Origin of the sequence: Microcoleus sp. B7-D4, from assembly GCF_036705125.1 — a bacterium.
GTDB lineage: Bacteria > Cyanobacteriota > Cyanobacteriia > Cyanobacteriales > Microcoleaceae > Microcoleus.
Window position 1 is genome coordinate 1 of record NZ_JAUBTT010000062.1, and the last position, 52,535, is coordinate 52,535.

At 45.0% G+C, this 52,535-nt stretch carries 51 protein-coding genes and 1 tRNA gene; 24 read left to right on the top strand and 28 right to left on the bottom strand.

Going from position 1 to position 52,535, the window contains the following annotated elements; genetic code table 11:
- Nucleotides 1-216: 216 nt before the first annotated feature.
- The 4 genes from QUB12_RS23465 to QUB12_RS23480 all read right to left on the bottom strand — a co-directional run bounded on the left by QUB12_RS23465 (nt 217) and on the right by QUB12_RS23480 (nt 1,542).
- Nucleotides 217-378: a PIN domain-containing protein gene (locus QUB12_RS23465; RefSeq protein WP_333138415.1), complete on the bottom strand. Its 162-nt coding sequence runs from the start codon at nt 376-378 to the stop codon at nt 217-219.
- Complete coding sequence (locus QUB12_RS23470) at nt 350-595, bottom strand: twitching motility protein PilT (RefSeq protein WP_333138413.1); 246 nt, start codon at nt 593-595, stop codon at nt 350-352. Before QUB12_RS23470 ends, QUB12_RS23465 begins: the two co-directional genes overlap by 29 nt.
- Nucleotides 585-839 carry a type II toxin-antitoxin system ParD family antitoxin gene (locus QUB12_RS23475; protein WP_333138411.1) on the bottom strand — a complete coding sequence of 85 codons (255 nt, stop codon included), beginning with the start codon at nt 837-839 and terminating at the stop codon, nt 585-587. The genes QUB12_RS23470 and QUB12_RS23475 overlap by 11 nt, the downstream gene beginning before the upstream one ends.
- A 484-nt stretch (nt 840-1,323) precedes the next feature.
- Nucleotides 1,324-1,542, bottom strand: coding sequence for a type II toxin-antitoxin system HicB family antitoxin (locus QUB12_RS23480; protein ID WP_333138409.1), 219 nt, complete (start codon nt 1,540-1,542; stop codon nt 1,324-1,326).
- 113 nt (nt 1,543-1,655) lie between these two features.
- Between QUB12_RS23480 and QUB12_RS23485 the strand changes: the two genes are divergently transcribed.
- The 3 genes from QUB12_RS23485 to QUB12_RS23495 all read left to right on the top strand — a co-directional run bounded on the left by QUB12_RS23485 (nt 1,656) and on the right by QUB12_RS23495 (nt 2,689).
- The gene (locus QUB12_RS23485; protein ID WP_333138407.1) at nt 1,656-1,856 is read left to right on the top strand and encodes a hypothetical protein; all 201 of its coding nucleotides are present in this window, start codon (nt 1,656-1,658) and stop codon (nt 1,854-1,856) included.
- A 299-nt stretch (nt 1,857-2,155) separates the two neighbouring features.
- Entirely contained in the window at nt 2,156-2,311 is a 156-nt protein-coding gene (locus QUB12_RS23490) for a GYF domain-containing protein (protein WP_333054718.1), read from the top strand.
- A 111-nt stretch (nt 2,312-2,422) separates the two neighbouring features.
- Nucleotides 2,423-2,689, top strand: a complete 267-nt coding sequence (locus QUB12_RS23495; protein WP_333138405.1) for a hypothetical protein — start codon at nt 2,423-2,425, stop codon at nt 2,687-2,689.
- Between the two features lie 112 nt (nt 2,690-2,801).
- Here QUB12_RS23495 and QUB12_RS23500 read toward each other — a convergent pair.
- Nucleotides 2,802-2,874 (bottom strand) — tRNA-Phe (locus QUB12_RS23500).
- 132 nt (nt 2,875-3,006) lie between these two features.
- Here QUB12_RS23500 and QUB12_RS23505 point away from each other — a divergent pair.
- Both QUB12_RS23505 and QUB12_RS23510 read left to right on the top strand, forming a co-directional pair.
- Nucleotides 3,007-5,670 carry a glycosyltransferase family 39 protein gene (locus tag QUB12_RS23505; protein WP_333138403.1) on the top strand — a complete coding sequence of 888 codons (2,664 nt, stop codon included), beginning with the start codon at nt 3,007-3,009 and terminating at the stop codon, nt 5,668-5,670.
- 204 nt (nt 5,671-5,874) lie between these two features.
- Nucleotides 5,875-6,792, top strand: a complete 918-nt coding sequence (locus QUB12_RS23510) for a cobalamin-binding protein (RefSeq protein ID WP_333138401.1) — start codon at nt 5,875-5,877, stop codon at nt 6,790-6,792.
- 311 nt (nt 6,793-7,103) lie between these two features.
- Here QUB12_RS23510 and QUB12_RS23515 read toward each other — a convergent pair whose 3' ends face one another.
- From QUB12_RS23515 to QUB12_RS23540, 6 genes are all read right to left on the bottom strand, one after another.
- Nucleotides 7,104-7,733 carry a fasciclin domain-containing protein gene (locus QUB12_RS23515; RefSeq protein WP_333138399.1) on the bottom strand — a complete coding sequence of 210 codons (630 nt, stop codon included), beginning with the start codon at nt 7,731-7,733 and terminating at the stop codon, nt 7,104-7,106.
- 971 nt (nt 7,734-8,704) lie between these two features.
- Complete coding sequence (locus QUB12_RS23520; protein WP_333138395.1) at nt 8,705-9,487, bottom strand: MBL fold metallo-hydrolase; 783 nt, start codon at nt 9,485-9,487, stop codon at nt 8,705-8,707.
- Nucleotides 9,488-10,188: 701 nt separating this feature from the next.
- Nucleotides 10,189-10,776, bottom strand: coding sequence for an aminodeoxychorismate/anthranilate synthase component II (locus QUB12_RS23525; protein WP_333054712.1), 588 nt, complete (start codon nt 10,774-10,776; stop codon nt 10,189-10,191).
- 177 nt (nt 10,777-10,953) lie between these two features.
- Entirely contained in the window at nt 10,954-11,466 is a 513-nt protein-coding gene (locus QUB12_RS23530) for a diacylglycerol kinase family protein (RefSeq protein WP_333138392.1), read from the bottom strand.
- A 161-nt stretch (nt 11,467-11,627) separates the two neighbouring features.
- Nucleotides 11,628-12,164 (bottom strand): rRNA maturation RNase YbeY, encoded by a 537-nt coding sequence (gene ybeY / locus QUB12_RS23535; protein WP_333138390.1) that lies wholly within the window; start codon nt 12,162-12,164, stop codon nt 11,628-11,630.
- A 206-nt stretch (nt 12,165-12,370) separates the two neighbouring features.
- Complete coding sequence (locus QUB12_RS23540) at nt 12,371-12,589, bottom strand: DUF3285 domain-containing protein (RefSeq protein WP_333308595.1); 219 nt, start codon at nt 12,587-12,589, stop codon at nt 12,371-12,373.
- A gap of 433 nt (nt 12,590-13,022) precedes the next feature.
- On the opposite strand from QUB12_RS23540, the gene QUB12_RS23545 reads away from it, so the two are divergent.
- Entirely contained in the window at nt 13,023-13,841 is an 819-nt protein-coding gene (locus tag QUB12_RS23545) for a hypothetical protein (RefSeq protein WP_333138388.1), read from the top strand.
- Between the two features lie 189 nt (nt 13,842-14,030).
- Nucleotides 14,031-14,966 carry a DUF1350 family protein gene (locus QUB12_RS23550; RefSeq protein ID WP_333308596.1) on the top strand — a complete coding sequence of 312 codons (936 nt, stop codon included), beginning with the start codon at nt 14,031-14,033 and terminating at the stop codon, nt 14,964-14,966.
- Here the strand turns inward: QUB12_RS23550 and QUB12_RS23555 are convergent.
- The 5 genes from QUB12_RS23555 to QUB12_RS23575 all read right to left on the bottom strand — a co-directional run bounded on the left by QUB12_RS23555 (nt 14,963) and on the right by QUB12_RS23575 (nt 19,617).
- Entirely contained in the window at nt 14,963-15,775 is an 813-nt protein-coding gene (locus QUB12_RS23555; protein ID WP_333308599.1) for a DUF4058 family protein, read from the bottom strand. The two genes, QUB12_RS23550 and QUB12_RS23555, sit on opposite strands and share 4 nt — an antisense overlap.
- A 151-nt stretch (nt 15,776-15,926) precedes the next feature.
- The gene (locus QUB12_RS23560; RefSeq protein WP_333308601.1) at nt 15,927-16,712 is read right to left on the bottom strand and encodes a DUF4058 family protein; all 786 of its coding nucleotides are present in this window, start codon (nt 16,710-16,712) and stop codon (nt 15,927-15,929) included.
- Between the two features lie 32 nt (nt 16,713-16,744).
- Nucleotides 16,745-17,536, bottom strand: coding sequence for a DUF4058 family protein (locus QUB12_RS23565; RefSeq protein WP_333308603.1), 792 nt, complete (start codon nt 17,534-17,536; stop codon nt 16,745-16,747).
- 109 nt (nt 17,537-17,645) lie between these two features.
- A complete protein-coding gene (thrS, locus tag QUB12_RS23570) occupies nt 17,646-19,475 on the bottom strand; it encodes a threonine--tRNA ligase (protein ID WP_333308605.1) in 1,830 nt (609 codons plus the stop codon).
- Complete coding sequence (locus tag QUB12_RS23575; protein ID WP_333308607.1) at nt 19,468-19,617, bottom strand: hypothetical protein; 150 nt, start codon at nt 19,615-19,617, stop codon at nt 19,468-19,470. The genes thrS and QUB12_RS23575 overlap by 8 nt, the downstream gene beginning before the upstream one ends.
- Nucleotides 19,618-20,033: 416 nt before the next feature.
- On the opposite strand from QUB12_RS23575, the gene QUB12_RS23580 reads away from it, so the two are divergent.
- The gene (locus QUB12_RS23580; RefSeq protein ID WP_333308609.1) at nt 20,034-20,363 is read left to right on the top strand and encodes a DUF2605 domain-containing protein; all 330 of its coding nucleotides are present in this window, start codon (nt 20,034-20,036) and stop codon (nt 20,361-20,363) included.
- A 607-nt stretch (nt 20,364-20,970) separates the two neighbouring features.
- The gene (locus QUB12_RS23585; RefSeq protein WP_333106625.1) at nt 20,971-21,282 is read left to right on the top strand and encodes a DUF2973 domain-containing protein; all 312 of its coding nucleotides are present in this window, start codon (nt 20,971-20,973) and stop codon (nt 21,280-21,282) included.
- Between the two features lie 47 nt (nt 21,283-21,329).
- On the opposite strand, the gene QUB12_RS23590 is transcribed toward QUB12_RS23585, so the two are convergent.
- A complete protein-coding gene (locus QUB12_RS23590; RefSeq protein WP_333308611.1) occupies nt 21,330-21,530 on the bottom strand; it encodes a hypothetical protein in 201 nt (66 codons plus the stop codon).
- Between the two features lie 394 nt (nt 21,531-21,924).
- On the opposite strand from QUB12_RS23590, the gene QUB12_RS23595 reads away from it, so the two are divergent.
- From QUB12_RS23595 to QUB12_RS23645, 11 genes are all read left to right on the top strand, one after another.
- Nucleotides 21,925-23,199, top strand: coding sequence for a transposase (locus QUB12_RS23595; RefSeq protein ID WP_333138372.1), 1,275 nt, complete (start codon nt 21,925-21,927; stop codon nt 23,197-23,199).
- A gap of 52 nt (nt 23,200-23,251) precedes the next feature.
- The gene (locus QUB12_RS23600) at nt 23,252-25,240 is read left to right on the top strand and encodes a DICT sensory domain-containing protein (protein ID WP_333138370.1); all 1,989 of its coding nucleotides are present in this window, start codon (nt 23,252-23,254) and stop codon (nt 25,238-25,240) included.
- Nucleotides 25,241-25,269: 29 nt separating this feature from the next.
- Nucleotides 25,270-25,509, top strand: a complete 240-nt coding sequence (locus tag QUB12_RS23605; protein ID WP_333138367.1) for a hypothetical protein — start codon at nt 25,270-25,272, stop codon at nt 25,507-25,509.
- A 611-nt stretch (nt 25,510-26,120) separates the two neighbouring features.
- Nucleotides 26,121-26,621, top strand: a complete 501-nt coding sequence (locus QUB12_RS23610; RefSeq protein ID WP_333138365.1) for a peptidoglycan-binding protein — start codon at nt 26,121-26,123, stop codon at nt 26,619-26,621.
- Between the two features lie 299 nt (nt 26,622-26,920).
- Nucleotides 26,921-27,346 carry a photosystem I reaction center subunit II PsaD gene (locus QUB12_RS23615; protein WP_333106609.1) on the top strand — a complete coding sequence of 142 codons (426 nt, stop codon included), beginning with the start codon at nt 26,921-26,923 and terminating at the stop codon, nt 27,344-27,346.
- 162 nt (nt 27,347-27,508) lie between these two features.
- Nucleotides 27,509-28,369 carry a GNAT family N-acetyltransferase gene (locus QUB12_RS23620; RefSeq protein WP_333138363.1) on the top strand — a complete coding sequence of 287 codons (861 nt, stop codon included), beginning with the start codon at nt 27,509-27,511 and terminating at the stop codon, nt 28,367-28,369.
- Nucleotides 28,370-28,389: 20 nt separating this feature from the next.
- A complete protein-coding gene (locus tag QUB12_RS23625) occupies nt 28,390-30,003 on the top strand; it encodes an anthranilate synthase component I family protein (protein WP_333138361.1) in 1,614 nt (537 codons plus the stop codon).
- Between the two features lie 79 nt (nt 30,004-30,082).
- Entirely contained in the window at nt 30,083-30,967 is an 885-nt protein-coding gene (locus QUB12_RS23630) for a PhzF family phenazine biosynthesis protein (protein WP_333308613.1), read from the top strand.
- Nucleotides 30,968-31,101: 134 nt separating this feature from the next.
- The gene (locus QUB12_RS23635; protein WP_333308614.1) at nt 31,102-31,731 is read left to right on the top strand and encodes a type I restriction enzyme HsdR N-terminal domain-containing protein; all 630 of its coding nucleotides are present in this window, start codon (nt 31,102-31,104) and stop codon (nt 31,729-31,731) included.
- A gap of 126 nt (nt 31,732-31,857) precedes the next feature.
- The gene (locus tag QUB12_RS23640) at nt 31,858-32,421 is read left to right on the top strand and encodes a Uma2 family endonuclease (RefSeq protein ID WP_333308616.1); all 564 of its coding nucleotides are present in this window, start codon (nt 31,858-31,860) and stop codon (nt 32,419-32,421) included.
- Between the two features lie 428 nt (nt 32,422-32,849).
- Complete coding sequence (locus QUB12_RS23645) at nt 32,850-33,326, top strand: hypothetical protein (protein ID WP_333308619.1); 477 nt, start codon at nt 32,850-32,852, stop codon at nt 33,324-33,326.
- 17 nt (nt 33,327-33,343) lie between these two features.
- On the opposite strand, the gene QUB12_RS23650 is transcribed toward QUB12_RS23645, so the two are convergent.
- The 4 genes from QUB12_RS23650 to petH form a co-directional block, all read right to left on the bottom strand.
- Nucleotides 33,344-34,195 (bottom strand): hypothetical protein, encoded by an 852-nt coding sequence (locus QUB12_RS23650; protein ID WP_333308621.1) that lies wholly within the window; start codon nt 34,193-34,195, stop codon nt 33,344-33,346.
- A gap of 468 nt (nt 34,196-34,663) precedes the next feature.
- Nucleotides 34,664-35,980, bottom strand: coding sequence for a homoserine dehydrogenase (locus QUB12_RS23655; RefSeq protein WP_333138351.1), 1,317 nt, complete (start codon nt 35,978-35,980; stop codon nt 34,664-34,666).
- A gap of 132 nt (nt 35,981-36,112) precedes the next feature.
- Nucleotides 36,113-36,868, bottom strand: a complete 756-nt coding sequence (locus QUB12_RS23660) for a Uma2 family endonuclease (protein WP_333138349.1) — start codon at nt 36,866-36,868, stop codon at nt 36,113-36,115.
- 144 nt (nt 36,869-37,012) lie between these two features.
- Entirely contained in the window at nt 37,013-38,218 is a 1,206-nt protein-coding gene (gene petH, locus QUB12_RS23665) for a ferredoxin--NADP reductase (RefSeq protein ID WP_333138347.1), read from the bottom strand.
- 864 nt (nt 38,219-39,082) lie between these two features.
- Here petH and QUB12_RS23670 point away from each other — a divergent pair.
- Entirely contained in the window at nt 39,083-40,087 is a 1,005-nt protein-coding gene (locus QUB12_RS23670; RefSeq protein ID WP_333138345.1) for a phosphoribulokinase, read from the top strand.
- Between the two features lie 91 nt (nt 40,088-40,178).
- Here QUB12_RS23670 and QUB12_RS23675 read toward each other — a convergent pair whose 3' ends face one another.
- The 5 genes from QUB12_RS23675 to QUB12_RS23695 form a co-directional block, all read right to left on the bottom strand.
- Nucleotides 40,179-41,375 (bottom strand): 5-methylcytosine restriction system specificity protein McrC, encoded by a 1,197-nt coding sequence (locus QUB12_RS23675; protein WP_333138343.1) that lies wholly within the window; start codon nt 41,373-41,375, stop codon nt 40,179-40,181.
- 44 nt (nt 41,376-41,419) lie between these two features.
- Nucleotides 41,420-43,024 carry an AAA family ATPase gene (locus QUB12_RS23680; protein ID WP_333138341.1) on the bottom strand — a complete coding sequence of 535 codons (1,605 nt, stop codon included), beginning with the start codon at nt 43,022-43,024 and terminating at the stop codon, nt 41,420-41,422.
- Between the two features lie 52 nt (nt 43,025-43,076).
- Complete coding sequence (locus tag QUB12_RS23685) at nt 43,077-43,508, bottom strand: ASCH domain-containing protein (protein WP_333138339.1); 432 nt, start codon at nt 43,506-43,508, stop codon at nt 43,077-43,079.
- 17 nt (nt 43,509-43,525) lie between these two features.
- The gene (locus QUB12_RS23690; RefSeq protein ID WP_333138337.1) at nt 43,526-45,643 is read right to left on the bottom strand and encodes a GNAT family N-acetyltransferase; all 2,118 of its coding nucleotides are present in this window, start codon (nt 45,641-45,643) and stop codon (nt 43,526-43,528) included.
- A 103-nt stretch (nt 45,644-45,746) separates the two neighbouring features.
- Nucleotides 45,747-45,914 (bottom strand): hypothetical protein, encoded by a 168-nt coding sequence (locus QUB12_RS23695; protein ID WP_333138335.1) that lies wholly within the window; start codon nt 45,912-45,914, stop codon nt 45,747-45,749.
- 58 nt (nt 45,915-45,972) lie between these two features.
- Between QUB12_RS23695 and QUB12_RS23700 the strand changes: the two genes are divergently transcribed.
- A complete protein-coding gene (locus QUB12_RS23700; protein WP_333138333.1) occupies nt 45,973-47,625 on the top strand; it encodes an FAD-dependent oxidoreductase in 1,653 nt (550 codons plus the stop codon).
- Between the two features lie 317 nt (nt 47,626-47,942).
- On the opposite strand, the gene QUB12_RS23705 is transcribed toward QUB12_RS23700, so the two are convergent.
- Entirely contained in the window at nt 47,943-48,317 is a 375-nt protein-coding gene (locus QUB12_RS23705) for a type II toxin-antitoxin system RelE family toxin (protein ID WP_015179269.1), read from the bottom strand.
- On the bottom strand, nt 48,310-48,645 hold the full coding sequence (locus QUB12_RS23710; RefSeq protein WP_333025783.1) for a hypothetical protein: 336 nt from the start codon (nt 48,643-48,645) through the stop codon (nt 48,310-48,312). The genes QUB12_RS23705 and QUB12_RS23710 overlap by 8 nt, the downstream gene beginning before the upstream one ends.
- A gap of 156 nt (nt 48,646-48,801) precedes the next feature.
- Between QUB12_RS23710 and QUB12_RS23715 the strand changes: the two genes are divergently transcribed.
- A complete protein-coding gene (locus QUB12_RS23715; protein WP_333138331.1) occupies nt 48,802-51,555 on the top strand; it encodes a valine--tRNA ligase in 2,754 nt (917 codons plus the stop codon).
- 435 nt (nt 51,556-51,990) lie between these two features.
- Entirely contained in the window at nt 51,991-52,491 is a 501-nt protein-coding gene (locus QUB12_RS23720) for a hypothetical protein (protein WP_333308623.1), read from the top strand.
- Nucleotides 52,492-52,535 lie beyond the last annotated feature (44 nt).

Below are 52,535 nucleotides of genomic sequence, written 5' to 3' on the forward strand. Positions count from 1 at the left end.
TGACGGTTGGTTTTTGAGTGCGACGGGCTGTCCTGAGTGCGATCGGGCGATCGACCTTTATTAATTTTTCTCAAAAAAGGGATCTCGCTCCTCGATCATCAGTTAAAAGGTCGATCGCCCTTTACTCCTTTTTCTCAATAAAGGGATCTCGCCCTTTTGGAATAAGTCAAAACGTGCGATCGCCCTTTACTCCTTTTTCTCAACCAAGGGCAATCGCTACCAATTAATTACCGTTAAACTTGTTACCTTTGCAAACTCTCGATCGGCTGTCACCAAAGTTGCTGAATTTTGGATTGCCATTGCTGCAATAACCGCATCCGGTAGTTTCAAGCGATGTTGCTGGCGAATTTCAATGATTTTCAGAGAGCAAGACAGCATCCATCGCCACTAAACCAAGAACCTCCACTCGTTGCAGAAACTGCTCAAAGATCTGACGATCGTCTTGAGTCAGCCCAGGAAATACCAGAAACTCAATTTGGCTAATAACTGAAACTCCAATCCAATCCGCATCTTTCAGTAATTCAATGAGTTGAATATTTCCTTGAAGCAAAGCAACGATCGCATTCGTATCCAACACATAGCGATTACCACTCATCGCGTAGATTCCTCTGCATTGTTACTGCATCTCCCTGCCAAGTTAATCGCCCCACCAAATCAGAGAAATCATAGCTGGGTTTCTGCTTCTCCTCTGATGAAACCGGATTCAAAACAACTAAAACTTCTCGTTCTTTTAGCAATTGTAACCCAGCCAGAATCACTTCAGAAGCAGATGAGTACCTACCGTTTTTGACTGTTGATTGAACAAACTGCTCTAGTTCAGGAGTTAAGGATATATTCATGATGTTGAGTCACCTATTTGAGTCAACTATTACCCCATAATAACAAAAATTATCAAATTTTGTTATTTAACATTTTTGGCTACGGGAAGATTTTGCGAGATCCTTGCTTGTAAGCGCAGATTAGCGATCGGCCTTATAGCAATCCTAAATGATTCAGATAAATTTGTAGGGGTAGTGCCCCCGTGCCTACCCCCTATCAATCGGGCAACCACGGGGGGATTGCCCCTACAATAATTATGCAAATGATTTAGGATTGCTATAGTTCCTCTTTCTCAAGAAAGAGCGATCGGCCTTCATTCCTCTTTCTCAAATAAGAGCGATCGCCCTTTTGGAATTTGTCAACAAGTGCGATCGCCCTTTACCCCTTTTTCTCAACCAAAGGCATCGCCCTTTTGGAATAAGTCAAAAAGTGCGATCGCTCTTTTTGATATGGAAAAGTCGATATCTCTTTTGTTCTGAGTCAAAAAGGGGGATCGACTTTTATTTAAGCTGCCACGATTGCCGGACTCGGAGGCACTAAATCTTCTTCTTGGCAATACTCAAGGTAGCTGGAGCTCGCTTCTTTAGCATTGGCGATCGCTTCTTCATAAGTTTTCCCATAAGTACAGGGCTGCATTGCAATTGTTGCAAACTCTGGCAGTGTTACCAAATACAGTCCATCCTCTTGTGACCATTGAATTAATAAACTATAGCGGTAATTCATTCCTCTGATTCCTCTGCTGAAGAATTGTTTCTAACTCTTGAATTGCTTTTTTTAACAAGTTCTCCAAATACAATGGTGTATCCTCAACACAAGAAGAGATTTTAGGATCTGCTGTGGCGCTAGTGTGGGTGGCGGTGTGGCATTTCTGGGGGTGGCCGCGCGAAGTAGAAATTGCTAGAGGTAAGCCGGAGGCTAAGAAAAAGCGATCGCCCAATTCCAACTTACCCGCTCCGAATCCGGTAGAACAAGAGCTCAACCAGCTCAAAGCGACAACTGGAATGAATCGGATGAAGCCAATCGATTTTAGATTTTAGATTTTAGATTTTAGATTGACTTGCGCGAGATAAATGCTCTTTCTTGAGGATTTTCGATTTTAGATTTTGGATTGATTCCACGGATAAATCACGTGGCGGATGCCACCTTTGAAATTCGCTTGTCAGTAAGGAATGAGAATTAAATAACTTACCATGCGTGATGGTTCTTGTGGGATGGGCGTCCCGCCCGTCCAGAAAGGGCGGGCGGGACGCCCAACCCACTTTCAAGAGTGTAAATTATTTAATTCGCGATCCTAAGACGATCGACCCAGCCAACTCCTGAAGTTCCTCAATGGTACGTGTTTCGCAGCGGTGAAGCCAAAGGGCCCTATACCAGATTGCAATTATGGGAGATTGAGGAAATCACAGCCAGAACCAAAGTGCGGCGCGGGGAAGCCGAGTGGCAGCGCGGCGGTGAAATTCCAGAATTAGCGTCGTACCTCACTCAAAAATAAGACAGTACACGTCACCGCACGTCGATCGGCGCTTAAGACGATCGCGCTCCCCAGAAAGTAGCGCTATTCTTAGAAAAGGGATTTGTGTCAGCGAGACTCCCGGAGATTTTTATGAATATTACTTTGAGTCCTGAGCAGGTGAAATTGATCGAAGCGCAATTAGCACTGGGCCAGTTTAGCTCGCCGGAAGAGGTGATTACAAAAGCCCTCCAGACTTTGACTCAAACACGCCAGCATTATTGGGAGTGGGTGGAGGAGGTGCGCTCTTCGGTGGAGGAAGCGGAGGCGGAACTATCGCGAGGTGAGGGAATCCCCTTAGAGACTGCCATCGAGCAATTGCAGGAAAAGTTTCGCAAGGCACGAGAGGTTCAGGGATGAACCGATGCTTTGTCTCTCCCACAGCAAGCCGAGACTTGAATGCCATTGGTGATTATTTTGTTGGCTCAAGTTTATATAAAAAAAAACCCTCAACTTTGTGAGGGCTTTGCGATGCCAGGAACGAGACTTGAACTCGTGACACGTGGATTTTCAGTCCACTGCTCTACCAACTGAGCTATCCCGGCTTGTTTTTTCGCGCTTTACTATCTTAGCAGACACATACAGAATTTAGCAAGCACTTTTTCAAATTAATTTTCGATCGCCCGGAACCGCCCGCCTGTAAGCTAAAAGCTGCAACCTAAAATCCAAGAATCGCAATGGCACAGCAACATCGGGACAGCGAGGGCAAGAGTCTGCTTGTCTTGGGCATAATTTGGCTGCTGGGGGCAATTAGCGATCGCCTCTGGTTTGCCCTCGATCGATCTGTCCCGGCGTGGGATCAAGCAGACTACCTGACTAGCACCCTGAAATACTTGCAGGCGTTGCAGCATCCTCAGTGGCTTTCCGGGGAGTGGTGGACAAACTTTTGGCTGCTTTCGACGAAAATTCCGCCCTTGGCATACATCTTAACGGTTCCGTTTCTTCAGGTTTTCGGTACTGGGGGCGATCGGGCAACCCTCGTTCATTTATTATTTAGTGCAATTCTCCTCGCCTCAGTCTACAGTCTGGGCGTCCAATTATTTAACCGGCAAGTCGGTTTGTGGGCCGCTGCAATTTGCGTTTTGTTACCCGGACTTTATCGGTTCCGCTTGCAATTTTTACTCGACTATCCCCTCACAGCGGCGATTACTTTGGCTTTCTATTGTCTGACAATGTGGAAGCAGGAATCAGGAAGTTCGGCAGCGGATTTAACGGATAGAACAAAGTTGGAAGAAGGAACCAAGAAAAAGTATAAATTCTCGCCATCGGGGGCGGGCACGGGGGCACCGCCCCTACATACCCTCTCGTCGTCATCTTTCTTTTGGGCGATCGCCTTTGGAATTTCTCTCGGCTTATCAATATTAGTTAAACACACGACTGTATTATTTCTGTTTACCCCGATTGTGTGGTTGGCTGTGGGTGCTGTGCGCCAAAAAGCTTGGGGGAGATTAGGTCAATTAACTGGTGCTTTGTTGCTGTCGGTGGCGGTGTTTGGGCCCTGGGCGAAAACCAATTGGCTGTTAATTTTGACCGGGGGAAAACGGGCTACGCTGGATTCTGCGATCGCCGAAGGAGATCCGGCCCTCAATACGATCGACGCTTGGATTTACTACGGCCAACACTTACCCGAACACATTTCTTGGCCTCTGTTACTTATTCCCTTAGTAGGATTGATACTTTATTGGCGTCGCAGGCCAAATAGTTCGTCAATTTTGCATCTCAACTCCTGTCGCTGGCTGGCTGTTTTCTGGGGAGGAGCTTATTTAATTAATTCTCTAAATATCAACAAAGACGACCGATATGTGATACCTTATTTGCCAGTTTTATCTATTTTCTTAGCCTACTGTTTAACGCTGTGGCCTTCTCGGTGGGGACGACAAATTCGCTGGGGTACAATTGGCTTGGCAATTTTGGCGATGCTGTTCCATATCTTGCCGCTGGGAGGTGCTCTGGGAAATAGCTTAGTCCAAATTATTAGTCCCGGCAATTCTAACTATCCTTACTTGGGGAAAGAGTGGCCGCACCGAGAGGTAATTGCAGAAATTATTGATAGGGAACCTTATTTGCAATCTACTTTAGGCGTGTTGCCTTCTACGCCGGAAATTAACCAGCATAATTTGAATTTTTACGGTGCTTTGGCTAATTTTCAGGTTTACGGGCGGCAGGTGGGAACGAATTTAAAAGAAGTGCCGCAAGATGTGCGATCGCTCTCTTGGTTCGTAACTAAAACTGGCCCGCAAGGTTCGATCCGCGAAAAAATTAAACAAGCTCAAAATGCAGCCGTAACCGCGATTGAAAAAGGGGATAAATTTGACTTAGATAAAACTTGGATTTTGCCAGATTATACTAATTTAAATCTTTATCGCAAGCGAGTGCAGCCTGTCGAAATACAGCCGTTGAATGAATCGCGATCGCAAGTACAATTAGATCGAGTTACTGTCGCTGCAAAAGCAGTTCCCGGAGTCGCGCTACCGGTTACTTATACTTGGTCTGGGCCTTGGCAGCAGTTGCAGTCTGGTTTAGTGTTGGTAACGTGGCAAAATCAGCAGTCTGGCGATATTCCACCGGGACAGACTTTCAGGATTTTACACGATCGCGCGATCGCCCAGGCAACTTTGCATCCGGGGATGCTGGAAGCGGATAAATTTGCTGTGGGGTTTCGAGTTGTCGATCGCACAGCGATGCTTCCTCCTGCTAATATTGCACCGGGAACTTACAATCTGCAAGCTACTTATCTAAATCGGAAAACTGGGGAAACTTATCCGATTAATGTGCCGGCAGTTAGTGTTAAAATCGAGGCAGAGCCTCTGGATATGCGTTCCCAGGCAGAGCCGGGAAACGAGGATAATACAGATCAGCCTGAGTTAGATTTGGTGACTCAATTGCGGGCGATGGCGGTTAATTTACCCAAAGGATTGCCCGGTTTAGAACCCGTGTTCGAGCAGATTGGGCGCATCAATCAGTACGATCCAATTCAAGATTATACCGTGCAAGCGGAACAAGCGTTAGAATATCGGTTGAAACAGGAACCAAATAATCTAGAATTGGCTTATGCTTTGGCATTTTCTCGGGTATTGCAGCAGAATGTCCAAAGTGCGATCGCTGCCTTAGAAAAAGTCACTCAACTCGACTCAAAAAACCCTTACGCTTACGCATATCTCGCTTTCGTACACCTGTACGGCTGGCATCCCAAAGCCGCTCAAACAGCCTTAAAACCTGCTCTCGCTCTCAACTCCAACCTACCGGAGATTAGAGTTTTAAACGGTGTAGCGGCTCTGATGCAAGGTAATCTCATTCAAGCATGGCAAGATTTGCAATACTTAAAAAAACTAAAAATTTAACAATCTCTTTTATTGTGGCACGGGCGTCCCGCCTGTGCTTCTAAATCTGTCAAGCCTGTGCTTTTAAATCTGTCAAGCCTGTGCTTTTAAATCTGTCAAGCCTGTGCTTTTAAATCTGTCAAGCCTGTGCTTTTAAATCTGTAAAGCCTGTGCTTCTAAATCTGTAAAGCCTGTGCTTCCGAATCAGTGAAAAACAGAAAACCAATGAACCAACCAAGAATAATCTCTCTAATTCCCAGTGCCACCGAAATTGTAGCACTTTTAGGATTAACCGATGCAATTGTGGGCCGTTCCCACGAATGCGACTATCCCCCAGAAATCCAAAATTTACCTGTTTGCACTCAGCCTAAATTCAATCCCGAAGGAACTAGCAGCGAAATTCACAACCGCGTGACAGAATTGTTGCAAAATGCCCTCAGCGTGTATAAAGTAGAAATAGATACTGTGGAAAAATTGCAGCCGACTCACATTATTACTCAAGCTCAATGTGAAGTCTGCGCTTGTTCTCTAACAGAGGTTGAACAAGCAGTAAGCACGCTGGTAAATAGCAAGCCGGAAATTATTTCTTTGCAGCCGAATCTGCTATCAGAAATCTGGACGGATATTCAGCGAGTTGCTGATGCTTTGGGCGTAGATGGCAAAAGCGCGATCGACCTTTTGCAATCCCGCATCGATGCTATTATCTTAAAAACCAAAACATTAACCGTTAAACCCAAAGTAGCTTGCATCGAGTGGATTGAACCTTTGATGGCTGCGGGTAACTGGATTCCCGAATTAGTGGCAATGGCGGGAGGCAATTCGCTATTTGGAATTGTCGGCGAACATTCCCCTTGGTTAAAATGGGAATCGCTAGTAGAAGCTAATCCCGATGTAATTATTTTCATGCCTTGTGGCTTTGATTTAAACCGCACTCGCAACGAAGCACTGCAGATAACTAAATACGCAGAATGGGCTAATTTGCAAGCAGTAAAAACGGGGAAAGTTTACATAACTGACGGCAATTCTTACTTTAATCGACCGGGGCCGAGATTGGTTGATTCGTTAGAAATTTTAGCAGAAATTCTCCATCCCGAAATCTTCAATTTTGGCCATCGGGGTAAGGGTTGGCAGCCATTTTTGTAAGTACCCACAGTTAGCTAAAGCTTGATATACAGCCTCTTCGGTGGTTCATGAAGTACACTATAAAGCTATATTGTGTGGTGTTAATCTGTAGGGTGCGGATCTGCGAAATATTGGTCGATAAAACTTACAGATTGACGGGTGGCGACGCACCTTACACGGGCTAGAAGATTGTGTGTACCACATCTACATGGAATATGCTATATATTAATTCTGAATGGCCTGCCACACAAATAAGGACACAACAATGTTGTGTCCTTACTTCGCTTTCATTTAACCGAATCTGACATCAATTGATGCAAAAAACGCTAGTCCTACTTGGCATCAGGGGGCATCAAAACCTTGTCAATTACGTGAATCACGCCGTTGCTAGCTTTGATATCAGCTTTCACAACATTACCGCCGCTGACAGTAACTTTGCCTGCGTTAACTCCCACCTTCAGCGCGCTGCCTTCCACACTTTTAACATCGCCGGATTTTAGGCTAGTAGATAAAACCGAACCAGGAACAACGTGGTAAGCTAAAATCTTAGTAAGTTGGGCTTTGTTTTCCGGTTTGAGCAAATTCTCCACAGTTCCTTCTGGCAAAGCAGCAAATGCCGCGTCAGTCGGAGCAAAAACAGTGAAAGGGCCTTTTCTTTGTAAAGTTGCAACCAAGTCTGCTGCTCCCAAAGCCTTTGTCAGCGTCTTGAATTGAGGGTCGCCCGATGCAATAGCAACAATATCCTTAGCAGCAGCAGTTGGTGCCTGTGAAGTGCCAGTTGGTGCCGGTGAAGCAGCGGTTTTCACATTTCCTGCAACTTGTTGAGTTTGAGTTGCATTAGCAACATTGGTATTGGAGGTGATGTGAGCCCAAGCCGGGAAACCAATCAACGCGCTAGCGCCGATTACTCCTGCGAAACCTGTCAGTTGTTTGATCCAGCTAGGTAAATTTTGATTTGTCATAAAACCTGTCGGTAAGTGGGAAACTCAGTCGCTGCATAGCGCTGAGAGGAAAACGATCAGCGGTTTCAACCGCCTTGAACATTACAGGGGGATCGTTTGATTCGATGTAATGAATGTGATGTACTTTTACGATCGACAATTACCACTTCAAACCTCACGATCCTGTACCCATAATGTTTGCTCTTTCGAGCCTCCCTTACGGGGTAATGTTAGCTTCGACCTTGTTATAAGAGCTTGCGCGGGCTCGCAACACTGTTCCAGTGACCTTGGAACTGTTTAATCACGAGCGACAGAGCGGGGAACTAGCTACGCATTCGCCCGGTGTCGTGACTCAAATAACGGCTCCTCTTACGAGGGGTCTGGTCAGCACAGCTTGGGAGAGATTTCTCGCGACCAAGCTCAGTCCCTTTAGGGCTGGGTTGCTGACTGCGCTTGCATTTCCTTTTGACATCCTCACCGGGCTAAAGCCACGGTGATTCCCAAGCATCACTACTTGGGTTTCTGCTTCATTGCACCTGCCTCCACCCTCAAGGAGTTTATGGTCTTACGGTCGCTCCACAGACTATCCCCGCTAGCCCAGCGGTTCTTATGTATCGAGAAATCTCAAGATTTCTGTTTGTTTGCGTCACTCAGGGATGTTGTACCATTGCCCAATAGTGCTTTTCCCGGTCTACCGATTTGTCTGCGCCGCCAGTTGTTTGCTGGACTTCGCTCGTATAGGCTGTCTGATCCATCGTCGCGGGTGGGTCAACGACCACTTTAATTATAGTGAAAAATTTGTAAAGCCGTCCTAGAAGGACGGGGTTTCTACCCAAATTTTCCGATGATATAAAACCGTGAACATGAATTGTTATGTTAGCCAAATATCGACAAAAAGCAAGGTTGCTAGAGGCTAAGGTAGAGAGAAAATTCTCTTGCATCCCCGATCGAACAAAACTTCCTTAATATAACGCAACCTAAAAAATCTGGCATCAACCGCTAAATCTGTAACTCAAAACCTCAATCACCGAACCAGTTTGGGGTAAGTCACCAGATTTGATCGAAATCGTGTCATTATTCAATCGGCGCACCGGCGTACCATCCATCAGCGCCAAGAATTCATCTAGCGGCACCAAATCGCACGCAGCAGCATCGGCGGCTTGGGTTTTGAAATGTGTCGGAATCACCATCTTTGGTTTGAGAAGTTGCAAAGTTTGCTTCGCTTCCGCCGGAGTGTAAGCTTTCGGCCCGCCGCCCACGGGAATCAGCACTACATCGGGCCGCCCGATCAAGATTTGTTCTTCAATGCCGATCGGGCCAGCAACTCCGCCCAAGTGTAAAATCTTAACGCCCGCTTGCTGCCACAGCCAAGCCACATTGACCCCAAATCGCCGTCCTCCCTCACGGTCTTTTTGGGTCCGAATCCCTTGAATCCGCAGCCCGTTAGACCTGTAAGCCCCCGGTTCGTACAAAAGGCCGGGATTGCCCGCAAATCCGTCGATCGCCCCTTCATCGAGCAACCGACTGCTAATCAGAATCAAATCTGTTGGCACTTTAGGAGAGCGATAGCCTGCCGTACAGCCCAGGGGGCGAAAAGGATTCACCAGCACCCTCGCACCGCCACCGGTGAACAAGAAGCAAGTGTGGCCCAACCACTGAATCGACAAGGAATTAGTAGTTTGAGCTTGATAGCTTTCCCATCCAGATGGCAAACCAGTGGACAAAGCTGCTAGCAAACCCGTCTGTGCGTAACGTATTAATTGTCGCCGTTTCATCAAAAACACTCGGTAAGTGGGAAACTCAGGGTATGAAAGACCTGAGAGGGAAAGGACACGGCGATTTCAATCGCCTTGAATCTTTCTGTATCCATTACCGCCTTGGAGTTGCTGGACTTGGTGTACTTTTGTAATGCACTTTCGGCAGGACAGTTACTGCCTCAAACCTTGCAACTCTGTACGCATAATGTTTGCTCTTATGGAGCCTCCCTTTCGGGGTAATGTTCGCTTCGACCTGGTTATAAAGGCTTGTTAGACCTGCAACACTGTTTCAGTGACTTTAAAACTGTTTAATTGCAGATGACAGAGCGGAAAACTAGCGTCGCATTCTCCGGTGTCATGACCTAAATAACGTCTCCTCTGTAAAGAGGGGTCTGGTCAGAACAGCTTGCAATTTCTTACAAGCTCAGTGGCGTTGATTCCCTGAGTTCCTGACCTTGTGGTTGCAGTTGTCGGGTGTTGGTCGTTTGTTGTTATACCACAAAACACCGTCAGTCGATTTTAGATTTTAGATTTTAGATTTTAGATTTACTGGCAGCATTGAATCTGGAATCTCGAACAGGAGTGTAAAATTTGGGGTTCACCACGACAGGAGTGGGGGGCTTGTATCCTTTTTGGGGCGGTTCAGGTGCGAAAATGTGTACCCTACTCTCACCGTAAGGTGCTATAAGAGCGAACCCTACAAATTCAGAGAAATTCAACTAAAGTCTTTCTAAGAAATTTCGCAATAATTGCTTCCCCGAAGTCGTCAAAATACTTTCCGGGTGAAACTGCACACCTTCAATATGCGGATATTCCCGGTGCCGCACCCCCATAATAGTTCCGTCTTCAACCCAAGCCGTAATTTCCAAAACTTCTGGACAACTCTGCTTTTCAATTACCAAACTGTGATAGCGAGTTGCAATCATCGGCGATTCGACGCCCTGAAAAACTCCGACTCCTGCGTGTTCTACCTGAGAAGTTTTGCCGTGCATCAACACGGGTGCAGAAACAATTTTGCCGCCGAATACTTGACCGATACTTTGATGTCCGAGGCACACGCCTAAAATTGGTAGAGTCGGCCCCAATTCTTTGATTAATTCCAGAGAAATTCCCGCATCTTCCGGCCGCCCCGGCCCTGGAGAAATCACCACTGCCGCAGGCTGTAATTGGCGAATTTCTGCTAAGGAAATTTGGTCGTTGCGGTAGACTTGCACTTCGCTTGCTACCGGCAACTGGGCACCGAGTTCTCCTAGATACTGTACCAAATTGTATGTAAAACTGTCGTAGTTATCGATTACTATAATCACGGGTTAAGTTGGATTTTAGGTTTGAGATTTTAGATTTTAGATTGACTCGCTGCCTGAAAGCAAGGGTTTTAAGATTTTAGATAGATGCCCAAGATAAAAATAGTTGCAATATAGACGAATAAAACTAAAAACCTCCCATTGGTCATCTAAAACCTAAAATTTGCTGAGGCCAATAATTTACTGACGGGCGATCGCAATTTGAACGACTGCCCACAAGGGAGGAAGCAGAAGTGCACTACCGACGATCGTAGCAGCCATTGCCGATACCAGAACCGCTCCCGCACCGCAGTCTTTGGCAATTTTGGCTAGTTCGTGGTAAGATTGCCCGACTGTCAAGTCTACCACCGATTCGATCGCCGTATTCAACAGTTCCATTGCTAAAACTATGCCAATGGTGACGCCGATCACAGATATTTCTACAGGTTTCAGTTGCAAAAATAGGCCGAGTCCGATCGCCAAAGTGCCAATAACAGTGTGAATCCGAAAATTGCGCTGAGTTTCAAAAGCATAACTCAGACCACCCCAAGCGTATCTAAAACTCGTAGCTAAGCTAGATGCGATTTTCCAGGACAGATCTCGGTTGTATTTCAAGGCTTTTTTAGACTCGTGGACTGTCTGGCTAGAAGAGTCTTGAGGCATGGGCAGAAACTGTGCGATTTGTGATGAAAGTGAGGGTCTATCTAGTGTCATAAAGAACCAACTTTAATTTACAGAGATGAATGAAGGCTAAACTTTTCAAATTAACTACATCAAGTCTAGGTAACTTTTCTAAGTTTTTACTAAAGTTTTGGTTTAATTTCAGAAAGTTATGTTGGGCTTGACATGATTTGTTAAATCACCATCCACTTCAGTTATGCTGTTTGGATCGTAAGACCGATCGCCCGCAGCAATGTTTCCTGTCGATCGAGCATTTGAGTCAGACTTTCTTCATCCGGGTGATCCCAGCCCAAAAGATGCAGAAAACCGTGGGCTGCCAGCCAAGCTAGTTCGGTTTTCAGGGGATGTCCTTGCTGCTGGGCTTGTCGGTTAGCTGTATCGATCGAGATGACGATATCACCCAAGTATAGGGGTTCAGATGACTGCATTTCCTCTAGCTGAGGACAGTCTACCTCTAAAGCTGCGAAAGCTAGTACATCGGTCGGTCGATCTTGCTGGCGGTACTGGAGGTTGAGGGCTTGCATCTCCCTATCGGCGGTTAAACGCAGACTGACTTCGTAGCCCGGGGCCACTGGCACATCCGCCGCCTGGTTTTCCAGCCAAACGCTAAACCAATTTTCCCAGGTTTCGGCCAAAATCTCCCCGCTGGCTGCACTCTCAGGGAGGTTGGAAGCGTCGGCTGACTGCTGGGCGAGCCCGTAACAGTCTTCGACGTTCACCTCGATTAACATTTTTTTGCTCTCCTGTCAAGGGATATATTAAATTTTTTTACAAATTCCAATTGCGCGATCGAACGGCAGGGGATTTTGCTGTTGCTGGCAACATACAGTAATCTGTTAGAGATTGCAACAGGCAGGCAGAACAATCAGCTTAACTCCCGATTAAGAAATATGAAAAACATCAGCAGAAATTAGAGGCTGATTGTTAGAATCCCCGATTAAGAATTGAAATAGCGATCGAGAAAAGCCAAACCGACGAGTACGCCTAAAAGTCCGATCGCTGTCAAGGCAAAATGAAACAGAGAAGTCCCCCGCTTGCGAACCATGTTCCGCATCGCCAGCTTGACATAACTCGGTGGAGGTGCAGTGTTTGTCGGTGCTGTCGGGGTTTCGGCGGACTCTTCTGAGGCGGGAATTGCTGAGGGAGGTTGACTCATAACGGTTAGTTTAAAAGGTTAAGAGAGGGACTGTTGAGGACAGGCTCGTCCCGATGTTAACAAATATGTAACGTTTTGTGTAGGATTTTTTAGCTTTTCGATCGCCCCGGCCCATTAAAGGGGGATTATACCAACAGATTAATGTGCGATCGCCCTGATAATCAATTCGATATTTTCTTTTCATCTTCAGAGACACAAGGATAAATTAAATTCCCGATCCGTGTTCCTGTGCGCTTTAACAAAAATTTTTAAATTGTCAAGTCGCACAATCAAGCGACACTCATTTGAGTTAACTCAAATGAGTGTCACCAGAAAAAGCGACTGTTAACCAACCGCGACGGGCAGTTATTCATAGATATAGCGACGGAAAAACAGAAACAAAATTTTCCGGCTAAATAACCCAAGCTAAAAGTTAAATTACTCAAACAAAAACATGGAAGTTTCCACCTTTGAAATCCTCGCCGCACCGATCGCACCTGTGATGGGCATCCCTCCACAACTCATCCCAGTGGCTCGTCGAATCGTTCAGGGATACTTTCTCACCATCTCCAATCTCGAAGCGATCGACTTGCGATATCGGATTGAGTTTACCATCAGCTTACCCGTGCCGGCAAATCCTAATAAAATCTTGCTCAACAACGCTTTCTTAGTTGTTGACGTTGAAGGCACTAACATCGAGGTACCTCTGACTCAGCAGCCAGGAAAACCGAAGGTATATCGCGCATTTTTCACAATACCCGCTCACAAAACTGCATCTGTTCAATTGTTGCCCATTCTGCCAAAAACTCTGACTCCAGGTTTGTTGGAAGTGCGCGGCTATGTCTCGCTATTTGTGCCAGCGCGCTCCATCTTTCCAAAGCCTCAACCCCAAAGCAAGAAACCAGTCAAGGTGTTATTGAATCCCGAAATTCGCGGTACTTTCTTGCCAAACGATTTCCCATCCGAAAATCCAACTTTACCCGACTTCGATCAAATTAATTACACATTAGCGATCGCCAGTGGAAAAGGCTTGAACGAGATTACGCCTGAACCAGGTAAACCAATTATCATCGATTTACCAATTGTTGGCCCAATTTTGGAAGAGTTACGCAACGGTAATTTGGACTTGGCTACTTTGGAAGCAGACAATTCAGAAAAAGCTCAAATGCTAGTGCAACTGCTGGCCCAACTCGATGCCAATGATGTCAATTTGAAAGAGCTAAATACAGTGATGGATAAATTCGATATTCCTGTCAGAATGTCTCGCGGCTAGAACTGTTAAATGGTAAGTAACTGTAGGGTGGGCAATGCCCACCTTACGTTTGATTATAGCGGTTCTCAAAAAAGTGATGTATGCCCTATGCCCTATGCCCTATGCCCTATGCCCATGAGTACCTCATCTTTCTGAGAAAGGCTATACGTTTAATTACCCCCACTTATACACTCAGTGAGCTTTATTCAAATGTCGAACTCATTTAAATTTCAGCCTGTTTCTTTTAGTTGGGTGGCTGTTCATCCGCAGCCCAAAGGAGTTGTTCAATTTATTGGTGGAACTTTTTTTGGTAGTTTGCCAACTTTGTTTTATCGATATTTTTTACAGCAGTTGTTTGAAGAAGGTTATACCGTAGTTGCTTTGCCGTTTAGATTTACTTTTCGTCACTGGCCGATCGCTATTGGGTTATTAAAAGAACAGGAGATTCTGAGAACAGAACTGACCCAAATTGCTCAAAGATTAGGCTATGAAAGCGAAATTTATCAAGAACCATCGAGTTATTTTTGGGTTGGTCACAGTCTGGGATGCAAGTACATTGCTCTTTTAGAATTTTTAAGCGACGATCGGTATCCAAATATTGTGGAGAAATTCTGCGATCGCCCTGACTACGAACGGATTCAAAGGTTAATCGAAAATCTGGGCATCGACAGACCTTCAATTAAAGGCCAGCCGTCCTTATTAATTGCTCCTGATATCAGCAATACAGAGAGCGCTATTCCAGTGCGATCGCTAGCAAAACTGTTAGACAAATTCCGCTTAGGAGTGCTACCAACCAGAGAACAAACTCAATGCTTTATTGCTAATAGTTCTCTGTTTAATTTAACAGCAATAATTTCTTTCGATCGAGATGATATTGCTGGTTCTACCAATGATATCAAAAAAAGTCCAGAACAACAAAAAAACAGCGATGTACTTTGGCTCATACAACAGCTAAGTAATAGAAAATTGCCTTTATTGAGCCAGGAAATAGAAGGCAAACATTTAGAGCCGATTGGCGTCCAAATCGGTTACTATATTGTTGACCTCAATCCTTGGGATAAATTCATCAAACCTCTGAAAAGCCGATTCCTGGAATATTGGTCTGTTCATTTTTTGGATGCTTTGAAAAAGCGGTTAGGCCCTTAACTATCGGTTGTTATTTGCGATCGCCCTTTCAATCCTCTCTCCTCCAACAGAGAATCGGCCCAAACAGCATCAGTTTCGGACAGCGCAGGGACTAACTGGGCCGTATAATCGAGGGTAATGTCATAGGCGGCGCGATCGTACACTGTATTCAGCAACGCCTGTAAATCCACAATAGGCTCCACATCGCCTGCACCCAAAGGCAAAGGAAAACAGGGAATCGCATCTGGTATATTAAATAAGTATAAATCTGCAAAAGGTCTTTGATTGCCCCGACTCACCAAAATCCGATAATGGGCTGCAATATCATTGTCCAAAACCGGGAGAGGTTGCCAACCCCGCAACAAATCAATCTCCACGAAATTAGTGCGACTACCGAACACCTTATCCCGCTTTTCCTCATACATTTCGTGCCCTTTTCCCGGACGTTTATTAGCAGGTGAAAGCACCTCAATCACCGTCACAACTTCCTTAGTGGCCATATCTATCACCTCCAAATATCCTTCTCTCACCTCCTCAGACATCACTAATCTGATTTTCAAAGGCGCGGTAGTTCGTGTAGCGACAGCCACATTCGATGTAATTGGATTTCTGGGAATGGGATTGCGCTGGATAGAAACATCGGGAATTCCGACTAACAGAGATTGTTCCCCCTTGATTTCATAAATTCGCTTTTCAATCGCCACTCGATATTTGGGTATCAGTTGTGGAACCAAAGCATCTGCGATCGCCACTATCAACCTATTATGTACTTCTGGCCAAAAGTCAGGACTTTCTAAATAAGGATTCATCCCTGGAAACGGATTAGGCATTGATTTAACTCCTGTTGATTTACCTACTTAGGACTTATGCACGGGTGGCCAGAAACCGGGTTTTTGTCCAGAAGACGCCTTATAGCCCGCAAAAACCGCAAAAAACCCGGTTATCAAGGTTTTGATGCGTCCAAGACTACTACTTCTATTATCACCTTAACTCTCTTTCCCGAAGCAGAGAATCGGCCCAAGCTGCATCAGTTTCGGACAGTGGGGGAACTGGTGCGACGGTGTAATCTATTCTAAAGTCATAGGCTGCGCGATCGTAAACCCCATTTAATAACGCTTGTAAATCTACAATTGGTTCCGCATCACCCGCGCGCAAAGGCAGGGGAAACGGAGGAATCATATCCGGTAAATTGAAAAGGTACAAATCCGCCAAAGGCCTTTGATTTCCGCGACTCACTAAAATTCGATAACTTGCCTCAATATCGTTATCAAAAACTAACATGGGTTGGTAACTTCGCAGCAAGTCAATCTCAACCAGATTAGTGCGACTACCAAACACCTTTTCTCGCTTTGCTTCATACATTTCTCGCCCTTTGCCAGGGCGCTTATTGGCAGGTGACAGCACTTCAAGCACTGTCACAACTTCCCTAGTTGCTGTATCTCTTACCTCTAAATATGCTTCCCTAAATTCCACAGGTACTGGCAGTCTTACTTTCAAAGCTGTCACAGGCGGTGCGGCAACTGCAACATTAGAAGAAGTAGGGTTGGTTGGACTAGGAGAACGCTGCACAGTCACATCAGGAATCCCCACTAATAGGGAATTGTCCCCGCTAAGCTCATAAACTCTTTTTTCAATATCGACGATATATTTGGGCAGCAACTGCGGCACTAATGATTCAAAAATGCTACTAATTAGCAAGTGATGTACTTGAGGCCATAATTCAGGACTTTCTAAATAAGGATTCATCCCTGGAAATGGATTAGGCATTAATCTAGCTCCGGTTAATTTACCTACTTCTATTATCCCCTTAACGCTCTGTCCCGCAACAGAGAATCGGCCCAAACAGCATCCGTTTCTGACAGCGGGGGCACTGCATCGGCTGTGTAATCAATTTCAAAATCATAACCGGCGCGATCGTATACTTGATTAATCAGCGCCTGTAAATCCAGAACCGGCTCTACATCTTCGGGACGCAAAGGCAAGGGAAATGCAGGAATTGTATCGGGAAGGTTAAATAAGTATAAATCTGCGATCGGGCGTTGATTGCTGCGGCTGACTAAAACGCGGCAGTCGCTTTTATGGGAATGTCCGAAAACTGGCAAAGGTTCCCCACCCCGCAACAAGTCTATTTCGACTAAATGGGTACTGCTATCAAATATTTTATTTCGCTTATTGTCATACTTTTCTCGACCTTCCCCCCGGCGTTTATTTGCAGGCGAAAGCACTTCAAGAACCGTGACAACTTCCTTGGTTGTCATATCGATTACTTCTAAATATCCTTCCCTAAATTCTTCCGACACTGGGATTCTCACTTTTAAAGGCTGCACAGTTCGGGAAGCGACGGCGACAGCATTAGATGCGATCGCACTTGCGGGAAGGCGTTTCTGTTGGATAGAGACATCAGGAATCGCTACTAATAGAGAATTTTCACCTTTGATTTCGTAAATTCGCTTTTTAATAGCGACGCGGTATTTCGGGCGCAATTGCGGAGTTAACGACTCCTTAATCACACTAATCAGTAAATGATGGACTTCTGGCCAAAAATCAGGATGTTCTAAATAAGGATTCATCCCCGGAAATGGATTAGGCATGAGCGTACTTCCCGTTTACCACTACTATTTTAGCAGCTCAATAAAAAAAACGCAGACAATATCAACATATCATCTGCGTTAATCCCCGTGCATCTGCGATTAAAATTCCCTAAAAATTGCCATAACTGCTAATAGCCCCCTGCAACCTCCGAATCACTTCATCAACCGAAATCGCCCCCAACTCCCCAGAAGCACGAGTCCGAATATTCAAACTATTCGCCTCAACTTCCTTCGCACCCACAACACCCATCACCGGAATTTTATCCTTCTCAGCATTGCGAATTAACTTGCCCAAACGCTCGCTATCCTCATCAGCTTCAGCGCGAATATTTAGCGCCTTCATCTTCGCCGCCACTTCCTTCGCAAACGGCAAAAACTCCGCGCTGACAGGCAACAACCGCACCTGAATCGGCGCCAACCACAGCGGAAAATCCCCCGCATACTGCTCGATTAAAATCCCGATCAAACGTTCCAAAGAACCGAAAGGAGCGCGGTGAATCATCACCGGACGCTTGCGAATACCGTCTTCAGCGACGTATTCCAAATCAAAACGTTCTGGCAAATTATAATCTACCTGAACAGTTCCTAATTGCCATTCTCTATCCAAAACATCTTGGAAAATGAAATCGAGTTTCGGCCCGTAAAAAGCCGCCTCCCCAATTCCCTCAAAATAATTCATTCCCAAAGTTTCCACCGCGCGGCGAATCGCACCTTGAGCCTTTTCCCAAGCTTCATCGGAACCGATGTATTTCTCTAAATTGTTCGGATCGCGGAAGCTCAAACGCGCCTTAAAGTTTTTCAGTTGCAGACTCTTGAAGACTGACAGAATCAAATCCACCACATTCAAGAATTCAGCATCCAACTGTTCCGGCGTAACAAATAAGTGGGAGTCATCCACCGTAAAGCCGCGCACCCGCGTTAAACCGCCCAATTCTCCCGATTGTTCGTAGCGGTAAACTGTACCGAATTCTGCTAAGCGCATCGGCAATTCTCGATAGGAACGCAATTCGCTTTTGTAAATTTGAATGTGAAAAGGGCAATTCATGGGTTTCATCACAAAACCCTGTTCGTTTGCTGCCGCTTCCTCATCCTCCGCCATCAGCGGAAACATATCTTCTTTGTATTTCTGCCAGTGGCCAGAAATTTTGAACAAATCGACTCTGGCAATGTGCGGAGTCACAACTTGCAAATAACCGCGCTTGATTTGTTCTTGTTTCAAGTAATCTTCTAAAATACTTCTCAAAACAGTGCCTTTCGGCGTCCACAAAGGCAAACCAGGCCCCACCGGATCGGCAAAAATAAATAAGCCTAATTCTTTGCCTAATTTGCGGTGATCGCGCCTTAATGCTTCTTCTTTGCGGTGTTTGTATGCTGCTAATTGTTCGGGAGTTTCCCAAGCTGTGCCGTAAATGCGCTGTAACTGAGCTTTGGTTTCGTCGCCGCGCCAGTACGCGCCTGCTAGACTTTCTAGCTCGATCGCCTTTGGATTCAACTCACTGGTATTTTCTAAGTGAGGCCCGGCGCACAAATCCCACCATTCCTCCCCCACATGGTAAAGAGTAATTGGTTCGATCAAACCTTCTAAAATTTCTAATTTGTAAGGTTCGTTAATCTCCTTAATTCTGCGTTCCGCTTCCTCGCGGCTGACTTCTTCGCGAGTTACAGGCAATTTACGGTTGATGATTTTGATCATCTCTTTTTTAATGGCTTTTAAATCCTGTTCCGTAAAAGGTTCGGGAGTGTCAAAGTCATAATAGAAACCGTTTTCAATCCAAGGGCCAATGGTCACTTGCGCCTTGGGAAATAACTTCTGTACCGCCATCGCCATAACGTGGGAGGTGGTGTGGCGAATTTTTTTTAGTGATTCCGACTCACTCGTGCGGGGCAACTCAATTTTAACGGACTCTTCTGGAGGGGACATGGATTCTGAGCTAGACATCGGCTGAATTAGCAATTAATTTAGTGGCAGTTGCTTCTATATTACTCAGATTGGGACAGCAAGCGCCGACTTCAGGTTGGGGGACACTCCGGGAAATTAGGTCATTCTGGGCATGGGGCATGGGGCATGGGGCATTGGGCATAGTTTTTTTCTTCCTTCTTTCTTCTTCCTTTCATCCGTTACATCTCACATCTTGCACCATTGTCAAGAACAGGCAAGATGCCTGTTCCACAAAGAGTGAATTTTCTTGTGGAACAGGCCGAAAAGCCTGTTCCTAAAAAGCTTATTGAGAATGGTGCAACATCTCAGTTACATCCGTTACATCCGAAGAAAGCGAATCCCTTGCCGAACTTCCTTCTGCTATGAGCTATTGCTAGCGAGTCTGAGCCGATATTGCACAATTTGGGGATTTCGACTCAAAAATCGCTGCTGACACAGTTAAATTTATTCACACCCACCTACTAATTGTTGTGAAACCCTTGAATTTTTGTTAAAATTATGTTACAATTTGTAAAGACCGTCTAAGACTATAATAGATAAATAACCCAATTTTGATCCATGCTTAATTCCAACTTGCCAGAGCCAGAATTGCTCAAAGCGTTACTGGAACCGCTCTTAGAGGATTTTACTTACTGGTTCGACCGATCGGCAAAACTCTTAGAAAGTGAGGAAATTCCCTTTCTCAGCGACGAAGATCAATCTGACTTGCTGGCGCGAGTCAAACAGGCTCAGCAAGAAGTAGGCGCGGCTAAAGCTCTATTTCAAGCAACCGGAGGTCAAGTTGGGATTGAAACAGCAGCACTGATGCCGTGGCACAGACTGCTCGCCGAATGCTGGCAAGTATCGGCGCGCTTTCGCTCATTGCAGTCAGCTCCCCCTGGAAAATAAGGAAGCGAGTTCAAGTTCAACTTGCAGTCAAATCCGCAATCTTGGGAAATGTGGCGGCTGACTTGACAACCTCAAACAGATTTCCAGTTAATAAGTTATCAGAAAATTGGGTTTAAAACCCCGTCCTTTTAGGAAGGCTTTATTTCCAAAAAGTTCTAAAAGTTTCCCAAATAGTACCCTATACTACAAAGAGATACAGGTAGAATAACCGCGAGCATCGAATGGATAACCAACCCCAAAATGACCCGCTTGAGAAACAATAATGTCTCGTGGGTGGCGAAAACCACAAAAACATAGCTAGGGTAGCCATCGCGCACCCATACCAGAAAACTCAAAATCTTAGTAGTTAGATGTACCGTAGGGCATACGGGAACAAAGGGAATGAGCCCTTAACGCTTGGGGAGACAAGCCCTCTGGGACTATTCAAATTAGGCTCGAAGCTTCGTTCAATTGGACGGGTTTTTGGTTTAAATATTGCCGAAGGGATGAATAGTTTAAAGGTATGTCAGTGAACCAAGAATCCCCGCGTTTACGGCCGGGAGTGTCAATACTTGCTGAAACACTTTTGTAAATTGCTGTGTGGCTGTTTAGCCCGGAGGAGAAGATAATGTTGCACCTGCTTTATATTTTAGCTTTTACCGTTCTTGCCTTTCTGGCAGTCGGTAACTTAATCCGCAGTCTAGTCACCGTTGGTATGGAATCCCAGCGCCCTCAACAGTTCAGGGCAAATAATCCCTACGCATCCTATCCTCGCTCTCAATCTGTACCACATCCAGAACTTTTAGACGAACACGGAAATGTTGTCAATGAGCCGCTGTTAGTGATGCGTTCGCTGACTGTCCAAGACGCCCGCGAACAATTAGATGCTCTCTACAAATCATCTCCGGGCGGCAGCGACGAAGGGGGCGAACTAGCCTGATACAACCACAGCCGCAGCATTTATACTCAGGCGCGATGGGGAGCATCTCATATTTGTAAAAATACTTCTTCTGGCTCCTTCCTTCTTGTGGCTCCTTCCTTCTTCCTCTTTCCTTCTGCCTCCTGCCTCCTGCCTCCTGCCTCAAAACTCCAATTTCTAGCTTGGCCGCAAAGGTGAGATGCTCCCGCGCGATGCCTCAAAAAAATATAGGACTTACACGCTAGGTGTCCGAAGCCCGGTTTATTCATAGATGGTGGGTAAAAACCGGGTTTCTTGGGATCAGTCGTCAAAATAATTGGTCGTTAGTTTTTAACGAATGGCTAATTATTTGCGCTTTTTTAAAGTTTAATTACCGATTAACCAGATCGATCGCCAAAAAGCGATAATTATGGCACTGATATCCAATAGAGCGAGGATAGTTTGACACTCAAGTACAGGGAAACTAGGAATCTTGGCGGGCACGGCGGAGCGAATTGGGGCGAACACCGGGATACTCCTGGAGAGCGAAACCGATTTCTTTGTACTTTACTTACCGAGAAAATGGGTTTAAAGCCCTGCCCTTCTAGGGCGGCTTTTTTCTTATCAATCGTGTTGTCCCTTTGTAACAGTATGGTACAATACTGAGACAAGGAGGTACTACAAGTGTTTTCTCTAACCTACGAGTTTAAGCTCAAACCTACCGTCAGCCAAGTTTCACTGTTTGAAGACTGGCTAGAACAGTGTCGGCGGGTGTATAACTACGCACTTGCTGAACGGAAGGCTTGGTATAAGTCTCGTAGTTGCCTGGTTAATGCTTGTTCCCTACATTCCGAGTACATTATTCCTGCTGATGCTAAGCGTCCTACTTATGCTTCTCAGTGCAAAAGTTTAACAGCAGCAAAAGAAAAAATCCCCGCTTTGAGGGTAGTTCAATCGCAAGTTCTACAACAAACACTTAAACGGTTAGAACAAGCTTTTGTTTCAATGTGGGAGAGAAACTTTGGCTTTCCTCGGTACAAGAAGCCTGGTCGCTGTAAATCTTTTGTTTTTCCACAACTGGGGAAATCGCCTTTGAAAAACGGCATGATTAACCTACCTAAAATAGGTTGGGTTAAGTTCCGACAATCAAGGGAGATACCTGGTGATGCCTTGGTGAAACAAGCTCGAATTGTTAAACGAGCTAGCGGTTGGTACGTGATGCTTAGTTTGCAATGGGGTGTATCTGTACCTCAAGCAACACCATCAGGAGAAGCAGTAGGAATCGACGTAGGATTAATCAGTTTTCTCGCTACATCATCTGGGCTAACACTACCAAGACCGAGGTTTTTTGTAGACCTTCAACGCAAGCTTAAATTGCTGCAACAAAGAGTCAACAGAAAGAAACTTGGGTCAAATAATTGGCGTAAAGCTCAAACGAAAGTGGCAAAACTCCATGAACATATAAGCAACACCCGCAAGAACTTTCATTGGCGTACTGCTCACTTGCTTTGCAATGAGGCAGGAATGATATTTGTTGAAGACTTAAATTGCAAAGCTCTAGCTGCGGGAATGTTAGCCAAGCACTGCCTAGATGCGGCTTGGGGACAATTCTTCAATATTCTGAAACAGTGTTGTTTTAAGCGTGGAGTCTTTTTCAGGGAAGTTGACTCTAGAAAAACAAGTCAAATTTGCCCTAACTGTGGAGTGGAGACAGGTAAAAAAGATTTGTCAGAACGTATCCACAAATGTAATAGCTGCGGGTATACAACTGATAGAGATGTTGCCGCAGCCCAAGTAGTTCTACGACGAGGACTTGCAGCGGTAGGACATACCGTCAAGATGCTTCCCGGAGGGCAAAGTCGTTGGACTCCCTACGAGTTAAGAATCTTCGCGCTTATAGGGCGGAGAGTGTCAACAAGTGCTGTAAATCTATCAGATACTGAAGAAGGAGCGCTCTAAAGCTCCTATCGCTCCTGTTTTGTCATCGGCAAAAATGCACGTTTAAAGCTAGATGATCGTCCCTATTTCGCTACTGGCAGAACTTCTGCAAGCTTTGCCCCAACTGCGGGCACAAATTTATTTCAAATCTTCCATGACAGCCCTGTCTCACGCTATGGAAGACTTAGTTTTGGCGGGTTCCGACGACGAACCCCTAGTCATTGCAAGCTTTCAGCGAGAGCGCTTCTACCGCCAGGAAGCTCACCGTTACCGGCGAATTGCCTCACGATCCTCTCAGGTATATGTGCTGGCAGCACCGGAAACTGAGTTTAAAAATTCTTCGGAGTGTCACGAAACTGTGGCGTTTGCACCGGAGGACGGATTAAGTAAAGAGTGGCACTTAGTGGTACTGGGGGAACACTACTCAACTTGCCTGATTTGTCAAGAAAAAATTGTGCCGATCGACAACCAGGACGATCGCGGGCCACTGGTGATGGATCAAGCTCGCAGATTTGAAGGAATTTGGACGTTCGATCGCGAGGTCAGCTCCAAAGCGGCCGCATTGTTGCTCGATAGAATTGTCAATTATCGCCCGGAATTGGCGGAAAAGATCGATCGAGCGCGAACTACTTACAAGCTCAAAACACCGAAAAAAACGAGGAAATCCGCCACTGCCAAAGCCGCCAAACCCGACAAAAGTACGGCAAAAAGCTCAAAAATTCCCCATCCAAAATTGAGCGATGCTTTTACCGAACGCTTAGTCACCTACTTGCAAGCAGGCCAGCACAAACTGCTCAAAGCATACGCCGCCATCGCCGCCCAGGAACGCAAAGAACGCCTGGTAAACTTAATTACAACGGCAATGCGGCAGTCTCTCAACCCACAAGAAATCGTCGAAGTTGCAGTTCAAGAACTGGGAACTGTCCTGTCAGCAAGCCGATGTTTGATTTATCGGTGCAAGACCGCAGATGTGGCGGTCAAAATCGATCGCGAGTTTTTGGCTCCCGGCGCTAGTTCCATGCTGGATCAGACTTGGCTGTTGCAGGAAAATCAAATATGGATTGAGGCGGTGGCGCGGCAAGAGCGAGTTTACATCCAAGACACATCACAACACCCCCTAATTGTCAATACAAAATTCCTGGAAAAAATTGTAAAAAATTGGCAAATTGTCTCTTGGTTAATGGTGCCAGTGCTTTATCATGGGCGGGTTTTGGGAATGGTGGAAATGCACCAGTGCCGATCGACTTTGGCTTGGGAAGAAGACGAAATTGCTTTAGTAGAGGCGATCGCCACCCAACTCGGAGCAGCATTAATTCAAGCAGAAACCTACGCTCATTTAGAAGAACTAAACCAACAATTAGAAGCATTAGACCGCACTCGCAGCAATCTAATTGCCATCACCGGACACGAACTTCGCACTCCACTTTCTACGATTCAAGTGTGTTTGGAAAGTTTGAACTCGGAACCAGATATGCCTGCAGAATTGCGGCAAATCATGTTAGAAACTGCCCTCGGCGATGCCGATCGAATGCGGAAACTCGTGCAGGATTTCTTAACTCTTTCTCACTTAGAAAGCGGGCGAGTCCAATGGAATGTAGAATCGCTGACGCTGCAAGAATGCGTGGATTTAGCCCTCAGCAGCGTGCGCTCGCGCACGGTCGATCGACAGTTACCGGAAATTATCGCCGAAGTGTCCGCAGAATTGCCTTTAGTGCAAGCTGACGGAGAGTGGTTGGTGGAGGTGCTCTCCAAACTGCTAGACAACGCTTGCAAATTCACCACACCTCAAGGAAGCGTGACCATAAGAGCCAAAAGCAACGGTTCTCGGATGGTGGAAGTGCTGGTAGCCGATACGGGGAGGGGAATAGAGGCGAACAGTTTAAAAGTAGTGTTCGATCGATTTTATCAAGAAGAAGGAGCTTTGCGCCGCAGCACCGGCGGTACCGGTTTGGGATTGGCAATTTGCAAACAGATTGTTGCCGGCTGGGGCGGTAAAATTTGGGTAGATTCCGCAGGAAAAGACCGAGGAAGTGAATTTCACTTTACTATTCCCACTGTTTAGACTCAATTGATACAGCGTATTCCAGGTTTATGAAGTACACACTCCTAACCGGGTTTCTTTACAGTTATCGCATCATTACTGATTCTGTTGCTCGAAACCCGGTCGATCGCGATCTACATTTACCTGGGGAATCTACTGTAAAAAACCGGGTTTGTGGGCGTCTGAGCGCGCAAGTATCGATCGAGTTATATCAAATCCGGCTGCGCTGGCATGATATCAAATCGGCTGCTAACAAATTTGATATGAGGGGCTATTTACGCCGGACTTGATATCAAATACTAATCTACAGTCGTCTTGAGACGACTTGAGCTATGAGGATCTTGTTTCAACCCCTGTCGGACTTAACGACTAATATTAATGCCGATTGCATCGGAATGATTTAACCACAGAGAACGCAGAGCTCGCAGAGAAAGAGAAGAGAGAGATGAATAATTCCGATGTAAACGGAAAGGATATCACCCTCAATCCTCACCCTGTGAGATCGGCCTTAAAGGTGATGTGGCGGGAGCGGTGTTCAGCTTTAAAATAGAAAGTATCAAAGCAGATTCAGGATGCGCTTACCGTCTTAAACCCGGTTTGGCGACAGAATACCTAGGGACGCTGCCGAAAATTAATAGCAGTTTAAAATAAGAATCCAACTGTAGGTAAGCTGCAAACCCCGATCGTAATCAGTCCTGCCGAATCTAAAATCTAAAATCTAAAATCTAAATTGGTATAAGTCTGCCCTGCACAAGCCGTGACATGGTAAAAGTCGATCGAATCTGTTGAGGCACTGCCGAGGCCAGTGTTGATTCGTGGAAAGTTGAAAATGCAAATGTTTGGCCCGGAAAAAGTTTTTTTCCAGAAGAATACTCAAACCTAGAGGTTAGCAAAATCGATTATGTCACCTACAACCCAGATGAAATCTACTCAACCTATGGCCAAACAGCCACAACTACAATTAGGTTCTCAAGGTAAAGCGGTATTGGAACTCGAACAACTGCTAACCAAGTTGCACCTTTACCGGCAGCCTGCTAAAGGAATTTTTAACAAAGCAGTTGAATTTTCTGTGAAGCTGTTTCAGTTTCGGGTTTTCTTGTCGCCCGACGGCATTGTCGGGCCACTGACTTGGCAGGCGCTTTATACTGGAGCTCCAGTTAATATGCCGGTACTCAGATTGGGCAGTTCTGGGCAAGCAGTCGCTACTGTTCAGGAAGTTCTCAAAATTTCCCAGCATTATGGCGGTAAAGTTGACGGCGACTTGTCTACTTTGACGGACAAAGCTGTTCGCGCATTTCAAAAAAGCTTTGGGATTGAGGCTGACGGGATTGTCAATCAGGAAACTTGGACTGCTTTGAGCCAAATTCCGCGCGGCTATGACCCTAATTCGTTCTTGACTTAGGGTTGACGCGGTAAATTGTGCGATCGTGTGTGGGGGTAATTTGGGGGAATGTGCGATTATTCAGGTGCCCCACAAGCACCAGAATAATTGCTGTTTTTTTTTGATTATTTTTTCGGAATTCGTGCTGCCTAATTTTGTTTTCTAACTTGGGTGGAAATTACCAATTATGAATTATTAATTACTAATTATCAGTTATCAGAAAAGATCGATCGCCAAAAAACTGTTAATTTTCCTTACAATTTCGAGAACAGCGTGCAGTCTCGATGATACGATGCCGTAAAAATCCTTTGGATATATCTATGGCCGAACAACTTACTGGACAACCCCCAATCTTCGGCGGCAGCACAGGCGGCTTGCTGACCAAGGCGCTAGTTGAAGAGAAGTACGCTATCACTTGGACTAGCCCCAAGGAGCAGGTGTTTGAAATGCCTACGGGTGGCGCTGCGATTATGCGTCAAGGCGACAACTTGCTGCATCTGCCCCGGAAGGAGCAGTGCATCGCTTTGGGCGGCCAGCAACTGCGGGCTAAATTCAAAATCACGAACTACAAAATTTACCGCGTGTTTCCAGACGGTACTACTGAGTACCTGCATCCCAAGGATGGCGTGTTCCCTGAGAAGGTGAACGAAGGTCGTCCCTACAACGGTAAGATTGACCGCAATATTGGCAGCAATCCAAATCCGGCTACGCTCAAGTTCACAGGTAAGAAGACTTTCGATCCTTAGACGATGAGTGCATGGCTGAGCAAAACATAGGTAATATTCCCTGTAAGGCTCAGCTTGTAAACTTGTTTTTGCAGTAGTATTCTGGCGCGGGAGGCTAAGCCCGCAGCGCCAAAATACTACTGCAAACTTCTAATCTTATTAAAAGTTAATGTTAAATTAAAAATGAATCTCGCAATCAGGCGAGCGCAGCCTTCTGATATCGATGTTTGCGCTCGCATTAATTATGAAGCTTTTAAATGTATTTCCGATCGCCATCAATTCCCTACAGATTTTCCGACGCTGGAGTTTTCAACTGAAATTATTGGTCTTCGGATCGAAAGTCCGTTGTTTTTTGGCATAGTAGCCGAGAGTTCCGGTGCGGTTGTCGGCTGCGGGTTTATGGACGAACGCAACCCGATTCGCGGTATCGGGCCCGTCAGTGTCGATCGAACTTTTCAAGGTCGCGGCACGGGACGGGAAATCCTGAAAGCTTTGCTGGAACGGGGACAGGACGCTGTGGGCATCCGTTTGGTTCAGGAATCTTTTAATATGGCCTCGCTGTCGCTGTACGCTTCTTTGGGTTTTGAGGTGAAGGAACCTTTCGTGTTAATGGCAGGGAAGTTTCGCAGCCAGCCTCCGCATGGGTTTGAGGTGCGCCCGATGGCTAGTGAGGATGTTGGTGAATGTGCTGCTTTGTGCGAAAAACTGTGCGGGTGCGATCGAACTTCGGAGATTGAAGACGCCCTGACTTTCTTTTCTCCTTGGGTTGCTTGCAAACAAGGTCGGATTGTGGCTTATACTTGTGCGGTGTCGGCTTTGAGCCACAGCGTCGCGGAAACTGAAGCCGATATGCAGGCTTTGCTCTTGGGGGCTGCTGCGTACAATTCCGAAGAATTGCTTTCTTTTCACTTGCCGCTGAGGTACCCAAGTTTGTTTCGCTGGTGCTTGGAAGAGGGGCTGCGCGCCCTCAAGCCGATGGCGGTGATGGCAGTTGGCGAGTATCGGTCGCCGGAGGGATGTTGGTTTCCGTCTTTTGTTTATTGATTGTATAGCGAAGTTAGTATATGATATTTCCCGATTTCTCACAATTTTCGGAACTGGCGAAACAAGGCAATTTTGTACCCGTGTATCAAGAATGGGTTGCTGATTTGGATACGCCGGTGTCTGCGTGGTATCGGGTTTGTGCGGGTCAACCTTACAGTTTTCTGCTGGAGTCTGTCGAAGGTGGGGAAAAACTTGGGCGTTATAGTTTCTTAGGGTGCGATCCGTTGTGGATTTTGGAGGCAAGGGGATCTCGCACAACTCAAGTTTACCGTGACGGTTCCGAAAAAGTATTTACGGGCGATCCGTTTGTAGCTTTAACTGAATGTTTGGAGTCTTATCAACCGGTGAAATTGCCGCAGTTGCCGCCGGGAATTGGCGGGCTATTCGGTTTTTGGGGTTACGAGTTAATTAAGTGGATAGAACCGCGAGTTCCCGTGCATCCAGCCAGTGAGAATGATTTGCCGGATGGATTGTGGATGCAGGTGGATAATTTGCTGATTTTCGACCAGGTGAAGCGGAAAATTTGGGTCGTCGCCTATGCGGATTTGCGCGAGGTTGGCGTTGATTTGGCCGATGCTTATCAGCAAGCGTGCGATCGCGTTGGTAAGTTAGTTGAGAAGCTGCAATCGCCACTTTCCAGGCAATCTACTCTCATAGAATGGACACCTCCCAATAACGGGCAAGATGCCCGTTCCACAAGAGATAAGGACGGGCAAGATGCCCGTTCCACAAGAGATAAGGACGGGCAAGATGCCCGTTCCACAACCGGAAATACAGAATTGGCTTACACTAGCAATATTACCCGTGAAAAGTATTGTGCCAATGTCTTAAAGGCGAAGGATTATATCAAAGCCGGAGATATTTTTCAAGTAGTTATTTCGCAGCGACTAGAGGCTGAATACAGTGGCGATTCTTTTGCACTTTACCGCTCTTTGCGTCTCATAAATCCTTCTCCGTACATGGCTTATTTTCATTTCAGAGATTGGCAGATTATCGGTTCGAGTCCCGAAATTATGGTGAAGGCGGAAAACACTGCTGATGGCAAAAAGATAGCAACTTTGCGACCGATTGCCGGCACTCGCCGCCGGGGTAAAACTCCTCAAGAAGATGATGCTTTGGCTGCTGAATTGCTGCAAGATCCGAAGGAAATTGCGGAACACGTCATGTTAGTTGATTTGGGTAGGAACGATTTAGGAAGAGTTTGCCGAAACGGTACTGTAAAAGTTGACGAGTTAATGGAAATTGAGCGTTATTCTCACGTCATGCACATTGTGAGCAATGTGGTGGGAGAATTGGCCCAGGATAAGACAGCTTGGGATTTGTTGAAAGCTGGTTTTCCTGCGGGTACGGTTAGCGGTGCTCCGAAGATTCGGGCGATGGAGATTGTGCACGAGTTGGAAGGTTGTCGCCGGGGGCCGTATTCAGGGGTTTACGGGTATTATGATTTTGAGGGACAGTTGAATAGTGCGATCGCGATTCGGACTATGGTTGTTCGCTCTCAAGGAGGCGATAAACATTCGGTTTCTGTGCAAGCAGGTGCTGGTTTGGTAGCTGATTCTAACCCGGATATGGAGTACGAAGAAACGCTGAATAAAGCCAGGGGAATGTTGGAGGCAATTCGCTGTTTGAAGTAGCGAGGCGGAGCCTCTGGATCTCTGTTACCAGGCAGAGCCTGGTAACAAGAAACACAAACTACTGTTGAACGAGGGAAATGTGAATTTTTATATAGTTGACGTGTTTGCGGAGTCAAAATATGCTGGCAATCAACTAGCTGTATTTTGCGGTGCAGGAGTTGCCGAACTATCTGAGGCTCAAATGCTACAGATAGCGAGGGAAATCAATTATTCAGAAACTACGTTTATTCGATCGCCCGATCCGCGAGATGGCGGCTATGACGTGCGGATATTCACGCCCAAGAAGGAATTGCCCTTTGCCGGTCATCCGACTTTGGGCACTGCGTTTGTGTTGCAGCAAGAGATTATTCGCGAAAAGGTCGATCGAGTAATTCTCAATCTAGCCGTCGGTCAAATTCCAGTTACTTTTAATTATCACAATGAAGCGGCAGATATTTTGTGGATGCGACAAAACCCGCCTAGTTTTGGTCAAGTTTTATCAGCCGCAAGTCTGGCAAATGTCCTGAATTTAGAACCAGATGAAATTGATCCAAACTTCCCAATTCAAGAAGTTTCTACGGGAGTACCGTTTATAATTGTCCCATTAAAAACCCTCGCATCGCTCAAAAAAGCTCAAGTCAATTTAGATAAATATTTTGAGCTAGTTGATACAATGGCAGCAAAAGAAATTTTGATATTTTGCCCAGAAACCTACAGCGACATTAATGATTTAAGCGTGCGAGTTTTTGCCCATTCATTAGGAATTCCAGAAGATCCGGCGACTGGCAGTGCTAACGGCTGTTTGGCGGGATATTTGGTAGAATACGCTTATTATGGGGAAACAAAGATTGATGTCAGAGTAGAGCAGGGTTATGAAATCGATCGACCTTCTTTGCTGTTGTTACAATCCGCCAAAAATGAAGGGGAAATAGCAGTTTTGGTGGGTGGTAAGGTGGTGATGGTTGCTAAGGGAGAATTTGTGTAAATATTTAAGGGATTTTTTTTTACCGCAGATGCACGCAGATATGTACAGCCCGGTTGAAATTAGATTTGGGCGATCGAGGAAATGAATTGTATGTTGTATAATGTAGTTAAGATTAGGAATAATCATCAAAAACTATGACGGCAACAATCCAAGCTAGAGAAGTTACTCTCTCCTACTTAAGGGAAAAATTTAATATCCAACTCGTTGATGACGACCAATTTTTTCGTGAATGGATTGACGAATTACCCGAAATCAGCGAATTTGAAAAACAATTTCTCGATCAAGTGAAAGCTAGCTATTTCAACTTAGTCGAGTATCCTCCAATGCTAGAAACTACCGTCAAAATGGTGGTCTTATCTCCCTTGCTACATTTTGCAGGTTTCTATTTACCTCCCTTTCATATCAAAGCTGAACCTGAAGTAGAAATTTTCTTTGAAGACGAAGACGAGACAATTATCAGAGGTAGGATGGATGTCCTGGTTTTAAAACAGCAGTTTTGGGTAATGGTTATCGAGTCAAAAAGCGCTCAAATTTCCATAGAAACAGGATTAGCGCAAATATTAGCTTATCTGCTGGCTAATCCTAATCCTAGCATGGCGTCTTTTGGAATGCTAAGCAACGGCAGGAATTTTCAGTTCATTAAAATGACGTATCAAGGTACACCGCAGTACGGTTTATCTAATTCCTTTGATTTGCGCGATCGAGGGAATGAATTGTACAATGTACTCAAAATTATGAAGCGAATCGCTCAAATTGTGAGATAAGCTGTTGTGCATTTAAATTGTATGTTGAGGGCGGGCAAGATGCCCACCCCACAAGAAGGAAAATTTATTGCCCCAGGCAATTTAAATGCGTATTAGCTTAGTACAGATAAAAGAGGATTAACTCACATGGTAAGTTCACTCATCGAATCAATAGAAATTCAAGTGATTGAATTTCCCCGCATTTCCCTAGAAGAATGGATGGAAAACCCGCCTGACAGCACAGAATGGGTAGATGGAGAATTAGTGGAAAAAAACGGCATGACAGCAAAAACTGGTCGGATTCAATCTCGGCTATCCCGCTATTGGGGAAATTACGCACTTTCCAGCGGACAAGGTGGAGAAGTTTACACAGAAACAGGTTGCCGTACAGTAGGGAGAGGTCGCTGTCCCGATGTTTCCTACTTGACACCAGAATTAGTCGCCCAATTTAATGATTTTACCATACTTCCTCAAAGTTTTCCGTTGATTGCTGAAATTATTTCTCCTACTGATAAAGCCGAAGAAGTATTTGCCAAAACAAATGAATACCTGCAATCGGGCTGTCAAGAAATATGGCTGGTACTTCCTGAGAGTCAGTGGATTGTTGTTGTCACTCAACAGCAGAGACTTTTATTCGCCAGAGGTGAAGTTGTCAGCACTCAAATAGTTTTGCCTGGTTTTAGTATGGCCGTCGATGAGTTGCTAGCGTAAAAAATTAAAAGAATAAATTGGTTGAATTTAATTATGGATAATTCTTTAGTCCCTATACGGGACGAAAGTTTGTGTAGGATAGGTTTCAACCGCCGAGTTTGAGCCGCAGGATTCGGTATTATACCAATTCTCCCAAATCGGGCAACAGTTATGAGTTTTTGGTTTGTTTCCTGAAAGACTGTATGCACCGGTGCGTCGCTGTGAGATAGTCGCTTTTTTTGATAAATTTTGAGAGCGACGCACCCTACAGCTACTGTTGCATGATTTTTTATAATTAGTATTACTCTTTAGTCCCTATACGGGACGAAAGTTTGTGTAGGATAGGTTTCAACCGCCGAGTCTTTAACTCAGCTAATATGAGGTAGCTCATATTCATAGACTCGCGCGATTGTTAGGCTAAAAAAGTCATCCCTACCAGAGACTTTCCAATGCTGCAAACATTTTCGCGGACTTTAAATGTATCCCCTGACGCTTCTGAAACGCTGCTTTCACTGCCATTAACCAGCTTGCTCGATTCACCGGAATTCAATCAAGTCTTGGGAAGTCTGGATAGTGGTTTGCTCAAAGAAACTTTGCCAACTGCTGGAACTGTTTTAGCTCAAAAGCTGCCGCGTTTTTACGACTGGTTGCAAACAGAACTAGGAATTAAAAACGTCCCTGAGAGTCCCGATCATACTACGAAATGGGTAATCGGTTTTTTGAAGAATCAAGAAAGTTTAACTCGTTTAGTTGAATTGCACAAATCAATTCCCAGACAGGCATTAGAACGAGCGATACCTCGTTTAGTTAGCGCCTTTGATGAGGTTCAACCCACCGCTGTAAAGCAAGAATGGGAAAAAGCGATCGCAGCACTTTGTCTGGTTCTCGCCGTCGCAGCACGGGAAAATCAGCCATCTGCGGCCTGAAGCCATTCTGTCTGAGTTTAAACAAAGCGCTTTTTTCGGAAAATTTGCAATTGAGTGCGATCGATCTCAACGACTACTGGCCGCCGTTTGTTGAGGACGATCGCATTGTGTCTGTTTAGCAAAAGCCACTGAGCCAATATTGCCACAATCGCGCGCCTTTTGAGAAACTTGCCTTCAAAACGCGCCATTCGGACGATCGCCTCTTCGATTTTATAACAACAGTTGTTACCCTTCTGGGAAATCACAAAAATCGTTCCCGGTATGTAATCGCCTTCATTTGCCCAGAAAGCATACCTTTCGCCTAAAGTAAAGTAGTGAAAAACATTGTTAGCGGTGGAAGTTTTAGCTAACTTTTCCGAAACGCCCAAAGAATTAAAAATTACAGTGGATCTAATATAATCCGGGTATTTTGCTGCTATTTGCTGAGCAACTTTGCCGCCCAAACTTTCTCCGATAACATCCGGCGGATTCCCGCTGTGAAATTGCTGCTTTATCCAATCAATAGCACCCACAGTTTGCGCCGATTTTAACTGGCGTTCTAGTTTTGCCATAAATACATCGGGCGTATCTTCCAAAACGCGCTCGAAAGGATACCAAGAACCGTAGCCGCGAATCACGAAAACAGGCGGATTATTGCCAGAAATGGGGAGGCGACTTTCAGCATAAAAACCAGTGCGAGAGTCTTCAAAAACTTTTTTTATGATATAATTTCCATCAATAACTTGCCCTTCTTCGTGCCGAATGTAGATTGAAGGATTATTGGGTTTAAAAGTATCGTGCAGTTGGGGTTTGGCAAACTTTTCATACAGGGAATCTAGCAAGTGCCTTCCCGTTTTGCGATCGACAAAATCTGATTTTGTTATTTTCATCCCAAATCTCATTTTTAACTGCTTGTGGGGGGAAACGCGGTATTTTTGCAAAATACCTTTACCCAGATTTGGTAGGGGCGGGTTCACCAACCATATCTAACGATTACCGACAATCTAGATAAACCCGCCCCCCACCACCGATAACCTAGGTCAACCCGAAATTTGCATCGCATCGGAAAATGTACATGATGATTTATGGTTCGGTTCGGGCGGGTTTTCGAGATTGTTTGTTTCAGGCAATTATTGTTTGTAACACCCGCCCCTACAAGCACCCGGTACATGATGATTTATGGTTCGGTTCGGGCGGGTTTTATGGATTGTCAATTATTGGCAAATATTGTCGGTGAAACCCGCCCCTACCAAATCCGCCAAATGTACATCGGATTTATCGTTGGGCGAGGGCGGGTTTTATAGATTGTCAATTATTGGCAAATAGTGTAGGTAAAACCCGCCCCTAGCAAATCACTTTTACAAAACTCGCAACGTGCTAGCAACACTATCGACTGCTTCCATCGCGCGAATTTCATCGAGTGCTTGTTGAAAATTCCCTTCCCTAACATCGTGAGTCACGACGACAATTTCTGCTAAATCGCCGTGAATTCCCGTCTGCACAACTGATTCCAAACTAACTTTGTGATTGCCGAAACAAGTGCCGAGTTGGCCAATTACCCCCGGAGTATCGCGCGTCAGAAAACGGGCGTAAAAGCGAGTAACAAGTTCCTGCATCGGAGCAATTTTGCAGTAGTGTTGGTGACTGCAACTCAGCAAAGGATGGGGAATCGGAACAGTTTCGGTTTTCAGGATAGCCGCGACATTCATGATGTCTGATACTACGGCGCTAGCTGTTGGGCCCGCACCGGCGCCGCGCCCGTACAGCATCAATTGCCCGATCGGCTCTCCTTCGACTAAAATTGCATTGTAAACCCCGTTGACACTAGCCAGCGGATGAGTTTTCGGCACAAAACTAGGATGCACTCGAATTGACAGCAGTTCGCTTTCTGCCTCAGCTTGCTTGCCATTGTAGCGGGAGGTTTCTTGAGCAATAGCCAACAATTTAATCACAAATCCCAGCTTGTCGGCGTAGTCAATATCAGCCGCACTAACTTTTCTGATACCTTCGCAATGAACATCTGCTAATTTGATGCGTCCGCCAAAAGCTAGCGAGGCTAAAATAGCAATTTTATCGGCCGCATCTAATCCATCTACATCTGCTGTGGGGTCAGCTTCAGCATAACCTAATTGCTGAGCGTCGGCGAGCACTTCAGCAAAGTCTGCGCCTTCTGTTTGCATCCGCGTCAGGATGTAATTAGTTGTGCCGTTGACAATGCCGGTGACAGTTTGAATGCGGTTTGCACCTAAAGATTGTTTGAGGGTTTGAATGACTGGAATGCCGCCGCCGACAGCAGCTTCTAGCATTACGTAAACGCCTTTATTGTTGGCGGCCTCGAAGATTTCATTACCGTAGCGGGCGATAACTGCTTTGTTGGCAGTGACGACGTGCTTGCCGCTGGCAATAGCTTGCAGAATGAGCGATCGCGCCGGTTCCAATCCGCCAATCAGTTCTACTACAATATCAATTTCAGGGTCAGTTGCGATCGCTTCTAGGTCAGTTGTCAGCACATTTTCTGGCAATTGTAAAGACCGAGTTCGAGAAATATCGCGCACTCCCACCCGATAGATTTCCAATTCCTGCAACAGCGGATGGCGGCCATCTGGGGAGAGCAAAATCTCTGCTGTTCCCGCGCCAACTGTACCCAAACCTAACAAACCAATTTTGAAAGCCACGACTTTGACCCGTAGAAACTCAATTAACCTACAATCATTGTATGCTAATCAAGCAATTTGTCATTTAAGTAAGCTCAATATCCAGATCCCCGACTTCTTTAATAAGTCGGGGATCTAATTTGAGATGACAATTCACAGTTCTGAATCCATGTCTACTCCCATTTCTCGGAGTCGCTGGGCCAATCTTTCGGCCCGCTGGCGTTCTGCATTAACTTGCTGTTCTAGCTGCCGATTTTGCTGTTCTAGTTCCTGATTTTGCTGTTCTAGCTGCTGTCGCTGTGCTTCTTCTTCTCGAATTAAATCTTCTACTAGCGGCGGACATAGCACTTGATTAACCGATAAAATAAATTCAGCGAACTGTACAGAGTGAACTTGCTGTCCAGGCAAAAATTCCTGGTGAGAGTAACTGCCTTCATTTTCTGGACGGCTACACACTCGTATTTTCGGTTGATTGGCGTCTACAATCCAATATTCAGGGATATCAATTAAGTCATATTCTGCCCGTTTGCGAATGTAGTCGTCCCGCCAATTTTGACTGGTAACTTCGATAACTAACAGCGGTTTTTCTTCAAAATCTAGCACTGCGGAACCAGGTTGCGCGCAGACTTGTTCCCACAGACTCTGAGTGCAAATCACCACATCAGGAATGCGAGAAGAGTTTTCCTCAGTTCGGACTGCGGTAGTCACAATTGCAACTATCGGTAGGTTGTGTGCTGCAAAGAAGCGCCGGAACTGATAAACTAAAAATTCACAAATTTTGATATGTATTGCTGTAGGTGTTGGCATTTCGATTAGATTGCCCCGATATAATTCATAACAAACACCTGATTCTCCCTGATAGTTCAGATATTCTTCAAAGGTGAGTTTTTGGGTAGAAGTTATAACCATGTCAGTTATCTCCCTTTTTCGGTGAGCTTACTGTATATTTTACACTTGTATTGGGTGAACCAGCCCCTCCAGCCTCAAAACTGTTTCAAAAATTGTAGGGCGAGCCAAGCCCACCCTACAAATCAGATTAAATCAGGTAACACATTAATAAGTTTCAACGTGCCAACGGTGGTCTTTCTTCAACTGTTTCTGATAGGCAGCCCAGTCAACACCGTACTTGCCAGCCGCGGCCGACATTCCCTCATCAATTCCGCCTTCCATACCCTTCAAACCGCAGATATAAGTGTGAGTATTCGGCTTTTGAACCAATTCCCACAATTGGTCTGCGTTCTCTTGAATCCGGTTTTGAATGTACATCTTGCCGCCGTCAACATTCTTTTGCTCGCGGCTGATGGCATAAGTCAAGCGGAAATTATCGGGGAACTCGCGCTGCAATTGTTCCAACTCTTCCTTATAAAGAATGTTGGGAGTGTAAGCAACTCCAAAGAACAACCAAGCTAAACCTCTGAATTTGTAATCGGGATTGTTTTCTTTAAACATCCGCCACAAGTAAGCCCGGAAAGGAGCAATACCCGTACCGGTACCCATCATAATAATGGTGGCTTCCTCGTCGTCGGGCAACAGCATTTCCTTGCCTACGGGGCCGGTGATTTTGACATCATCCCCAGGTTGCAAACCGGTGAGGAAAGTCGAACAAACACCAAAGACTTGTTCACCGGTTTCTGGGCTTTTGTACTCTAGGCGGCGCACGCACAGCGAGACTGTTTTGTCGTCGAGGTGGTCGCCGTGACGGGTGGAGGCGATCGAGTAAAGCCGAATTTTGTGAGGTTTGCCGTTTTTATCCGTGCCATCGGGAATAATCCCGATACTTTGACCTTCGAGATAGTGCAAATTGCCTCCAGAAATGTCGAAGGTGACGTGGCGGACTGTGCCGTCGCCGCCTTCTCTGACTAATTCTTCTGTAGAAATGCACTTACCAATATAGGGATTGGCCGGTTTGTAGAGGTTAACAGGAACCTGAACTTTTTCCTTGGCTTGAGTCATGGGCTTAGTTTCTTCTCCAGATTTCTGACTCTGTAGCCCTGCTTCTGGTGCGACTTTGCCATTTGTTTCGGGAGCGCTGTTTGAGGGGCGGATGCTGACAATTCTTCCACCCATGCGAGCAATCCGGCGCATTTCCTGATTCATGCGATCGTAGGGCACGGAGATAAATACGCTGCCGCTACGGCGAATCGGGTTATTTATTTGGTCAGTTGCTTGGCTCTGACGCATACCCTCCACTTCGTAAACAAAGATGCGGCTGCCTGATTCGGAGTTTGCCGCTCCACCAGATAAGCTTGGGCTGTACATTTGTTGATTTTCCTTCACGATACAGAGTTATAAAGAAAGAGAATGTGACGTTAGACTCAATTTACTTTTTTCTTAAGGCCCTCGGGACTAATTGGCCGCGCCAATTTTTGGGCCTCGCCACGCCGGCGGGAGTGTTGAAGTTGCGATCGCTCGCGTATCAAATCCCTACTAGCCGAACGCCGCGCTCACCGAGCCCGCTTTGCGTTCGGCTGTTGACCTATAGCTATTGTTGTCTGCGTACTGCCAACATTTTACCCGATCGGGGGATCTGCCCCGATAAGTCGTTTTGATTGCCGACCGGTGATGGAGTGTGCCATCGGGCAACAAATAGCTCCTATTGACCGAAAGCAGCCAGGTACAAGATCCTGGATTTATGACTCCCAGGCTGACTGACGGGTCAATTCTACAATCTAAAATCTCAAATCTCAAATCTCAAATCTATCGACGTTGAGCTTGTAGTGGGCGATCGCATTCTGGTAAGATCAACTACTAAAGTTAGTGTTAATAGATATGACGATCTTATGCGCCAAGCAATCCCAAATGCCTTGTGCGATGGGATAGGGAGCTGCGTAGTTCAGCCCAGGCGGGTCAATCCGCTCGAAGTAAAAAAGAAAGGGGAGGGATTCACGCCTCCCATGTCATACATAAATGACTATACTTTTACAAGCTATTAATTACTTGCCTTGAAGATTGCTTGGGTCTTCCCGGGCAGGCAATCAACTCACTGCTGTATGCTGGTGAGAACTCGATCCTCTCGGGGTAGCAAAGCAGCGCAAAGCCTGCTTGTCGCTACCTGCGGGCTGAAATTTTGTGGAATCTAGACTTGAGTTAGTTAGTAAACAGTGATTTTGTTAGAGGGAAACTATGACCAGTAAGCCGGATCGCGTGGTTTTAATTGGCGTTGCCGGAGATTCCGGATGCGGAAAATCTACTTTTTTACGCCGATTGACAGATTTGTTCGGGGAAGATTTCGTTACTGTAATCTGCCTCGACGACTATCATTGTCTCGATCGCAAGCAGCGCAAGGAAACAGGGATTACAGCCCTTGACCCCAGAGCGAACAATTTTGACCTGATGGCAGAGCAAATGAAGGCTCTCAAAGAAGGTCGGGCGATCGACAAGCCGATTTACAACCACGAAACTGGTCTGCTCGATCCTCCTGAGCGGGTAGAGCCGAATCACGTGATTGTGATTGAGGGGCTGCATCCGCTGTACGACGAGCGAGTTCGATCGCTCCTCGACTTCAGCGTCTACCTCGACATCAGCGACGAGGTAAAAATTGCTTGGAAAATCCAGCGCGACATGGCGGAACGGGGCCACCGTTACGAAGACGTGCTGTTTGCCATCAATGCTCGCAAACCGGATTTTACAGCCTACATCGACCCGCAAAAGCAATATGCTGATGTGGTAATTCAAGTGTTGCCGACCAACTTGATCAAAGATGACAAAGAGCGGAAAGTTCTGCGCGTGCAGATGATTCAGCGCGAAGGCGTCGCCAATTTTGAACCTGCGTATTTGTTTGACGAAGGTTCAACAATTAACTGGGTTCCTTGCGGCCGCAAGCTGACTTGTTCCTATCCGGGAATTAAGATGTATTACGGGCCCGACGCTTTCTACGGTCACGAAGTCTCGATTTTAGAAGTAGATGGTCAATTCGAGAATCTCGAAGAAGTTATTTACATCGAAAGCCATTTGAGCAAGACTTCTGCGAAGTATGAAGGCGAGTTAACTCACCTGTTACTCCAGCACCGCGAATATCCTGGTTCCAACAATGGAACTGGTTTGTTCCAAGTGTTAGTTGGATTGAAGATGCGGGCGACTTACGAGAAGTTGACTGCAAAAGAAGCGAAAGTGGCTGTTAGTGTTTAGAACACGGACATGAAAGATTTGGGAGGCGCAATTGCGCCTCTTTTTTTGTGGAGAAATGAACCGCAGAGGGCGCAGAGGGCGCAGAGTAGAGTTAGGGGAGGGTGTTTGGAAGTAGAGAGGTTAAGAAGGTTTTTCCGGCTTCATTCAGGTCGCTATCTAGGGAAAAAGTTAGACTGCGAACTCGGATATCGCCAATTTGTTTGTCTATGGGCGCTTTGAGATTTTGAGGGTAGATGAGAATTGCATTTTTACAGTTTAGTAGCGTTGCGTAGGTAACTACTTGATTACGATCCGTATTGTCTACTTTATCGGGAATTTTGTATTTAGTATCCAGGACATACAGGATTTCATTTGTTTCACTATCGCACAGCAGTAAGTCAATCCGATCGAAATAGTTTTGGTCATGTGTGACTCGGTGTTGTTGTTTTACAAAAAAGCCTTTTGGTGTATTTGCTTTGAGCCATTCAGCGACAAATTGTTCATATAAATTAGCCATGTCTATGAGAAAAGGGAGCATTTCGCGATCGCCTGTTTCGTGACTCGGCCCCGTGTTATCTAAAAAAAATCGACATAAGGCGTGTAAAAGTTGATAATCTTGATTCAAACGGTGATAATTTCTATCAATACAAGCTTCTGATTTAAAAGGTTTTAATGTAACAAATCCTTGGAGTGCGTGAAATGCTTTTCGCACAGTGGATGAAACAGATTCACGGCACAAACCGCTGCGGCCAATGATGAAGAGTGTCCAAGCGAGTATTTGATTATCTTCAATATCGCCTGTTTGTTCGTTATAGTGGCATTTTAGTTTAACATCCCAAGGTTTTTGCAGGGCTGACCGCAAATCGACGCGGCCGCGAATGTAGGCGAGTCTTTCGGTTTTGGATAAGTAATCGCGATATAATCCTTTGCGACAGCGTTCTAGAATTTTTTGGGCAAGAATGTTAGCTAATCGTTCATAGACTTGTTCTAAAGATTCGCACTCAATCTGTCCCTTCGGAAAATTGATATTAAGTTTGTAGGCATAGTCAAGCATTCCGAAGAGGTTGTTTATGGGAACCTTGGGGCGGATGGCGATGTGAAATTCTGGAGTGATGGGAAGGTTGCCCACTCTGCCTTTAGATTTTAAGTGCCATTGATATTTTGTTTTAAAGTTGGGAAATTCTATCTCTATTTCCTTGGCATAATTATGGTATATTTTTTCTCCTACTGATTCGGGGATTGAGTCTTGTTCAAAAGTTGCTAATTTATATTCTGTAAGTTCTATAATTCGGCGGGATTCTGGTTTCATAATTGTGGTGGATGCAGTAACGCCACGGTATCGGCGTTAGATTGTCAATAGCCCAATTTTGTCTTGATATTCTCCCAGAGAAACTCATCCATTTTTTCCAGGTTATCAAAGAAGTATTCTTCGAGGTATGGCTCAATTTCCATTTCCCAAATATCTTGGATATCTTCAGCTAATGTTTTTGTCAAAAAGAAAGAGATGCCTAGTTCATAGTGTTTGTTGTTAATTGTGCGATTGACATCTTCTAGAATGCTAGTTAATTTATCAACTGGAAAACCTGTTTCCTCTCTGTGGTGATACTGTCGCAGCACTTCATAGTTTGGATAGACGGGAATGAATGCAAAGCGGCGGCGGAGTGCGTTATCGACTAAGGCAATAGAACGGTCTGCGGTGTTCATTGTGCCGATAATGCGGACATTTTTAGGGATTCTAAATAGTTTACCGCTGGCTAGTTTAACAGTGCGATCGCGATCGTCAAGCAAATACATTAACTCTCCAAACACCTGAGATAAATTTGCACGGTTAATTTCATCAATAATTAGAACGCAAGTGTCTTGACAAGACTCAGCTTTTGTGCAAAATTCGAGGAATCTGCCGGGAACTATGGGATAAGTTAATTCCCCATCTTGACTCTGCGGCCGGATGCCTTGAATAAAGTCTTCATAAGTATAAGCGGGATGAAATTGAATAATGTCTGAAAAGCCGTCACCGCCACCGATTAAGTATTGGGCTAGTTTTTGAGCAAGGAAGGTTTTTCCGGTTCCGGGCGGGCCTTGCAGGATAGCTTGTTTCTTGCGGTGGATGGCGCGTATGCAGCGCTTTAGTTCTGTTTCGTCAAAGCCAGTTTCTTCGGCACATTGGTTCAAAAGATATTCCGGTTGCAACTGTACTTCTTCTACAGCGTATTCAAACACAATTGCCTCATCTAATAATGGCACTTCGTTACTAGGAAAGTCATATTTTTTTATTTCTATCAGCCAGTGGCAGAACATATCAAATACATCGTCCTCTCGGATAGATGGAACGCCAGTCTGCTGCATTTCTTTAGTTAATTCTTTGATCAGCTTGTGTCCGGTTAAGTTAGCATAGGAGTAGTCTATTAGCTGTTTGCTGTACGAAGTATTGGCGAAATAGTTAATAACCTGTATTGACTTGTCATTAATCGCGAGAAAGTCATCGGGACGGAGAGCATTGAGGATAGGCGTTAGCATCCCTATCTCGCCGAACAAGGAAACGCGCATTTCTTCTGAAAACTCTCTACAGGCCGAATATAGCTGACTCGGATCGTCGTTACAACAGCAGACTAAATAAAAAATTAATTCGGCCATTCTTACTGGCGCTATTAATGACAATTTTTTATACGATTTGGAATTCCATAATAACCCTTTTATTATGCACGGATTAATATGAATCCAGGCTCCCCTTTGTCGATTAGTAGGAGAGTCTTCGTAAGGTAGAAGTTTCAACATTATAGATTCAGTCACATCTTCTCCAGACTCAGCAGCAGCAGCGATCTCTTCAAAATTTCGACGCCCCTGCTGACGCTGCTCCTTGTAAGCGGCTATGTGACGCAATCCATCGGGAGTGTATGGATATGAATTGACAAATTCTTGAAATAATTTGACAAACTCAGCCCTTTTTTCCGCTTCCATGCTATTCTCAAAAACTCTCGATTAATTAATATTTTTCAGCAACACTTCCTGTCTAACGTTCTCCTAATGAAGTGACAATGTTAAACTGATTAGCTGTCAGGTATCGAAAACTCTGTGGCGGTTTAAGGTTAGGTAACTTGTTTCTTAAACGATGTAACTCTACTGGCTGACTAAACCTATGAATATCTTTTAAAAAGATACCTATACCTAGTTTTACACCTTGGTAATAATCATAAAAATCTTCATGGCTAATTCCTGCTATTTTTTCAACTTCCTCCCAAAGCTCTGTGACGGGTTTTTCAACAATATTATCCACCTTGAAAGAACCAACTACAGCTTTTTCGGGAGATGAAACATAGACTACCACTCGATCTCCTTCATTCAAAAGTCGAGGGCGAACCCGACGCAGTTCAACTGTTTTTGTACGATCGAATATTTTATTTGCGTACTCGGGACGAATAGATAATAATAAGATATTTGACATTTGTGATTATCCTCTTTCTAGGTCGCGGTTCCTTCTTTGTAAATGATTCCGAATTTAGTTTCTGGAAGCCTAAATACGCTTTGAACCGTTATCTTATTACCCAGTATTCCCTGAATTCTCTTTAATGTCAATGGGTTAGGGAAAAGCTCAGTGTGGCTGAATCTTATCGCCATGATATCTGCCTTTGGTTCGTCTTTGGCTATTGTCATTAAATCTTTTAATTCGTATACTCCTAAGCTGCGAAATTGTCGATAGAGTTTTTCCGGCTTGTCTATGATAACTTCCTCTAGTCTAGAGCAAGCTTTAACCTCTTTTGTCCCCAGAGTAAATGAGGAATTGGAGCTGACGTACCATAAAATTCTACCAATAACACCCGGTCTGAGGCCACCATTAGCCCACTTGCTTCTATAATATACAAGTTCCCGTTTTAGCGCTAGCTCAATTTGAGAGCCAAAAATGTACTGCTTAGCTAACTCTTCATCGAATAAGTCTTTGGCCCATCTGGGTTGAATGGGAATCATGAAAGTAGGCAGGTCAGCATCAATAATCTTAGCAGGCCAAAGGCGACGTTCTAGCTCTGCCATCGTTCCTATATCTTGAATTAATTCGGGAGTGTTAAGCGTCTCTGCAATTTTCATGCAAAAATTATATTCTTGCCCTATTTGGGCTAGGCTTGCCAGTTTTTGAGACATATCTGCTGCTGTTTCTGCTACAGGCGGATTTGCCTTTAAATACCCATCATTAACTCGAACAAAAGCATCTTCTTGAATAGCTTGTATAACAATTTCATCGAAATACTGGTCAGTAAGTCTCGTAAATTGCCTGTTTTCTTTTACTGAAACTGATATGGAGTGGAAAAGTAAGTACCGTGAAAGTGCCGCTGCTAGAGCACCGCGTTTAACTCGGAGCATTGTAACTTCTAATTCGTGATTTTTATATTGACAATAGGCAATTAAAGCAAGGGGTTGATTTTCACCATCTAAAACGACATGACACTTAAATTTATCTGGGTTGGCAATTATCTGGCGCAGATTTCTCTGAAAATCGGCTATTTTTTCTGCCCTATCAACCGCATAAAAACAGTTGGTTAACAGTAATTTATCAAATTTGCTATCAATTAGTTGAATGGTGAGATTCTGTATGCCGACAAACCGTACCGGTTGATATTGAGTATCTCTGCGAACATCATCCAGTTTAACAATTAAATCTGTAGGAGTCATAATTGCTAAACTAAAGTTTTCATAGACGGCATCTGCTAAAGCTAATATTTTGGGTTCGCGAGTTAAGAAAATTAAGTAATCAGCAGCAATAGCTTGTGCTAATTGACGAACTAAGGAGTCGTTTATTTCATCGAGATTGATACTGGGAATTAGACGTTTTAGAGAGTTAAATTTTGTTTCAAGTGTCTGCCGATCGCAGTGGATTTTAGTAAAACTCTCCCCTAACAGGCGTTTACGCTTTCTTAGAGCGACCTCAGAGATCGCGTTTATTGCCTTAAAAATCTCATCGGTAATACACAATTCCAAATAATCTTGTAACCAGTCAGCAAGTAGAGAGTCGGATTCCGTGCTTTCAATATCTTCATTACCGTGTAATTCTAAGAAAATACTTGTATCAATAACAGCACAAATTTTAGACTCAAGTTGTTGTGCAGCAGCTTGAGAAAATATAGTTGGATGACCGTGATCCAACCACCAAACAGTAAGCAGTTTACCCTCCTTACTTCTTCCAGGTCGATCGTTGAGAGGAATAAAACCCAGTGTTTCCCACATTCTGTCTATTCCATAATCGCGACGGCATTTGAGTTGAATTCCATAAAAATTCTGACTTTTTTGGCTGAGGGAATTGACTAGCTGTTTAGTAACACCCCGACCGCGATATGCAGGATCGACGCAGAGATGAACGATAACAATAATGTTGCTGCGACGCACTGGTCGGTAAAGCAGATAGCCAATGCAATTTTTTTGAGAATTGAGTGCTATAAGTATCACCCGATCTCTTGCACTTTTGCGAAAAGCACCTTCTGTAAAAAAACCCAGAGTTTTTTTATTGGCATCACCTAGGGCTATAACAGTTTCTAAATGGGGGGATGTTTCGTCAATCTCTTCAATCGTCACCTGTGTTTCTTCTGTCACTTTTTTCTACCTCCTCAAGTTACCGCAATACCTCAGTTTGATCTAAATTTACCACTGAGTCAATGATTGGGGTGGCTATCTCGCCCTTACTTCCGTCTTAGTATCACATTACAAGCGGCTGGGAAAGTCGGGAGTCATAAAGTACGATCGCACCCACCATCCTTACCCACATCAATAGCCCTCCCAAACCAGTAACACTGGCAAAACCGCTAACAACTGTTCCCGGAAAAGTTAAACTTGTGTCGAAACTATCTAAACGTGCTATATTCAACTCCGTAAACCCTGAACTGCGCTTTCAGGTAATGCAAATTTATAAACGAGTCAACTGAATGCTCTCTACTTTCAAGAAATTAGCTTCAATTGCAATCATCTTTGCCGCCCTAGAACTTTTACTTAATTATCCGGCTTTCAGAGAAATAAAGAATTTTATCGCAAATAGAGACCCAGCAAGTGCCACCTTAGACGCTGGAACTCAGCAGCAAAAACCCAGCAGCCCCCCTCCGGTACCTCCCAAAAAATCACCGGAGCAAAAGTTTGATGTAGTAGTATATGGTGATGAAGTACCGGGGATATGTGCGGCGATATGGGCTAAGAAAACTTTAGGCGCAAAGGGCAAAGTTGCGATCGTGCGATCGAACTACGGAAGTGCTCCTTTGGGCGGGTTACTCACCCGCGGCGGTTTAGCTTACATCGATGTAGATAAAATCCCCGGTTGGTATCGCCAACCCTACGCCCAATGTTTTAAGGAATTCTTAGATAAAGCCGATGCGCCCGAATCTTGCTTAGATCCAAAAAAGGCAGATCGAGCTCTCAAACAGATGCTTTCCGCTGCAGGAGTCAAAGTTATTTCCAACTCAACTCTTACTCCCCACGTCGTAGATAAAAAACTCGAATATGCCGAAGTAACAGGCAGAAATTTAACAATTAAAGCCCACTCTTTTATTGACGTAACTCAAGACGCTGAATTGGCAAGAAAAGCAGGATTATCTTATTATACAGGATATCAATCTCAAAATATAAAATCCAAAAATGAAACTCTAGCTGTCTCTGTAGTTCCGAGAATTACAGGGATAACGATGTCCGAATTCCGCAGTATAGAAGATGAAATTCTATACGATCGGCCTTTGGTAAAAAAGATTAAAGAAAGCATTACAAAATCTAAAGATCCGGCTAGTACAAAATTCTGGATGAGGAATTTCTGGAGCACGATTTATCAGCCATATACAGACGGTTACGACATCAGAAGCGTAGCTATAGGAGCAGCGTATCACATAGACAGAAATCTGCCCTTTAGCCAAAATAAAGGATTCTTTTTTGATAAAGGCAATGTCTGCGTTTATAACAAAAATGTGCTGTCCTGGAACGGGTTTCTGTTTAAATACCAAGTTGACAAAATAATGGAGATGGAAGCTAACGGCAGAAAACCGACTCCTGAAATGATTAGAGAAATGTCATTTCTCCAATACTGGCTACAAAAGAAGTCTGGTAAAGATGTGAGAGTATTTCTTCCGGACGAGATTTATATCAGGCAAACTTTGAACGTTCGCGATGTGGTAGATCCGTTAACGGGGCAGGAGATTATCAAAGGGGGAACAGTACCCGAAAAGTCGATCGGCAGTTTTTCCTACGATTTCGATATGCGGGGCGGAGTCAAGAATTTATCTGCGAGAATTCCGCCGCTACCAGTCTATAATTTCGGGATAGAAAGCGCTTTGGCTAGCAAAGTCAAGAATTTAGCCATTGTCGGGCGATCGTCCGGTTATGTCGGTATGGCTGTATCCGTCGGGCGAATTGCGACGGTGAATATTTATCAAGGACAAGGTGTGGGCGTCGCCGCTGGTTTGGCTAGCAAGTTCGGCGTGCCGCTGAATTCGATTACTTCGGCTGAAACGAAAAAAACTCTGGAGACTTTAACTGGGAAAACGACGTATTTGTCGGGGAGAGATACGAGTTATGGGGTGGATTATAAGGAGGTGAAATAATCGACAGATAGCAGTCGCCTGTGTTGCTATACGATGTTAAACCCGCCTACAAACTATAAACTTTTGTTTGAGTTTGAGAACAAAAAACGCAATTCCTGGAGTTTAACAAATGTTATTCATTGCGATTCTTAATTATTTCAATTTGTTTTACCAGTAGGACTAAGGCAAAAAGAAAACCGATTTCTCTGCAAAATCGTGGCTTTCTCCGATAGAATGCGGGTTTGGGATTAGGGATTTCTGTCAAATAAGATATTAAAAGGATTTTTCCACTGAAAATGTCGAAACCTCATATTCGACGGCGCAAGATTCCCCAACTCTTAGATATCCTCTCGATCTTCGCTCTGCTGCTGCTCGTATTCTGTAATAATGTTCTGAATATCCTCGGCTGCAATATCGACTTGTTCGGATTTGGTGTAAAGGGTCAGCAAAATGATTCCCGTTGCTGTTTGGACGTAGTAAATTAAACGGTATCCACCACTTTTACCTTTTTGAGTGTCGCTATTTCGGACTCTCAACTTGAAGACTGCATAACCCACTCCAGCAATTCGATCTCCTGGCAGTTCTCCCCGTGTGAGTTGTTCGATAATGGGTTGAATATCATTGCGAATGCTGCGGTATTTTTTTGCAAGAGTGCGTAAATTGCGATTGAAGGTTGGTGAAACTATAACTTGAATTAAGGGCAAGTCAGTCATTTTCAATTCCTTCCCACATTTGAGCAACCGAAATGGTTTGCCCAGTCATGGCTTCGTGCCAAGCTTGCCGAAAATCTTGTAGCAGCGCTGCTTTAGATTGGCCCTCTCCGTCAATTTCTGAGGGTTCTGGAATACTAAAAGAATTAGCAGGAGGCATCTCTTGGATTTCTGCTGAGAAAACCTCTGGCAGATTATTTTGCGAAATGATTACCCCCTGACGTTGCTTTTGGCTTAGAAACTCTATAAAACTCGCAACTAATGCCAGATGTTCTGGAGAAAGTCGATCGAGCCATCGATCGATTTGATGTCGAAGTGCTGCTACATTCATAATGCCATCAAACCTTTTAATTTTACCTTCATTTTAACTTGACACTCCCCGCCTTGAATATCGCTCTTCCCTCTGCCTCTGACACGGATGCGGTTCAAAACTCTTCTCCTCCCTTCTATGGCACAATCATAAATAAGATCAAACTCCGAAGCCACCATGACCGCAAACCTACCCCCCCAATACGACCCCCAAGCCACCGAAGCCAAATGGCAAAAATACTGGGAAGACAACCAAACCTTCAAAGCTGACCCCGAAAAAGGCGGCGAACCTTACTGCGTAGTCATCCCGCCACCCAACGTCACCGGCAGTCTCCACATGGGACACGCTTTTGAAGAGACGCTGATTGATGTCCTCGTCCGCTATCACCGCATGACTGGACGCAATACCCTGTGGTTACCGGGAACGGATCATGCTAGCATCGCCGTTCAAACTATTCTCGAAAAGCAACTCAAAGCAGAAGGCAAAACTCGCCACGATTTAGGCCGAGAAAAATTCTTGGAACGGGCCTGGGAGTGGAAAGCTGAATCGGGCAATACTATTACTAATCAATTGCGGAGTTTGGGCGTGTCTGTCGATTGGTCGCGCGAACGCTTTACGATGGATGAAGGCTTATCCGCTGCGGTTTTAGAAGCGTTTGTCCGCCTGTACGATGAGGGGCTGATTTATCGCGGCAATTACCTGGTGAATTGGTGTCCGGCGAGTCAGTCTGCTGTGTCGGATTTGGAGGTAGACCAGCAGGAAGTTGACGGCCATTTGTGGCATTTCCGCTATCCTTTGACGGATGGTTCTGGTTATTTGGAGGTGGCGACGACTCGGCCGGAAACGATGTTGGGTGATACTGGGGTGGCGGTGAATCCACAGGACGATCGCTACAAACATCTTATCGGTAAAACTGTCACTTTGCCGATCGTCAATCGCGAAATCCCAATCATTGCTGATGAGTTTGTCGATCCGACTTTTGGAACTGGTTGTGTCAAGGTGACTCCTGCCCACGATCCGAATGACTTCGAGATGGGTAAGCGTCACAACTTGCCGTTTATTAACATTATGAATAAGGACGGCACTTTAAATGAAAATGCCGGAAAGTTCCAGGGACAAGACCGATTTGTTGCCCGGAAAAATGTGGTGCAGCGCTTAGAAACTGACGGGGTTTTGGTTAAAATAGAAGATTATAAACATACAGTTCCCTACAGCGAACGCGGCAAAGTTCCGGTGGAACCTTTGATATCTACTCAATGGTTTGTGAAGATAGAGCCTCTTTCTCAACGTGCTTTAGAAGCATTAGATCAAAGTAACTCACCAGTCTTTGTTCCTGACAGATGGACAAAGGTTTATCGGGATTGGTTGGTGAAGCTGAAGGATTGGTGTATCTCCCGGCAATTGTGGTGGGGACACCAAATCCCGGCTTGGTATGCTGTTAGCGAAACCCAGGGCGAAATTACTGACACGACGCCGTTTGTGGTGGCAAAAAATGAAGCTGAAGCTAGGGAAAAAGCAACGGCTAAGTTTGGTAATGACGTGCAGTTAGCAAGAGATCCAGATGTATTGGATACTTGGTTTTCGTCTGGGTTGTGGCCTTTCTCAACTCTGGGATGGCCTGACGAAACTAAAGATTTGGAGTTTTACTATCCGACAACTACTTTGGTTACAGGTTTTGATATCATCTTTTTCTGGGTGGCTAGAATGACGATGATGGCCGGACATTTTACTGGAAAGATGCCTTTTGATACTGTTTACATTCACGGTTTGGTGTTGGATGAAAACGGTCAGAAAATGTCTAAGAGTAAAAATAACGGTATCGACCCGCTGCTGTTGATTGGTAAGTACGGTACTGATGCTTTGCGCTACACTTTGGTTAAGGAAGTGGTAGGGGCAGGCCAAAATATTCGCATTGAGTACGATCGCAAAACTGATGAATCGAAATCGGTGGAAGCTTCGCGGAACTTCACGAATAAGTTGTGGAATGCGGCCCGGTTTGTGATGATGAATTTGGAGGGACAGACGCCGCAGCAGTTGGGAATTCCTCACCCCCCCCAACCCGCCCTTACCGAGGGGGGGAGAGAAGTAGGGTTGGAATTGTGCGATCGCTGGATTCTTTCTCGCTACAATCAAGTTGTGCAGCAAAGCCGCAATTGTTTGGAAAATTACGGTTTGGGGGAAGCGGCGAAGGGACTTTATGAGTTTATTTGGGGCGATTTCTGTGACTGGTATATTGAGTTAGTCAAGTCTCGCTTGCAACAGGATGCTGAACCAAATTCTAAGAAAGTGGCACAGCAAACTTTTGCTTTTGTGTTGGAAGGGATTCTGAAACTACTGCATCCTTTTATGCCGCACATTACTGAGGAGATTTGGCACACTCTGACTCAAACAGGTGATGGTGAATGTTTGGCTTTGCAAGCTTATCCTGAAGCGGATTCCTCGCTAATTGATGCTGATTTGGAACAGCAGTTTGAGTTGTTGTTCGGTACAATTCGCACAGTTCGCAATTTGCGGGCCGATGCTGATATCAAACCCAGTGTGAAGGTGACGGCGATTTTGCAAAGCGAAAGCGAGAAAGAACGCCAAATCATCTCAGATGGAGGCGTTTACATTCAGGATTTGGCAAAAGTCGAAAATCTGACAGTTACTGCTAGTGTGGATGCAGATTTGGGACAGACAATTGCTGGGGTTGTGGGTACTGTGCAAGTATTGATTCCTCTCGCTGGGGTGGTGGATTTGGCGGCTTTGCGTGCTAAATTAGAGAAGAAGTTGAGTAAGGTGGAAGCTGAAATTAAGCATACGGCGGCGCGCTTGACTAATCAGAAGTTTGTGGATAAGGCTACTCCTGATGTGGTTCAGGGCGCGAGGGATGCTTTGGCGGAAGCGGAAAAACAAGCGGAGATTTTGCGCGATCGGCTAAAGGTGTTTTAAGGAGTCATTAGTCATTAGTCAGCAGTCATTAGTCGCGGGTGGGGTGAGAAACCGGGTTTCTACGAATTTTTCGGTTGAGTAACGAAAAATATTGAAAGAAACCCGGTTTCTGAGGAGATTATCATTTTTATTATGCTGGGCGATCGCTGTATAAAAACATCCCAAAATCCCGTAGGGGCGGGTTAACCAGCCATCTATGAAATACACAAACAATCTCGTAAACCCGCCCTCTCCTCAGCCATTATTTACATCACAATTTTACCTCTAAATTCATCGTACATTTTTATTGTTGGTGGGCGGGGGCGGGTTTATAGTATTATTGATGTTTACCATAAATGGTTGGCGAACCCGCCCCTACAAATTTGGTTTCAATAATAGAATTAATTGTGCTAACACGGGCAATTAATCACCAATTACCAATTACTAATTACCCTCATGTTATATTTAGCCCAAGTACAAAAGAAGGAAATTTTAGGCGAACCCGCCCTGCAATTGCTGGCTTGCCAAAATTCTGATGATACTTGGGCTCTTCTTAGTGAAGAATGTTTCTTGACATTACCGAAAGATTTTGCTCAAAATCCAATTAACTCTGCAACGAATGTTTTAAATGAAGGGATTTTAGTATTAGCAAATGTTGACGAAAATAGCCAGGTTTTGCATATTCAAGCAGCTACAAACTGGGTACTACAATTAGTAGAGAAATATTTAACAACAGGTTTTACTCCCGATTTTTTGCAGCAAGAAGCACAGAAAGCAGAAGATTGGAGGCAATCTCTCACTTTGCAGAGTCAAGAATTGTCTCGCCGCTTGATTGAAGTTGAAGCCCGCCGGGAACAAATTCAAAACTTAGAAGCAAAACTCCAGCAGGAAAAGCAATTGTTGGAAAGTTCGATCGCCCAATTGAACCCACATTCCGCACCCCCAACTGGCACATAGACGGATTGAGGGCGTAAAAGTGAATCATCCGAGACAATAATGAG

Excerpts from the sequence above, each read along its gene's own strand:
- QUB12_RS23540 (WP_333308595.1), bottom strand. The coding sequence starts at position 12,589 with ATGAGTCAACCTCCCTCAGCAATTCCCGCCTCAGAAGAGTCCGCCGAA.
- QUB12_RS23650 (WP_333308621.1), bottom strand. The coding sequence starts at position 34,195 with ATGAAAATAACAAAATCAGATTTTGTCGATCGCAAAACGGGAAGGCAC.
- QUB12_RS23475 (WP_333138411.1), bottom strand. The coding sequence starts at position 839 with ATGAATATATCCTTAACTCCTGAACTAGAGCAGTTTGTTCAATCAACA.
- QUB12_RS23555 (WP_333308599.1), bottom strand. The coding sequence starts at position 15,775 with ATGCCTAATCCGTTTCCAGGGATGAATCCTTATTTAGAAAGTCCTGAC.
- QUB12_RS23685 (WP_333138339.1), bottom strand. The coding sequence starts at position 43,508 with ATGTCAAATATCTTATTATTATCTATTCGTCCCGAGTACGCAAATAAA.
- QUB12_RS23530 (WP_333138392.1), bottom strand. The coding sequence starts at position 11,466 with ATGACACTAGATAGACCCTCACTTTCATCACAAATCGCACAGTTTCTG.
- QUB12_RS23565 (WP_333308603.1), bottom strand. The coding sequence starts at position 17,536 with ATGCCTAATCCATTTCCGGGGATGAATCCTTATTTAGAACATCCTGAT.
- QUB12_RS23715 (WP_333138331.1), top strand. The coding sequence starts at position 48,802 with ATGACCGCAAACCTACCCCCCCAATACGACCCCCAAGCCACCGAAGCC.
- QUB12_RS23505 (WP_333138403.1), top strand. The coding sequence starts at position 3,007 with ATGGCACAGCAACATCGGGACAGCGAGGGCAAGAGTCTGCTTGTCTTG.
- thrS (WP_333308605.1), bottom strand. The coding sequence starts at position 19,475 with ATGTCTAGCTCAGAATCCATGTCCCCTCCAGAAGAGTCCGTTAAAATT.
- QUB12_RS23680 (WP_333138341.1), bottom strand. The coding sequence starts at position 43,024 with ATGGAAGCGGAAAAAAGGGCTGAGTTTGTCAAATTATTTCAAGAATTT.
- QUB12_RS23675 (WP_333138343.1), bottom strand. The coding sequence starts at position 41,375 with ATGAAACCAGAATCCCGCCGAATTATAGAACTTACAGAATATAAATTA.
- QUB12_RS23600 (WP_333138370.1), top strand. The coding sequence starts at position 23,252 with ATGATCGTCCCTATTTCGCTACTGGCAGAACTTCTGCAAGCTTTGCCC.
- QUB12_RS23700 (WP_333138333.1), top strand. The coding sequence starts at position 45,973 with ATGCTCTCTACTTTCAAGAAATTAGCTTCAATTGCAATCATCTTTGCC.
- QUB12_RS23670 (WP_333138345.1), top strand. The coding sequence starts at position 39,083 with ATGACCAGTAAGCCGGATCGCGTGGTTTTAATTGGCGTTGCCGGAGAT.
- QUB12_RS23480 (WP_333138409.1), bottom strand. The coding sequence starts at position 1,542 with ATGAATTACCGCTATAGTTTATTAATTCAATGGTCACAAGAGGATGGA.
- QUB12_RS23705 (WP_015179269.1), bottom strand. The coding sequence starts at position 48,317 with ATGACTGACTTGCCCTTAATTCAAGTTATAGTTTCACCAACCTTCAAT.
- ybeY (WP_333138390.1), bottom strand. The coding sequence starts at position 12,164 with ATGTTAATCGAGGTGAACGTCGAAGACTGTTACGGGCTCGCCCAGCAG.
- QUB12_RS23590 (WP_333308611.1), bottom strand. The coding sequence starts at position 21,530 with ATGAATAAACCGGGCTTCGGACACCTAGCGTGTAAGTCCTATATTTTT.
- QUB12_RS23560 (WP_333308601.1), bottom strand. The coding sequence starts at position 16,712 with ATGCCTAATCCATTTCCAGGGATGAATCCTTATTTAGAAAGTCCTGAA.
- QUB12_RS23585 (WP_333106625.1), top strand. The coding sequence starts at position 20,971 with ATGTTGCACCTGCTTTATATTTTAGCTTTTACCGTTCTTGCCTTTCTG.
- QUB12_RS23620 (WP_333138363.1), top strand. The coding sequence starts at position 27,509 with ATGAATCTCGCAATCAGGCGAGCGCAGCCTTCTGATATCGATGTTTGC.
- QUB12_RS23645 (WP_333308619.1), top strand. The coding sequence starts at position 32,850 with ATGCTGCAAACATTTTCGCGGACTTTAAATGTATCCCCTGACGCTTCT.
- QUB12_RS23575 (WP_333308607.1), bottom strand. The coding sequence starts at position 19,617 with ATGCCCAATGCCCCATGCCCCATGCCCCATGCCCAGAATGACCTAATT.
- QUB12_RS23470 (WP_333138413.1), bottom strand. The coding sequence starts at position 595 with ATGAGTGGTAATCGCTATGTGTTGGATACGAATGCGATCGTTGCTTTG.
- QUB12_RS23545 (WP_333138388.1), top strand. The coding sequence starts at position 13,023 with ATGGAAGTTTCCACCTTTGAAATCCTCGCCGCACCGATCGCACCTGTG.
- QUB12_RS23720 (WP_333308623.1), top strand. The coding sequence starts at position 51,991 with ATGTTATATTTAGCCCAAGTACAAAAGAAGGAAATTTTAGGCGAACCC.
- QUB12_RS23625 (WP_333138361.1), top strand. The coding sequence starts at position 28,390 with ATGATATTTCCCGATTTCTCACAATTTTCGGAACTGGCGAAACAAGGC.
- QUB12_RS23605 (WP_333138367.1), top strand. The coding sequence starts at position 25,270 with ATGAAGTACACACTCCTAACCGGGTTTCTTTACAGTTATCGCATCATT.
- QUB12_RS23615 (WP_333106609.1), top strand. The coding sequence starts at position 26,921 with ATGGCCGAACAACTTACTGGACAACCCCCAATCTTCGGCGGCAGCACA.
- QUB12_RS23640 (WP_333308616.1), top strand. The coding sequence starts at position 31,858 with ATGGTAAGTTCACTCATCGAATCAATAGAAATTCAAGTGATTGAATTT.
- QUB12_RS23520 (WP_333138395.1), bottom strand. The coding sequence starts at position 9,487 with ATGAAACGGCGACAATTAATACGTTACGCACAGACGGGTTTGCTAGCA.
- QUB12_RS23710 (WP_333025783.1), bottom strand. The coding sequence starts at position 48,645 with ATGAATGTAGCAGCACTTCGACATCAAATCGATCGATGGCTCGATCGA.
- QUB12_RS23580 (WP_333308609.1), top strand. The coding sequence starts at position 20,034 with ATGCTTAATTCCAACTTGCCAGAGCCAGAATTGCTCAAAGCGTTACTG.
- QUB12_RS23510 (WP_333138401.1), top strand. The coding sequence starts at position 5,875 with ATGAACCAACCAAGAATAATCTCTCTAATTCCCAGTGCCACCGAAATT.
- QUB12_RS23515 (WP_333138399.1), bottom strand. The coding sequence starts at position 7,733 with ATGACAAATCAAAATTTACCTAGCTGGATCAAACAACTGACAGGTTTC.
- QUB12_RS23495 (WP_333138405.1), top strand. The coding sequence starts at position 2,423 with ATGAATATTACTTTGAGTCCTGAGCAGGTGAAATTGATCGAAGCGCAA.
- QUB12_RS23610 (WP_333138365.1), top strand. The coding sequence starts at position 26,121 with ATGTCACCTACAACCCAGATGAAATCTACTCAACCTATGGCCAAACAG.
- petH (WP_333138347.1), bottom strand. The coding sequence starts at position 38,218 with ATGTACAGCCCAAGCTTATCTGGTGGAGCGGCAAACTCCGAATCAGGC.
- QUB12_RS23550 (WP_333308596.1), top strand. The coding sequence starts at position 14,031 with ATGTCGAACTCATTTAAATTTCAGCCTGTTTCTTTTAGTTGGGTGGCT.
- QUB12_RS23465 (WP_333138415.1), bottom strand. The coding sequence starts at position 378 with ATGCTGTCTTGCTCTCTGAAAATCATTGAAATTCGCCAGCAACATCGC.
- QUB12_RS23660 (WP_333138349.1), bottom strand. The coding sequence starts at position 36,868 with ATGGTTATAACTTCTACCCAAAAACTCACCTTTGAAGAATATCTGAAC.
- QUB12_RS23635 (WP_333308614.1), top strand. The coding sequence starts at position 31,102 with ATGACGGCAACAATCCAAGCTAGAGAAGTTACTCTCTCCTACTTAAGG.